This is a genomic window from Arthrobacter sp. P4_F11, assembly GCF_056401395.1.
The window spans coordinates 169273-213369 of the sequence record NZ_JBFUJK010000008.1 but is presented as its reverse complement, the minus strand read 5'-3'; the positions used below and the strand labels follow the sequence as shown (position 1 = coordinate 213369).

Genomic DNA, 44097 nt, shown 5'->3' with positions numbered 1-44097 from the left:
TGGCGCAGAATTTCACCGGTTTCGCGGTCGATCGCGCAACCCTTGACACTGCGCGCATGGACATCCAAACCGACGTAGGTACGCTTGTTCATGGCTGGAACCTCCAGACGTTCAAATGTGGCTCTACCAGTCCACACCCGCACCAGAATGCGGAACAGACCGTGGGCCGGCAACCCACGAATCTCTTTGAACCCGGGGTTCCAGTCCTACTTCAGGCAACCACCACACTTCATATTGTCTAGGCCGGCGCCGTGAGTGTCGCAGCCAGCTTGGGCCGCCGGGCCGGCCTCGCCGGCGTCGTCTTCCATTCCCGGATCTGCGCCGCCGTGACCGCGGCGTCGTGCCTCGCGCATCTGTGGCTGGCCGCCGGGAACCAGCACGGGACCTGGCTGAACGTGCTCATGCTCGCCATGGTGGCAGTGTGCCTGCCGTGCGCCGTGCACATCTGGCGCCACGGCAGGCACAGGGCCCTTCGCCAGGTGATGGCCGCGGCGCTGGCCATGACCGCGGTGCACGCGGTCCTGCTCCTCGGCACGGGAGCCGGCGGCACGGGCCACAGTCACCATGTGAGCACTGCGGCAGCAGGGGCCGACGCGGCGCCGTCGGGATCCGGGGCGCTGCTGGCAGTCATCGCGCTGGAAATGACGACGGCGCTGCTCGCCGCGACGCTGCTGGCCCGGCTGCGGGCGGAGCCCCGGTCGGCCGTATCAGGGTTGAAGCGCGGCTAAAGCGCAGCTTCCGGGTTGGTCAGCGTCAGTCGTTGAACAGCCCCGCCAGGTCTTCCGCCGTCAGGGCGCCGCCGGTGAGTGCGTCGCCTTCCATGACGTCGGCGAAGAGCTGCGACTTCTTCGCTTTGAGCGCCATGACCTTCTCCTCGATCGTGTCCTTGGCGACCAGCCGGTAGACCATGACGTTCCGGGCCTGGCCGATCCGGTGGGTCCGGTCCACGGCCTGGGCCTCCGATGCCGGGTTCCACCAGGGGTCCAGCAGGAACACGTAGTCGGCCTCGGTGAGGTTCAGGCCGAAGCCGCCGGCCTTGAGGCTGATGAGGAACACCGGCGCGGCGCCGTTCTTGAACTCGTTCACGACGTCGGTGCGGTTGCGTGTGCCGCCGTCGAGGTAGCAGAACTCGATGTTCTCCTCGACCAGCCGCTCCCGGACCTTGCCCAGGAAACCGGTGAACTGGCTGAAGATCAGGGCCCGGTGCCCTTCGGCCACCAGGTCCGCGAGCTGCTCGAACAGGACATCGAGCTTGCTGGAACGCACCCCGGACAGGGAGGGATCGATCAGCGAGGGATCCAGGCTCAGCTGCCGGAGCAGGGTCAGCGACTGGAAGATGGTGAACCTGTTCTTGTTGACGTCCTCAATCAGGCCCAGGATCTTTTGGCGCTCCCGCTGCAGGTGGGTCTGGTAGACCTTCTGGTGCCGCGGGTTCAGCACGACTTCCAGGATCTGCTCCTGCTTGGGCGGCAGGTCACTGATGACCTGTTCCTTGGTGCGCCGCATCATGAGCGGCCGGACGCGCCGCCGGAGCTTGTCCAGCTGTCCCTTGTCGCCGTTCTTCTCCACCGGCTTCTGGTAATACTCGGCGAACCGTTTGGGGCTGGAAAAGAGCCCGGGAGCCACGATCGAGGTCAGCGCCCAGAACTCCATCAGGTTGTTCTCCAGCGGCGTGCCGGTGATGGCGAGTTTGAAGGCGGCGGGCAGTTTGCGGGCGCACTGGTAGGCCTTGGACTGGTGGTTCTTGACGAACTGCGCCTCGTCCAGGACCAGCCCGGCCCAGGTCTGGGAGGCGTAGGCCTCGTAGTCGATCCGGAACAGGGCGTAGGAGGTGATGATGATGTCCGCGCCGGCCATCGCCTCGGCCGGGTGCGTGCCGCTCTTGGCGAAGGTTTCGCCGATGGCGCGCACGTTGAGCCCGGGAGCGAACCGTGCCGTTTCCGCCTCCCAGTTGCCCACCACGGAAGTGGGGGCGACGACGAGGAACGGGGCGGTCCCGGACCCGGCTTCATCGCCTGCGGCGGCATCTTTTGCGGCGCAGATCAGGGCGAGGGCCTGGACGGTCTTGCCCAGGCCCATGTCGTCGGCCAGCACGCCGCCGAGGCCGTGGCGGTACAGGAAGCTCAGCCAGTTGAAGCCCTCCAACTGGTACGGACGCAGCTCGGCGTTCAGCGACCCGGGCAGGGGAAGGCCCTTGATGCCGCCTTCAAGCAGGCCGCCTACGGACTCACGCCACGCCGCGGCCTGTTCATCCACGATGCCCAGGTGTGCGAGCTCGTCCCACAGCCCGGCCTGGAAGCGGCTGATCTGCAGCGGGGCGTCCTTGTCGCCGGGGTTGTCCTGCAGGGAGCGGGCCTCGTCGATCAGGGCCCGCAGCTGGTGCAGCTCCGGCAGGTCCAGCGCGAAGTACGCCCCGCTGGGGAGCAGCATGCGGGTCTGGCCGGCGGCGAGGGCGGAAAACAATGCCGCGAAGGAAACCGGCTGGCCCTCCAGGGTGATGACGATGCCCAGATCGAACCAGTCGCGGCTGTCCGTCGCCTTTGTGGAGATCGCCACTACCGGGGCTTCTTCGGCTTCGCGGTAGTCCGCCATCTCGCCGGAGGTATCCACGGAGACGTCGGGGAGGTCGCGGAGCCGGGGGAGTACGTCCTCGGTGAAGGCGAGGGTGTCCAGTCCGGCCAGCTCTGCCGTGGCCGCCAGGCGCGGCGTGCCCCAGCCGCCGGTCGCGGATTCGCCCAGGGCCGGCACGACGTCCCAGGGCTGCCCGACCGCCTCGAGGATGCGGGCCTCGGCCGGGTCGTCCCGGTAGCCGTGATCGCCGGGGTGCCGCCACAGCGGCTGCGCCGTGACGAGGTTTCCGGACGTGTAGTGCCATTCCCAATGCAGCCGGACCCGGTGGTCGGCCCCGTAATTGGCCAGCAGGGACAGGGTGGGGACGGCGAGCGTGGGCAGTTCCACCGACTCGTCGGAGGCGGTAACCCGGGCGGTTTGCTTGAGCTTGGGGTAAAAGCCGGTCAGGAAGCGGCTTTCGTCCCGTGCGGGGATGTGCAGGGTTGTCCCGCCCGTGACGAAGGTCAGCAGTTCCTCGCTGAGACCGCTTTCCAGCGGGGCGAGGGTGATGACGGGGTCGGCGGGGGCGGTACCGGGCAGGGCGCCGCCGTCGGACGCCAGGAAGATTCCGTGCGCCGGGCGGCCGATGGTCCCGACCGACGCCGGATCCACCACCTCACCTTCGACCGTGATGGTCGGCGCGAGCTCGAGACCGCCGTCGTCCCCGCCGGTGCCGATGCGCGCCAGGTTCAGCCCGACGGCGGCAGGCTGCTCGACCAGCCGCACCGGCTCCGTGCCGCGGCTGTGCACCAGGGCGACGCCGATTTTCTGGGCCTGGGACAGCAGGCTCCACAGGTTCTTGCCGGCGTAGGTGTTCAGTCCCAGCCACAGTCCGGTGCCGGAGTGCTGGCGGTTTGCCACAGCGGTGTGCGAGGCGAGGAATTCCTGCATCCACTCGACGTGTGCCTCGTTGCATTCGCGCCGGTAGTTCAGGTAGCTCAGCGTGCTCCAGGAGACGTCGCCGCGGATCCACTTGCCCTTGGCGCCCATGATGACGGGGCGTGCCTTGAGCTGGCGGACGCTGCGGAGCGGATCGCGGCGGCCCGTGTAGGAAAAGTGCGGGGCGGGTTCCTCGATGTCGAACTGGAGCGCCAGCGGGGTGCCGTTGGCGGACGGCGTGATCCCCGGGTGGGCGATCAGGGGGCCAAGGGCCTGCTCCCAGTCGGCCATTTCCGGTGGCGCGCTTTGGCGGGACAGCCGCGTGCCCTCGGCGGGGGCCAGCAGCTGCATCCTGGTGGCCGGGTTGTCTTCGGCCGCGAAGAGCAGTGCCGCCACGTGCTTGCAGTCCTTGCGGACCGGGCAGCTGCAGACGCCCACCGTGCAGCTCCAGCCGCCTGCCTTCCGGACCAGCTTCGCCGTCGTGGAATAGGGCACGTCGGAACCGCCCCGCACCTTGCCCAGCAGCAGGCCTGTGGCGGCGTCGAAGGAGATCCCGGAAACGCGGCTCCCCATGGCGTAAGCGAGCCCGGCCGCGAGGGAGCGGTCGTTGATCGCGGGAGTCTGTATTGCCAGTGCCGCACTCTCGTCCGGATGGGATGGCATGTGCGCGCTACTTTCGGCAGGTGGTCATCTGATCCATCTTACCGAGCCGGCCGGGACCCCGGAACTTCGCCGCCGCCCGCACAAGCGCCGCTTAAACTTCGCCTGACGTTCAACCGGGGCTCGGCCGCCCGCCGTGACGACGGACCTACCGTGGAGAGGTCCGGAGTATCAGCAGCGCCAGCAGTAAGGATTCCGCATGACCCACAGTGAGCCCGCCATCCAGCCCGCCCACAGCTACCCCACCGTGCTGACCACCGAAAGCCTCAAAGGCGGAAACGAGGACGTTGTCGACGCGAACGTCAACGTGGTCAACGCCATGTTCGAGGAGTTGCTGGACACGGAAGAGATCTCCCCGGCCGCGCTGCGCAGTTACTACGTGGACTTCTACCTGACGCAGGCGCTGGCCGGCGGCTTCGCGCAGTACGTGTTCACCGCGCCCGAACGCGAGGAAGTCGACCCCTACATCCGGGAAGGCCTGGAGGCAATGGGTGCCGCCGCGCACCTGGACCTCTTCAACCGCACGGTGGCCGCCTTCGGCGCCCTGACCGACACCGACGTCGACAGCTACCTCGACGGCGGCAGCGGCTGGGCCGCCGGAAGCACAGAGGAAGACGAACCCGGCGACGGGGTCTCCGAGGCCGTTCGGCGCATCGAAGAACTGGACGGGGAATTCGAGTCGATCCTCGCAACGGAGGACATCGCCGCATTGAATGCCGCGTGGCTGCGCGGCCAGGAGGACTTGCTGGTCCTTTCCGACGACGACCTCGACGCCCACATTGCCGGGCGGGTGGCCCGGCTTTCCGACCTCGCCGAGCGCCAGGCGGCAGCCGCCGAGGAAGCGCTCCTGGACGCGCCGGAGTTCGAACAAATCATCCGCGAGCTGTGCGACCTCGCGGGCCACAGCCTGGTGCGGATCACCATGGGCGATCCGAATTATGTGCACAACGGGGAGACCACCCTGGCCTGGCACTTCACCACGGAGCAGGGCGAATTCCTCATGCTGGAGGACGACGACGGGGCCTTCATGCTCAATCCGCGGACCCAGGAAATCCTCGCGGCTGTGGAGTTCGAAGAGGCCGGGGAGTTCGAAGGGGCTGTTGAGTTCGCTAGGTCGGCGGAGTTCGAAAAGGCACGCCCGTAGGCGGCCTTCCCCGACAGTTTTCCGGTACGGCCGGCGCCTGCCCCCAAATGCAGGCGCCGGCCGTGCCGTGCTGAGCAACCCGTGCCAGACGGATCCGCGGCCGGTGAGCCTACCCGGCCGGCGGTGCTGTGATCATTTCCCCCGAGGGTGACACGAGGAACCAGACCCCGCCAACGCCCTGGCCGTTGATGTCCCCCGCGGCCTGATCCTTGGAGTAGTAGTAGATCGGCATCCCGTTGATGGTCACCTGCATCTTTCCGTCAGCCGTGGGAATGGTTCCGACCTTGCCGGTGACACCGTTAACTGTGGGAGTCGCCGTCGTCGACGTGACAGCGGGCCACGAGGTCAGGCACGCGCCGGTGCAGACGCTGTTCCCGGAATCCTTCGTGTTCTTGGCGAAGAAATAGACGCTCAGTCCCTGGTCGGCCACCACGATCTGGCCCGCCTTGGAGTCGGCCACCGAGAGCACCGCGGCGGACATGGACGACGGCGCGGAACTGGCCGGCGCGCTCGTGGCGGTCTCTGCGGGGGCGGAGGTGGCCGGTGCCGCCGACGTCGGCGTCGTGGTCGTTCCGCCGCCGCAGCCGGACAGGAGGGCGGCCAGAGCGAACGCGGACAAGCCAATGCTGAGATGCTTCTTCATTTGCTGCTCCTAGACTCGAGCCAGCCCAACTCGGAGGCCGGCGCTACGAGATACGACGCCATGGAGAGCGGAATGGTTCATGGCGGAACCGACATGTCCGTGTCGGGCTGTCCTGGGGCACACTGAACTATTGGGCCTGCCCCTACGTCGTAAAGGGGCAGGGCACCAATTTCCGGGAGGTGGACAATGCCGCTGGACGAAGACGTCGTGGCTGCGATCTACCGCGACCACGGAACGGCCCTGAAACGCTTTGTCCTCAGCGTCTCCCGGGATCCTCAGCTCGCCGACGACGTCGTCCAGGAAACGGTGCTGCGGGTCTGGCAGCAGGCGCCGCAGATCACAGGCAGCCTGCGCGGCTACCTGTTCCGGACGGCCCGCAACATCATGATCGACAATTACCGCAAGGCCCAAAGGCGGCCGCAGGAAGCCGGCGACCACGATGTCCAGGCCCTCCCGGAAGGCGGCGTCGGCGCCGGGCGCATCGACGAGCTGCTCAACAAGGTGCTGATGGAAGAGGCGTTGCTGCGGCTCAGCGCGGAACACCGCGAAGTCCTTGTTGCGCTCCACTACCGCCGCTACACAGTCCAGGAGGCATCCGCCCACTTGAAGATCCCCAGCGGCACGGTGAAGTCCCGGGCGTTCTACGCCGTCCGGGCCCTACGGACCATCCTCGACGAAATGGGGGTGCAGCAGTGAACGGGACCGAGCTGCATCACTTCCTCGGCGCGTACCTGCTCGGCGGGCTGGAGCCGGCCGAAGCCGCAGCCTTCGAGCAGCATCTTGCCGTGTGCGCCCACTGCCGCCAGGAGCTGGACGAACTCGCCAGCCTCCCCGCGCTGCTGGACGCGATCCCGGTGTCCGACGCCGTCGCGCTCACCGCCGCGGCGGCGGCCGCCCGGGACCGCGCTCTGGTTCCGCCGGAACCCGAACCTGTCCCAAGCCGGCTCCTGGACGAGCTCGCCGCCCGACGCCGGAAGGTGCGGCGCCGGTGGACGTCGGCGGTGGCCGCGGCGGCCGCCGCATGCCTGGGGCTGGGGATCCTGGCCGGTCCGCTGCTGAACCAACCCGCCAAACCGGACGCGAGCTATTCCGTTGCGGCCAGCAGCGGGTTGGAGGTCACGGTGGGGCTCGTCAGGAAAACCTGGGGCACCGAACTGGCGGTGGACGGCCGCAGCCTGCCCGTCGCCGGGACCCTCTCACTCTGGGTAAAAGACCGTGACGGCGGCGTGGACCGCGCCTGCGCGTGGACGGCCACGCCCACCGGCAGAGTCCGGATCACCGGGGCGACGCCGGTGCAGCTGGCCAGGATCGCCAGTGTCGAGATGCGCGATGAGCAGCAACAGACCGTTGCTGTCATCGCCGTGCCCCAGGGGTAGCCCACTCGCGGGCGCGGCGGTCCCGTCCGGTCCGGGACTTGGAAACCGGCGCGGGCCTACATTTTCGCGAGCTTGGCCCGCACCGCCATGTAGATGCCGTAACAGATCAGGCCTACGCCCACTGCGGCCAGCAAGTACACGCCGAACGGCTGCTCCCGCAGGGCCTTCAGGCTGCCGTCGAGCCCGGTTGATTGTTCGGGGTGCGCCGTCACCGTGGCGATGATGATCAGCAGGCCCACGAGCAGCAGAGCGACGCCCTTCGCGACGTAGCCGACGACGCCGATCACCGTCACAGCGGTGCGCGCCTGCTTCTGGGCCGGCATGCGCAGGTACTTGAGGAAGGACTTCCGAAAGCCGCGGATCGCGTAGACGATCCCCGTGACGGCTACCGCGGCGCCGATGACCACCAGGAGCGCCACGCCGCCCGGAGCCTTCATGAGGTTTACGGTCATATCGGAAGTCGACTCGCGGTTGTTGGAGCCGGCCCCGGTGGCGACCGACGCGAGCGTGAGCGCGAAAAAGGCGTACACCACGGCCTGCAGGGCTGCCTTGAGTTTCTTGCCGACCTTTTTCTTGGTCGGCAGGTGCCCGAAATCGAAAATAGCGTCGGACGCCTGCCAGATGGCCAGCGCCACGCAGGCGGCAAACGACGTCCAGAGCAGCAACGGCCCCGCCGGCTGCCCGGCGAGCTCTTCCACCGCGCCGCTGACATCGGCCTGGCCCTGGCCGCCCATGGCAAGCCGGATCGCGACCAGCCCGATGAGGAAGTGCAGCAACCCCGACACGGCGAACCCGGCCCGCGCTGCGATTTCGAGGGGCTTCGAATTGGTGACGTCCTCGGCGACGTCAGCAGCGTCGTTCAATTCTCGTTTGATGATCGTGTCCTTAGTACTACCCAGCGTGGTTCGTTCCGTAATCGTGCCACGCGAAGCCGCTCAACAAAAGATGCACGCGCGCCGTGGTGCCTAAATTCGGCGGTAGCTGAGGTCGAAGATCAGGCGGCCGGCTTCGTGCGCCTTGTTTTCGAAACTGGTCAGAATACGGCCCTCAAACCGCGGCGCCCACCCGCCGGTCCCGTCGACGCCCTCGTTGGGTCCGGTGTGCTCGGTGCTGACCGGCGCCCGGCCTTCCTTGACCGGTGCTCCGCCCACGCGGGACTCGACGCCGGATTCCCACACCTGGGTCAGGGGGCTGTCCGCGCCGGCGCGCTCGCCCTGGTGCAGGTTCTCGAACTCCGCCGAGCCCGCCATGACCTCGCGGACGTGAACGGCGTAGTTGGACCAGTCGGTCGCGATCCGGAAGATGCCGCCGGGCTTGATGGCCCGGGCGGCGAGATCAGCGAACGCCGGTTGAATGAGGCGGCGCTTGTGATGCCGGGACTTGTGCCATGGATCCGGGAAGAACACCCATAGTTCCGTGACGGAGCCGGCCGGGAGCATGGTTGCGAGCACCTCAGGGGCGTTCGCCTCGACCACCCGCACGTTGCTCAGTCCCCGGCTGTTGATTTTGATCAGCGTGTTGGCCAAGCCGGGGGTGTAAACCTCCACGGCCAGGAAGTCCTTGTCCGGGTTTTGCTCCGCGGCGTGGCAAACGGCGTCGCCCAGTCCGGAGCCGATCTCGACAACCAGCGGAGCCGTGCGGCCGAATTCGGCCTCTGCGTCGAACACATAGTCCGGGTGGACGGAGGTGTTGGCGACATGGCGGGGGACCTCAACCGCCCAACGGTCCGCGTGTTCCTCCCAGGCCGCCTGGCGTCGGCCCTGCAGGCGCGTGCCGCGGCGCACGAAGCTCACCGGGCGGCCCCCATAGGTGCCGAACGAGGCCTGGCTGCCGGGGGTCACGGGGCGCGGCAACTGGCTCTGGTCCGGGACGCCGGACTCCGGGTTTGCCTGCAGGCCGGGGGATTCTGGGGATTCGCTCATCCCTTCCAGAATAGTTGAGTCCGCCGGGCCGGGCCGCCCGGGGACCCCGCGGCCGCCCCCGCGGACCGGCCGCGGAGAAGGGGTTGAGCCGCTGAGGAAGGATTGAAGGGAAGGGGTGAAGACGCGGGGCTGCAAGAATGGGGCGGGTGACCTCAGCTGGGAAAACCGACGAGTTGGACCATTCGGCCGGCGCCGTTCTCCGGGACGGCCCCGCCGGGCCGCCCCGCGCGGCCGGCCGCCGGCAGCTCGCGTATTTGGGGACCTGCCTGGTCCTGATCGGGCTGAACCTCCGCACAGTCTTTTCGAGCTTCGCTGCGGTACTGCCGGAAGTGACGGCCGACGCCGGGCTTCCGGCCTGGGCGGTCATGGTGCTCACCACCGTCCCGGTGACGCTGCTCGGGGTGTTCGCTCCGCTCGCCCCTGGGCTGGCACGCCGGTTCGGGGCCGAACGGGTGCTGCTCGGTGCCATGGCGGTGCTCACCGCCGGGCTGCTGCTGCGGCCCGTGGAACTGCCGGCGGCCGGCCACCTTCCGGCTCTGCTCGCCGGGACCGCCGCGTGCGGGGCCGCGATTTCACTGTGCAACGTGCTGCTGCCGGGCGTGGTCAAGCGCGACTTCCCGCATCGCCTGGGCCTCATGGGCGGCCTCTACACCACCGCGATCTGTGCCTCGGCCGCGCTCGGTGCCGGCTTCACGTTCCCGGTCTTCCGCGCGAGCGGGGAATGGACGGCGGCGCTCTGGTTCTGGGCGCTGCCGGCCGGCGTCGTCCTTCTGCTGTTCCTGCCGCCGGCGCTCCGGGCCCGTCCCGGCGGGGCGGCCCGGCCGGCCGGCGGCGTCAACGTCTGGCGTTCCGCCGTGGCCTGGCAGGTGACCGGGTTCATGGTCCTGCAGGCCATGATGTCCTTCAGCGTCTTCGCCTGGCTGGCGCCGATCCTGCGTGAACGCGGGGTGGACGGCGGCACGGCCGGCCTGATCGTCTCGGCCTCGATTGTGCTGCAGATGCTGGGCTCGCTGTTCGCGCCGGCGCTGGCCACCAGGTTCCGGGACCAGCGTGCCCTCAACACGGCGGTGGCGCTCATGACCGGCGCTGGCTTCGCGCTGAGCATCTTCGGGCCTGTGGAACTCCTGTGGCTGTGGACCGGGCTGCTCGGCCTGGGGCAGGGCAGCCTGACCGCCGCCGCGCTGACGCTGATCATGGTCCGCACCCGGGACGGGCACACCGCGGCCCACCTTTCCGGGATGATGCAGGGCGTGGGCTACGGGATTGGCTCCAGCGGCACGCTCCTGGTCGGCCAGCTGCACCAGTCCACCGGATCCTTTGCAGCGGCGGGTGTGCTGTTCATGCTGGTGGGCTCTCTCGCAGCGGTGTTCGGGTACCGGGCCGGGCGGGACCGCTACATCGGCGACTGACCCTTCCCCCTGCAAAAACGGGATGAGCTATCAGCTGTGGCTGTCCTGAACCCCCTCCAGAACAGCCACAACCGATAGCTCAACCGGACCGGACCGGATCAGAGCGTGAGGTCCTTGCCCTTCGTCTCCGGGATGGTGAAGACGCAGGCCGCGGAGATGGCGAGCAGCAGCACGGCGTACACATTGAACAGCTGCGGCATCTGCACGGTGGTCCCGAGCCACTGCTGCAGATAGGGCGCGGTTCCGCCGAACACTGCCACACAGATCGAGTAGGGCACTCCGACGCCCACGGTGCGGATGCTGGTGGGGAACAGCTCGGCGTAGACGGCCGGGACGATCGCCGCGCTGGCGGCGATGAAGATCAGCATGACGGACATGCTGACGGCCAGCTGCCAGGCGGAATCCTTGAGCAGGGCGGTCATCGGGAAGTGCATGATGCCTGCGCCGATCGCACCGGCCCACAACACTTTCTTGCGTCCGATCCGGTCCGCCAGCTTGCCCCAGAAGGGCAGCGCCGCGATGAACACGATGTTGCCGATCACGCCGGCCCACAGCGCCTCGCCCCGGTCGATCTTCAGGGCGGTGGTGGCGTAGCTGGGGGCGACGACACCCCAGATGTAGTAGATCACGGTCAGGCCGACCGTCAGGCCGATCACCTGGAGGGCCTGCTTGCGGTGGCGGACAATCTGCGGCCAGATCGGAGCGCGCTTCTCCGTCGCGGCCTCACCCTCGAAGACGTCCGTTTCGTGCAGCCGGGACCGCATGATCAGCGCGTAGAGACCCATGGCCGCGCCGATCAGGAACGGGATGCGCCAGCCCCACGCGTTCATGAGTTCGGTGCTCAGCGTCATGTTCAGCACGGCACCGAGCAGGGTTCCGAACAGGATGCCCACGGTGCCGGAGGTGTAGATCAGGGTGGCCCAGAAGCCGCGGTGTTCCTTCGGCGCCATTTCGGACAGGTACGTCTGCGACGACGGCAGCTCGCCGCCGTGGGCCAGGCCCTGGATCAGGCGCGCCACCAGGAGCGTGAGCGATGCCCAGACGCCGACCGCCGCGAACGTCGGCGCGATGCCGATCATCAGGCTGCCCACCGACGCCAGCCCCACGGCCAGGGTCATGGAAGCCTTCCGGCCGATCCGGTCACCGATCCAACCGAACAGGAAGCCGCCGAAAGGGCGGGCAACGAAGCCGACGGCGAAAATCGCCAGCGTGGACAGCACCGCGGACGCCGGATCCGACTTGCTGAAAAGCTGGCTGGCGATGAACGGCGTGAACGTGGCGTAGATCGCCCAGTCATACCATTCGACGGCATTGCCGATGCCGGTGCCGACGAGCGTCTTGCGGGTGGATGTTCGGGTTGCCGCCGGCGTGATCGTGGCTGCAGTCATGGTCTTCTCCCTCGGGGTGCGGGTTAGGAAAGGGCGGAGGCGGCGGCAACAGTGTTGGCCGCGGCAGGTGCGTCGGCGGCCGCGAGTGCGGCAAGCCGTGAGATGGCGAGCTCGGCGTAGAGTGCGGCGCCGTCCGCCAGCACGCCGTCGTCGAACGTGGCGTACGGGGAGTGGTTGAACGCGGAGGTGGCATGGTCGGCGTCCCGGGGGACGGCGCTCAGCCCGATGAACGTGCCGGGGACCTCGGCCAGAACCCTCGAGAAGTCTTCGGAGCCGCTCAGCGGGGTGGCCCAGCGGGAGAGCCTGGAGTCGCCGAACAGGCCGGCAATGACGTTCTCCGCGGTGTGCGTTGCGTCCTCGTCCGTGATGGTCAGCGGGTACTCCTGCTGGTAGTCGACGTCGACGTCCAGGCCGTGCGCCGCCGCGATTCCCTTCAACAGCCGCGGCACGGCGTCCATCATTTTCTGCCGGGCTTCCTCGGAGAAGGTCCTGATGGTGGCCTCGATGCGTGCGGTTTCCGGGATGATGTTGCGCTTCGTGCCGGCCTGGAGGACCCCCACGGAGAGGACTACGGGGTCGAACATGTTGAACTGGCGGGTGATCATGACCTGGAGGGCGGTGACCATCTCGGCGGCCGCCGTGACGGGGTCCTTGGCCGAGTGCGGGGCCGACCCGTGGCCGCCAGCGCCGAGCACGGTGACCACCAGGCCGTCGGAGGAACTCAGCATGACGCCGGGCTTGGTGCAGAACGTGCCGTGCGGTTCCAGGGCGGAAAACACGTGCATGCCGTAGGCGGCGTCCACACGCCGGCCGGCGGCATCCAGCACGCCTTCGCGAATCATGTGGCTCGCGCCGTCGAAGCCCTCCTCGCCGGGCTGGAACATCAGGACGACGTCGCCGGTCAACTGGCGCCGGCGTTCGGCCAGGAGGGTGGCGGCCCCTGCCAGCATGGAGGTGTGCAGGTCGTGGCCGCAGGCGTGCATGGCGCCGTCAATCCTGGACGTGTAGTCCACGCCCGTCTTCTCCTGCACCGGCAGGCCGTCCATGTCAGCGCGCAGCAGCACCGCCGGGCGGGAGCCCCCTTCGGTCCCGGGCCCCTGGCCCCGCAGTACTGCGGTGACGGACGTCGTCTCCTGGCCCAGGGTGATCTCGTAGGGAAGCCCGTCCAAGGCCTTGAGCACCTTCTCCTGGGTGCGGGGCAGCGCCAGGCCAATCTCGGGTTCCCGGTGCAGTTCGTGGCGGAGCCGGGCAAGGTCCGTCTGCATTTCCCGGGCATCTGCGGTGATCGGCACGTGTTCTCCTTGTTTGTCGTTTGTCGTTTGTCGCTGGTCGGAAATCGCCTGGTTGGCGACTGGCTTGTTTTTCGAAGTTCCTTGGTTCACGTCCGGCGGGGACGTCCTGCGTCTATTCTCAAGTGACACAGTTCACACCCGCCCGAAGGCCAGAAAAAATGCACGAATAGACTGTTGCCGCAGGTTTCGTGCATGGATAAAGGGGAAAATGATGGAACTCAGCGAGGACGATCTCGCCCTGATCAACGTCCTGCAGATTGCCCCGCGACTGAGCTGGGCGGATGCGGCCCAGGTGCTGGGCGTGCACGCCACCACCCTGGCCGCCCGGTGGGAGCGGCTGCTGGACTCTGGCGTGTCCTGGATCACCGCCCACCTGATCGGTGACCCCCAGCAAATGTGCCTGGCATTCGTCGCCGTGGACTGCGAAATGCACCGGCGCGAGGAAGTCACCGCCAGGCTCGCCGAGATGCCGGAAATCGTCACCGTGGAGGAGGCAGCCAGCCATCGGGACCTCATGCTGACCGTCATTACGCCCTCCCTGGACGATTTCAGCCTGAAAGTCATCTCGCGGCTGAAGGAGATTGACGGCCTCCTCAAATATCAGACCGCCCTGTGCACCAGGCTGCACGCGAGCGGCGGCTCCTGGCGGCTGAACGTGTTGAGCCGCGCGCAGCAGGCCGCCGTGCGGGCGTTGGCCGGCCCCGAGGCCACCGGGGTTGCCCAGGCTGCCGCCCGGGAAGCGCTGCCGGACAGCCACCTGGCGCTCCTGCCGTTCCTGGCCAGGGACGGGCGGGCCACGGCGGCAGACATTGCCCGCGGCCTGGGCAGGCACCCGGCCACCGTCCAGCGCCAGCTCAACCGTGTGCTCGCCAGCGGCATCCTGTCATTCCGGTGCGAGGTGGCCCAGAAACTCTCCGCTTTCCCCGTGACCTGCCAATGGTTCGTCAACGTCCCGGCCGGGCGGCACGAGGCAGCCGCCGCCGAACTGAGGACCATGCGGAACGTCCGGCTCAGCGCCTCCACCACGGGGCCCACGAATTTCGTGATCATCATGTGGCTGCAGTCCCTGGCGGACGTGATGAACATCGAGGTGGCGCTGCAGCAAAAAGTGCCCGGGATCGAGCTCGTGGAAAGCGTCGTCATGCTGAGCACCGTCAAGCGTGTGGGCTGGATGCTGAACCCGGACTCCAGGGCCAGTGGCGCCGTCGTGGTTCCTGCCCAGGGGTTCGACGAGGCGGACTGACGAGGCGGACCGGCAGCTGATAAGCCCGCCGGCCAGCTGATAAGCCCACAGGCGGGCGGGCTGTGAGGGTCCGGTTGTAAGCTGTGGCACGTGCCCCAGACCGACCCGCCCCCTCACCAGGATTCCCGTCCGAAAGCCGTCCCGGAATCGGCCGGCATCTTCCACCGCAGCTACCTGCTGGTGACCCTGGGCGCCTGCGCACTGGTGTTCCTGGCCGCCTTCGAGTCGCTGGCGGTGACCACCATCATGCCGCTCGTCAGCCGGGAACTGGACGGTGCGGGACTCTACGCCTTGGCCTTCGCCGGGCCGCTCGCCACCGGGGTGATCGGGATGGTGGCCGCGGGCAGCTGGTCGGACCGCAAGGGGCCGGTGGCGCCGCTCCTGGCCGCAGTGGGCATGTTCGTGCTCGGCCTGCTCATCGCCGGTACCGCCGGAACCATGCCGGTCCTCGTGTCCGGGCGGCTGGTGCAGGGACTCGGCGGCGGCGGGCTTACCGTGGCCCTGTACGTGGTGATTGCCCGGGTCTACCCGCCGGTCCTGCATCCGAAAATTTTCGCCGCCTTCTCCGCGGCCTGGGTCATCCCGTCCCTCGTGGGACCGTTCGCGGCCGGCGCCGTGGCCCAGCTGGCCGGCTGGCAGTGGGTCTTTCTCGGCGTGGTCGGACTCGTGGTGCCGGCCCTGCTCCTGACGGCCCCGGCCCTGCGCGGCCTGAACGGCAGCACGGGCGCCGACGGAGATTCCCCGGCCGCTGAGCCGGGCCCCCGCGGCCGTCCGCCGGGAGGCCTTGCCAAGTTGGCGCTGGCGGCACTGGCAGCGCTCGCCGTGCTGGGCCTGAACCTGTCCGCCGCGGTACCGGTCGCCGGCGGGGTGCTGGCGGCGGCCGCCGTCGCCGTCGCGCTCCTGGCCGTCCGTCCCCTCATGCCGCGGGGAACGCTGACCGCCCGGCGCGGCCTGCCGAGCGTGATCCTTACCCGCGGCCTGGCATCCGCGGCGTTTTTCGGCGCCGAGGTCTACCTGCCGTACCTGCTCGTGGAACGCTACGCCTTCGCCCCGACGTTTGCTGGCCTCACGCTCACCGGCGGCGCCATCGCCTGGGCGGCGGCGTCGGCCATCCAGGGCCGGCTGGGGACCCGGCTGGAGCACCGGAGGGCGGTGCGGATCGGATCGGCCCTGGTCCTTGGCGCCGTCGTCCTGGCCCTCGTGACCACGGTGCTGGCCTGGCCGGCCGCGGTCGCGATCGCGGGATGGATCTTCGCCGGGGGCGGCATGGGCCTGATGTATCCGCGGCTGAGCGTCATGACCCTGGCGCTCTCCACCAAGGACACCGAGGGTTTCAACAGTTCGGCGATGTCCATTTCGGATTCCCTCGGCGGTGCCCTGGCCCTCGCCGGCACCGGGATCGTGTTCGCAGCGTTCGCGACGGCGGCGCCGTCGGCGTCGTTTGCCGGAGTGTTCGCGCTGACGGCCGTGATCGGGATCGCCGCCGTGGCCGTCGCGCCGCGCGTCGCCGTCGTCCCGGCCGCCGTCACCAAACGCGCGTAACGGCACAGCACCATGACGCGCACTGCACCATAACAAGCACTGCACCATAACAAGCACTGCACAGGAGCCCCGGCCGGATGATCCGGCCGGGGCTCCTGCGCGTCAGCGCCCCTTTGTTTCAGCGCTCCGTTGCTTCCGCGCGGGGATCAGGCAGACGCGCGGGCTTCCTCCTGCGAGCGGACGGCCTTCCATTCCACAATCCGGGCCTGCTGCAGCGGGGACTTGCGGTTGAAGTGCCAGGCAGCGCCCAGCAGCAGGAACCACACGGGCGCCACGAAGAGTGCCAGCCGGGTGTCGTCGGCCTGCCCCAGGGCCACCAGCATGAACACGAAGAACGCGAGCACGACGTACGGCATGAAGGCGGAGCCGGGCATCTTGAAGGACGACGCCTCGTGCAGGGCCGGCCGGCGGCGGCGGAAGACGATGTAACTGACCAGGATCATGGACCACACAAACATGGTCAGCACGGACGCCACGGACGTGACCACCGTGAACGCGCCGATCACGGAGTCGCCGGAGTAGAGCAGGACCAGGCCGGCCAGCAGGAAGATGCAGGAGAACAGCAGCGCGTTCTGCGGGACTTTGCGGACGCTGAGCTTTCCGAACGCTTTGGGCGCGTTCCCGTCCTGGGCGAGGCCGTAGACCATCCGGGAGGTTGAGTAGATTCCGGAGTTGGCGCTGGAGGCGGCGGAGGTCAGGACCACAAGGTTGATGACCACCGCGGCGATCCCCAGCCCGGCGAGGGTGAACATGCCGATGAACGGGCTGCTGGCGGGGTCGATGGTGCGCCACGGATTGACGGCCATGATGACCACCAGGGCGCCCACGTAGAAGAGGAGGACGCGGACCGGGATGGAGTTGATGGCGCGCGGCAGGTTCTTTTCCGGGTCCTTAGTTTCGGCGGCGGCGGTGCCCACCAGTTCGATTCCGGCGAAAGCGAAGATGGCGATCTGGAAGCCGAGGACGAAGCCGAACATGCCGTGCGGGAACATGCCGCCGTCGTTCCACATGTTGGCGAGGTTGGCTTCCGCGCCGTTCGGGGACGTGAAGTGGGTGGCGATCATGACCGCGCCGGTGACGATCAAGGCCACGATGGCGACCACCTTGATGATGGCAAACCAGAACTCCGCTTCACCGAACGCCTTCACGGTGGGGAGGTTCAGGAGGATCAAGACCACGGGCGTGAGCAGCGCAGGGATCCACAGGGGCGTGCCGGGAGCGAGCTTGTCCACGTAGCCGGAAATGGCGACGATGTCCGCCACCCCGGTGACCACCCAGAAGAACCAGTAGGACCAGCCGGTGAAGAAGCCGGCCCACGGCCCCAGGAGGTCACCGGCGAAGTCGCTGAAGGACTTGTAGTTCAGATTGGAGAGCAGGATCTCGCCCATGGCACGCATCACGAAGAACAGCATGAAGCCGATGATCATGTAGACGAAGATGACGGAGGGCCCGGCGAGCGAGATGGTCTTCCCGGACCCCATGAACAGGCCGGTGCCAATCGCGCCGCCGATGGCGAGCAGCTGGATGTGGCGGTTGCCGAGGGCCCGGGCGAGGTGCGGCTCGCGGTTCCCGGAGTCACCGTTGGCGGAGGCGGCTGTTCCAGTTTGGGCAATGTCAGATTCTGCAGTGGCCGGAGCGGCCGTGGTGGTGCGTTCAGACATGAGGCTTCTTCCTTGTCACAGGCGGTCGCCGGCGGGGGTTCCGCAGTGCGGGCCGCACGGATCCGTCAGAGTGTGACGGAGGTAACAGTTTTGGCGGGTAGATCAAGGTTAGGGCCGGTATTTCGTGGTCCCTGTTGTCGGAGCGGTCCGCGTATGTGGTCCGGCTGGTCGGTGGGGTGCCGCGGCGCTCCCGGCGGGACGAGGCTCCCGGAAGGCGCGGGAACCGGTCCGGGACCCGCATCTATCGCCGGGCCCTAGGGGAAATTGCGACGCCGGCACGCCCGCCCGCCGCGGGGGCTCCGAATCGCATTGGCGCGGATCGCCCGCCCATGGGCGGGTTCGACAGCTGTCGACCATCTTAGCTTCAGTTGTCGTCCGCTGTCTTTTGTCATATTTTGCGCGGCGACGGCAGCGGCGAGCCGCCGAGGGCCGCCGTTCGTTGCAGAGCTCAGCTGCGGCGCAGCCCAGTTGGGCAGTCCAGTTGCGCCCGCTACTCCTTGGCGAAGCCGTCCTTAACCTATAGTGGCGTCCCTGACGGCCCCGATGTCGGCGGCGGCGTCCTTGACGCGGTCGCGGGCCTCCGGCAGCTTGGACCGGGCCTGCTCACGTTGGCCACCGCGCTTGAGGTCCTCATTGCCAGTCACCGTGATGCTCCCTCGACCGATTGCCCGGCAGCCTACTGGGCGGCCAGGCGCGTGGCCCGCAGCACGGCATCCGTGAGGGACACTGCCTCGCCGTCGGGCCCGACGGCGCTGCGACACCGGCTGTCCAGGACCTCGGCACGCCACAGCGGCTCCTCGATCCGGAGTTCCCGGGCAAGGTCCTCGGCCGTGAAGAACTTCTCCGGAGTATGGTGCGCGCCCCACGGTGGCAGTCCGTCGGGGTGATGGCCGACGATCAGCAGCGTCCCGCCGGTCCGCACCGCGGCCGCGGCGAGCTGCAACGCCTGCTGCCACGGCATCTGGGTGGAATGCAGGAACTGGGCCGTGACGAGGTCGAACAACCGGTCCGGGACCCAGGTGGCAAGATCCTGCTGCACCCACTCGATGGCGGCGTCCTGGCCCCGTTCCCGGGCGTGGGCGGCCGCACGCTCCAGGGCGACGGCGGAAACGTCCAGGCCCGTCACGCTCCAACCGCGGGCAGCAAGCCACATCGCGTCCGCGCCCTCGCCGCACCCCAGGTCCAGAGCCTCGCCGACAGGAAGGTCCGCCACCTCGGCGACGAGTTGCGGATTCGGCTCCCCGCTCCACATCCTGGACCGGCTGCTGTACTTTTCATCCCACATCCGGGCTGCGGAACCGGGCGCCGCATCCTCGAGGGCCGCATGCTCGGCGGCGTCATGCTCGTGGCTGTCGCTGCGTCTTGTCATGGTTTCCCCTCATTACGGCGGTTCGCCGTGTTTCGCTGTTTGTTTTCAGGCACGACGGCGGTGACGAACCCTCCCGGCGCGGACCGCCGTCGGGTCTCCCTGCCGAAATTCCTGTGCTCCTCAAGGACCAGTCCGAAGCCCCCGACAAAGTCCGCGGCGCTTTTCCTGGCCGGGGGAGTGTTGTCGATCCCAAAGGTCAGGGGCTCGCCGACGAACCTCGCGGTAGCCCGCGCATACCGCATGTAGGGCGATCCCGAGGTGATCGTTTCCCTCGAAAAGTAGTCGAAGGCCACGATGCTGCCCGGCGCGGTGCCGGCGATCCTGCGCAGCGTCGCCTCGACGGAGGCGCGGTCCAGGTACATGGTCACCGCTTCCCAGAGGAACAGTGCGGGCCGGTTCGGGTCGAAACCGGCAGCGATCAGCTTCTCCATCCAGTCCTCGGTCTCGAAATCTGCGGGTACGTACGTGGCCAGGCGCGTGGAGAGGCCCGCTCTTTCGAGCATCGCGAGTTTGAAAGCCTGGGTCCGGGGCAGGTCGAGTTCAAAGCAGCGCACCCGGTCCCCGGGCGCCAGCCGGAACGCCCGGGTGTCGAATCCCGCCCCGAGGATCACGAGCTGGTCGATGCCGCCGCGGTGCCGTTGAACGGCCGCGTCATAGAGGCTGGTCCGTGCTGTCGGCTGGTGGCGCATCGGTGCCGGCCCCGGGTACGGATAGCGGTAGAGCCTGGGCACGTAGCCCGTGATCAGGTGGGCGGCGAGCGTGGGAGCGGTCTCCATCTGGATGCCAGTCGCGGACACGTTCGGCAGAACGGCCATGAGCCGGGCCGCGGGGACATCCGGCCGTGTCCCCAGACGGTGCTGCATCCAGCGCGTGTAGAGGGATGCGAGCAGCGTGGCCGACGTGCCGGTGCGCCGGCTGTAGGCAAGCATCCCGGGGACGGACGTGATGTAGCCGGCCGCACTCAAGGGAAACAACGCCAGCTGGATGACCCGAAACAGGCCAGCGGAGACTATTCGCGGCATTGCGTCCGACTCCCCTCACGGCCCGCCCGTCGCGGGGCCCTTCCCGCCCACCATGGTCCTCCCGGACGTAACGGCGGTCAATACACCGTCCGGGCTTCCGTCCGGGCGCCGCGCACGCGGACGGACACGTGGAAATCACGCTCCGGAAACCATTCTGAAACCTGCGTCATGAATGCTGGGCACAAGACATTGAACGCTGGGGAAGGGCAATGACCATGGACGTTGACGAAGCACGGCAGATCCGCAGCTCGGCCGAGTTGAACGTGGGGGACGAGATCGAGGCGTGGCACAACGGGAAGCTCTTCCACCGGGGCCTGGTGACCCAGACCGTCACAGGCGTGGACCTGTTCTGGATCCTGGATGCCCGGACGGGGACCCGCCGCCTCATCGACGCCGAGGCGCTCGTGATCCTGCGGCCGGCCGGGCCGGGACCGGCCAAAACGCCGTCACGGGCGGCCGTTAACTCATCCGCTCATGCATCGGCCCAGTCGTCCCACATGCCGCTGTTCCAAGCCCCCAGCATGGCGGGCTAGGGGCCGGGCCGGCCGTCACGGATACGGGACCCGGGCATCCTGGGTGGTAGACTACTAAAACTTGATGTGCAGTGATGCCCACTCTTGATTTGGTTGACCGGCTTCGGTCCATCAGCCGGATCCCTGCCGGATTCCTTCGGGAATCCGCACGCAGGCAGTGGGATTTTTTCATGTGAGAGGCACATCCTGCGTCGATGAACGCGTTCCATTTGGTCCCGGCGGCCGCTTGCTGAAGTTTGGCAACAGCCCGGTTGATCACCTGACTTTTCTTCGGCGAACCCTTGAGCCAACCGGCATCGGGGGCCGATATCCGCACGGATACCGCCTGAAAGACTTTGAAACACATGACTACATTTGCTGCCCTCGGCACGCCCAAAGCACTTGCCGACACCCTGACCGCACAGGGGATCGTGGAGCCCTTCCCGATCCAGGTCAAGACCCTTCCCGACACCCTGTCCGGACGCGACGTCCTGGGCCGCGGCCGCACCGGCTCCGGCAAGACCATCGCATTCGCCATCCCGCTGGTGGCACGACTCGCAGAGCGCGAAGCCAAGCACTTCCGCAAGCCCGGCCGCCCGATGGGCCTGGTCCTGGCTCCCACCCGCGAGCTGGCCACGCAGATCAACGCGACCATCGAGCCGATGGCCAAGGCCATGGGCCTGACCACCACCGTGATCTACGGCGGCATCTCCCAGGCCCGCCAGGAAAAGGCCCTGCGCGCCGGCGTCGACATCGTCATCGCCTGCCCGGGCCGCCTGGAAGACCTGATCCGCCAGCGCATCCTGACCCTCGAAGCAGTCGAGATCACCGTCCTGGACGAGGCCGACCACATGGCCGACCTTGGCTTCCTCCCGGTGGTCAAGAAGCTCATGGACATGACCCCCACCCAGGGCCAGCGCCTGCTGTTCTCCGCCACCCTGGACAACGGCGTGGACAAGATTGTCCAGCGCTACCTGTCCAACCCGCTGACCCACTCCGTGGACGACCCGCAGGCCGCGGTGACCACCATGGAACACCACGTGCTGGTGGTCAACGACCAGACCGTCAAGAAGCAGCTGATCGTCGAGCTCGCCTCCGGCGCCGGCCGCCGCGTGCTCTTCATGCGCACCAAGCACCACGCCCGCAAGCTGGCCAAGACCCTGACCGACGCCGGCATCCCCGCCGTCGATCTGCACGGCAACCTCTCGCAGAACGCCCGTGACCGCAACCTGGCCGAGTTCTCCTCCGGCGATGTCCGCGTCCTGGTGGCCACCGACGTCGCGGCACGCGGCGTCCACGTCGACGACGTCGAACTGGTCATCCACGTGGATCCGCCCACGGAGCACAAGGCGTACCTGCACCGCTCAGGCCGTACGGCCCGCGCCGGTTCCGACGGCACCGTGGTCACGCTGACCCTGCCCGAGCAGCAGTCCGACGTCAAGAAGCTGATGAAGGCTGCCGGCGTCGACGTCAACTTCGAGCGCGTCACCGCCAACTCCCCGCTGGTTGCTGAACTGGTCGGCGAAATGGCCGACAAGATCGATCCGCGCACCCGCGCCGCGCTGCTGGCCGCCAAGGCCGCACAGCACGGCGGCGGTAGCTCCACCGGTGCCAACGCCGAGCGCAAGCGCGCCCGCCGCACCACGCAGGCTGCACCCACTGCGGGTGGCCGTGGTGGCCGTGGCGGACGCGGACGCGTCGGAGCCGAGGCTCCCCGCACCGATCTGCCGCGCGCCGAGCGCCGCGCCGTAGCCTATGAAGGCCAGGCTGCTGCCCGCAACGCTGCCGAGCGCGTTGCGGAGAAGAACGAGGACCGCGCCGAGGCCGAGCGCGCCGAGCGCCGGAATGCGCGTGGCCGCGGCCGCACCACCGCCTACGCGCACCACAACGATGTTCCGGCAGCCGGCGGTCGTGCCGCGGCCGGCCGTGGTTCGGACGGACGCGCCGCCGAGGGACGCAGCGACGCCCGGGGCGCTTCGGCTCCCCGCAGCGGAGCACCCCGCTCCGGTGGCGCACCCCGCACAGGTGGCGCTCCCCGCGCCGGCGCTTCGACCGGCGGCCAGCGCAGCGGACGCCCGGCAACCGGCCAGCGTGCAGCTGCCGGCGCCAAGTCCGCTGGCAGCAAATCCGGTGGCAGCGCTGCTGTCTGGTCTTCCAACACAGGTGGCACCTCGGGCGGATCCTACGCCGGCGGCGGCAATGGCCGTTCCGGTGAAGGACGTCCGGCCCGCGGCTCCGGCCCCCGCCGCGCGTCGGCTCCGGCCTCGAACGAACGCCGCAGCCGCTAATCCCCAACCGCTCCCTAACCTCGCAAGCTCGGTCAGGGAACCCGGCGGTCGTGGCCCCAGCTAACCACCATCGAGTGCTCCGTAACTGCCGTTTAGAGGGTTCATAACGGCAGTTCTGGAGCACTCGATGAGGTTTCAGGCCCTACCAGCCGCGGGCGCGCCACTCTTCCAGGTGCGGCCGTTCCGCGCCGAGGGTGGTGGGCTGGCCGTGTCCCGGGTGCACCACGGTGTCATCCGGATACACCTCGAACAGCCGCTCGCTCACATCGGTGATCAGCTGGGCAAAGCGCGCCGGATCCTTCTGTGTGTTGCCTACCCCGCCGGGGAACAGCGAGTCGCCGGAAAAGATGTGGGCCGGGCCCTCGGGGTCCTGGTACACAAGGGCGATCGAACCCGGTGTGTGGCCGCGCAGATGCACAGCCGTCACGTCGAAGCCGTCGAAGTTGCCGACGTCCCCGTGATCCAGCAGTACATCGACCGGCACCGGCAGCTCCGGGGCATCCTCTGTCCCGGCCGCCGTTTTCACACCGGTGGCTTCAACCAGGCCCCGTAGCGCCCGGACATGGTCCCAGTGCTGGTGGGTGGTGGCAACCAGCGCCAGCTTCGGCGTCGCGGAAGTATCCGCGGCGGCGTCCGCGAGCAGCCCCTGGATGGCGGCCAGATCATCGGCCGCATCGATCAGGAGCTGCGCGCCGGAGGCCTTGGCCGTGAGCAGGTAAACATTGTTGTCCATCTCGCCGACCGAAATCCGGCGGATGGTGATGTCACGTAAAGAGTGAATGAGCGAGTCCATGGGCTTCAGTCTACGGAGCCGCTATTCACGGCCTTGGGACACCCAGTTGGGGTCCGCGGCGCGGGAACCGACGACGGCGTCCGCGGCGGACTCGAGCGTCCTCAGTTGCGCTGCGGTGAAGTCGAGGGCCAGGGCACCCAGGTTTTCGTCGATCCGGTCCGCCTTGCGGGTGCCGGGAATGGGGACCACGGGCAGTCCCAGCTGGCGGCCCCGCGCAAGCAGCCAGGCCAGCGCCACCTGGGCAGGAGTTGCAGCCTGCCCGGCAACGCTCAGTTCCGCAGCGACCGCCTGCACGGCCGCCACCACGCCCTGGTTGGCGCTGGCAGCATCCGCGGCGAACCGCGGGATGTTGCGGCGGAAGTCGTTGCTGCCCAGCGTCGAGGCGTCCACGGTGCCGGTGAGGAATCCCCGGCCCAGCGGCGAATACGGCACAAATCCCACCCCGAGTTCGGCGGCGGCGGGCACCACGTTGCGTTCCACGTCGCGGCTCCAGATGGACCATTCGCTCTGGACCGCGGCGATCGGATGGACGCGGCTGGCGTCGCGCAGCTCCTCGGCCGTCACCTCTGACAGGCCCAGATGCCGCACCTTGCCGGCCTGTACCAGCCCCGCCATGGCCTCCACGGTTTCCACTATCGGAACGCGGAGGTCACGGCGGTGCAGGTAATACAGGTCAATGGTGTCGGTGCCCAGCCGTTGCAGGCTGCGGTCCACGGCCTGCCGCACGTAGGCGGCGTCGCCGCGGATGTCCGTGTAACCGGCCGACGGTGTGCCCACGAGGCCGAACTTGGTGGCCAGCTGGACTTCGCCGCGGCGTTCGTTGAGCAGCCGCGCGATCAGCTCCTCGTTGCTGCCGCCGCCGTAAATGTCCGCCGTGTCGATGAAGCTGACGCCGGCGTCCACCGCGTGATGCAGGGTCCGCAGGGCCTCGGCCGGGTCCACCTCGCCGTAGACAGGGGTCAGGGCCATGCCGCCGAGCCCCAGGGGGCTGACCATAAGGCCGTCGCCGAGCCGGACTGTTGCTGCCGTCATCTTGGTCTCCATTCGCGCACTGAATAGTTCCGTAGGACTTCCGTCCCTGCCAAGAACCCCAGGATGCGCGCGGCTATTCCGGCCCCTGTTATCGGCCGGGCAGACGATTCTCCCCACCTTTGACTGTTGCACGGCCGGCACGACGGCGCGCCGCAGCGGACACGCCGTCGTACTGCCCTAAACGTGGGGAATTTCCGCGGGGGAGGCCGGCCGGACAGCGCTTTGTGCCGGTTCCTTTGCCGGCAGGAGCTTCAGGCCCGCCGCGCAGCCGACGATCCCGGCGATGAACAGCAGCTTGAGCGGACTGGCCGGTTCGACGCCGGTGGCCATCGCCCAGCCGACCGTCAGTGCGGCGCCGATCCCCACCCAGATGGCGTAGGCGGTGCCGAGCGGAATACGCTTCACGGCCAAGCCGAGCCCCACCATGCTGAGGGTGGCCGTCACGGCGAACACGAGGGTCGGCAACGGGCGGGAGAACCCGTCGGACAGGCCCAGTGCCGTGGCCCAGACTGCCTCCAGCACAGCGGAAGCGAGCAGGATCATCCATGACATTGCAGCGGGTTTCACCATGGTCACGCCACCAGCTTCAGCCCGGCGACGCTCGCGGCAATCCCGCCAAGAAGCAGGATCCGTGCCGCGGTCGGGCGCTCAACTTTGGCGGCTATCGCGTAGCCGGACGTCAGGATGACGCCGACCCCCACCCACACGGCGTAGGCCGTTCCGGTTGGGATGGACTGCATGGCGACGGCGAGCCCGCCGGTGCTGGCGAGGACGGAAACGAGGAAGACGAGGGCCGGGACAAGCCGGCGGCGGCCCCTGGCCTGGGCGGTCCGGTGCAGGGCGGCGGCCCAAACGGCCTCCAGCGCCCCGGAAAGAATGAGTATTAGCCACGACATGACAGCTCCTGTGGCCAGTCTTGTCGCGTGCCGGGTACTGAACCGTCGTCCGGAGGCCTGGAAGAGGGCCTTGGCCTCCAAGTTTAGCAAATCGGCATCAGAGCCCGACGGCGTCGCTGCAGAGAATGAACGTGCGCCCCACGGGGTACTGCGCGCACGGCTCGTTCGGCGCGGTCAGGTCGCCGGCGTCGATATCGGACGCCGCCGACACGATGGCCCGGCCGTCGGCATTGGCCAGGGTGGCCCGGCCGCCGATCCGCCGCAGCGCCGCCATGGCTCCGCGTTCCAGGCGCTGAACTGTCACGTCGATGCCCACGATTCCCGCGACCGGGCCGTCCGGGCGGGTAAACACCGGGTGCGTGAAGGTCAGGACGTACTCGTCGGTGCAGAGGAAATCCACGTAAGGCCCGGTGACGTGGGCCCGTCCTGTTTCCACGGGGATCCGGAACCATTCGGCCTTGACGTAGCGGCTGATGGAGTTGGGACTGAAGTTGGCCAGCGCGTCGACGTGCTCCAGATCCGGGCCCTGCCACCAGGCGATATAGCTGCGCTCGGGCCCGAGCAGCCCGGCGTTGGCGATGAACCCCGCGCCGGCCGCGTAGCCGCCGGGCAGCTGCACCAGTTCCTCGACCACCGGACGGATGAGCTTGTCCACGGCCGTGCCCGTGACTTTGCCGGACATGGCGGCCAGCGCGGCCCCGGTATCAGCGGCCCACTCCGTCAGGCGGTGCTCGATGCCGGCGATGGTGGCGTCGAGTTCGGCTGCGGCCAGCCGGGCCGCCTTCCCAACAGCGCCGGGTTCGGCCGGCGCTGCCATGGACGCTGTGGTGGGGCCTGTGGTGGAGGTGGTTTCGGACATCGGTGCTGCCTTAGCTCGAAGGTGCCGGACATTTGCGGGCAAAAGTTGGCCACGATCGTGGCTCCGGAATGCGGGTGCGGTCAATAGCTTTTGGCCTGCTCGGTCAGCAGCCAGTCGGTGGTGGCGGAGATGAGGGCCTTGACCCCCGTTTCGGCGGCCCCGGGATCGTGGGTCTCGATGGCGGCTGCCACGTCCCCGAGGATCACGGCGGTGCGTCCGCGGTAGCCGGTGTCGGCGCAGGGCAGCAGCGTGAGGGTGCCGAGATCTGCCTGCAGCCGGATGAGCTCGCGGGCAAGCCGGGCCGAGCGGGCAATGGCCGCGACTTCCAGCAGGAACTCCGAGAGGGCCAGACGCCAGCTCAGCGAGTCATCGTCCGCTGCGGGGATGAACGAGCGCAGCGTGGCGATGTCGGCGGCGTCGGAGCGGCGGGCCGCCACGCCCGCGCAGGCCGCGGCGATCGCCTGGTAATGCAGCGCGAGGTCCCTGATCTGCAGCCGGCTCAGCTCATGCAGTTGCGCCAGGGCCCGTTCCCGGGAGGGCAGCACGTCGTCGGCGATGAAGCTTCCGCCGCTGCGGCCGCGCGCGGTCCGGATGATTCCCGAGGCACGCAACTGGGAGAGGGCCTCCCGGGCCGTTACCGCGGACACTCCGAGGGCCGCGGCCAGCTCGGTTTCGTTCGGCAGCCGCTGGCCGCTGGTGAGCAGCCCGGTCTCCACGGCCTGTTCGATCCGGCCGCACACTTCATCCACAAGCCCGCGTGATTTGATCGGCGTGAACACCGCCGCCAGGCTCCGGGAGGCGCCCGTGGGCGACAACACCCTTCGGGCCTCCCTTCCCTCCGGCGGTATCCGCCCCGCCCCGGCCGTGCATCCCTGCGGCTTCCGCGGTGCCGCCGCGCGCCGCCCGGGCTGATGACATCCTAATCCGGGCTTTGCCGGAGGGTCTATACACAAAACCTATGGAGTAATAGCATTTGGCCCAGCAGCCCAGTGTGGACTGGATCACATTCGGCTGCGTGGTTCCTGTGGACGATCCGGCAACGGAGTAAGGCGCACCCCATGACCGAAACACTGGCCGCCGGCACCTCGACCGGAAACGAAGAGGTTCCGGCGATCCGTCTGCGTAAGCTCACCAAGGTCTTCGGGGACACCGTCGCGGTAAATGGCGTGGACCTGGACATCCGCCACGGGGAATTCTTCTCCATGCTTGGCCCGTCCGGCTCCGGCAAGACGACGGTCCTGCGCCTGATCGCCGGCTTCGAGCTGCCGACGTCCGGAACTATCGAACTCGAGGGCAAGGACGTCACGGCCATGGCGCCCTTCCAGCGGGACGTCAACACCGTATTTCAGGACTACGCGCTGTTCCCGCACATGTCCCTGGTGGACAACGTCGCCTATGGGCTGCGGGTGCGCGGCATGCCCGGGAACCAGCGGCGGGAGCGGGCCAGGGAAGCCTTGGACACCGTCCAGCTCGGGAAGTTCCTCGGCCGCAAACCCGCCCAGCTCTCCGGCGGCCAGCGGCAGCGCGTTGCCCTGGCCCGGGCGCTGGTGGTCGAGCCCAAGGTCCTCCTCCTGGACGAGCCGCTCGGTGCCCTGGACCTCAAGCTCCGGCAGCAGATGCAGGTCGAACTCAAGGAACTGCAGCGCTCGCTGGGTATCACCTTCATCTTCGTCACCCACGACCAGGAGGAGGCCCTGACCATGAGCGACAGGATCGGCGTGTTCAACAACGGCGGCATCGAACAGATCGGCACCGCGCACGAAATCTACGAGCGCCCGGGCGGCATCTTCGTGGCCAACTTCGTCGGCACCTCCAACATTTTCGACGCCGGCCAGGCCCAGGCCATCTATGGCCGGCCGGAGCCGCTGTGCATCCGTCCCGAGCGGCTGCGCGTCGCCTGGACCGGCGAACCGGAGCGCCGTTCCGGCACCACCTCCCGGCCCGGGACAGTGACGTCGTTCGTATACGTCGGGCACGCCACCCAGGTGCGGGTGCAGCTCGACGGCGGACCCGCCGTCGTCGCGCTCGTTCCGGAAGAGCTGCCCGGCAGCGACACCGATCTGGTGAACGGGCCCGTCACAGTCAGCTGGGACGACGACGCCGTCGTTTGGCTTCCGGTCCCCCGCACTACCTGACGCCGGGCCATGCCGGGCGGGGTTGCCGTCCGTGCCGCGGCGCAGCGTTCCAGTCCAGAGTTTTTCTCCACAGCGAAAGGTACGGATCATGGCACCAGGAACTAAGGCCTCCCTCGTAGTCGGGGTGGTTGCAGCCGCAGCCCTCGCGCTGTCGGCCTGCGGAACCAGCGGCGGATCGGGTTCTGCACAGTCGGCGCAGCCGGTCAAGACCGAGATCGGCACCGGTGAAGGCCAGGTGTCCATCCTCGGATGGCCCGGCTACGTCGAGGATGGCAGCAACGACCCGGCCGTCGACTGGGTGCATCCGTTCGAACAGGAAACCCAGTGCAAGGTCAGCTTCAAGCCGTTCGGCACCTCGGACGAGGCCGTGACGCTCATGCGCACGGGGCAGTACGACGTCATCTCGGCCTCCGGGGATGCATCGCTGCGCCTGATCGCCGGCCAGGACGTGCAACCGGTCAACATGAGCCTGCTGAAGAACTACCCGGACATCTACCCGTTCCTGAAGGACAAAGCCTGGAACACCGTCAACGGCGTCAACTACGGAATGCCCCACGGCTGGGGCGCCAACCTGCTGATGTACTCCACGGACAAGGTCACCCCGGCGCCCGCCTCCTGGAGCGCGGTGTTTGACGACGCCGCCAAGAACACCGGCAAGGTCACGGCCTACGACTCGCCCATCTACATCGCCGATGCCGCCATGTACCTCATGGCCCATAAGCCGGACCTCGGCATCAAGAACCCCTATGCCCTCGACAAGGACCAGCTGACCGCGGCCGTTGACCTGCTCAAGCAGCAGCGCACGCACATCGGCGAGTACTGGAGCGACGTCGTCAAGGAGGTCCAGGCCTTTACGTCCGGGAGCACCGTGGTCGGCACCACCTGGCAGGTGGGGGCCAACATCGCGACGGCAGACGGCGCCAAGGTCGCAACCCTCGTCCCGGACGAGGGCGCCACCGGCTGGTCGGACACCTGGATGATCGGCTCCAAGACCAAGAACCCGAACTGCGCCTACAAGTGGCTCGACTACATCGCCAGCCCCAAAGCGAACGCCCAGGTGGCGGAATACTTTGGCGAATCGCCGGCCAACGCGAAAGCCTGCGAGCTGACCAAGGATCCCAACCACTGCCAGACGTACCACTCAGGTGATGCGGCCTACGCCGACAAGATCTGGTTCTGGACCACACCAGTGGCCGAGTGCCTCGATGGCCGCAAGGACGTCAAGTGCACCGACTACTCGGAATGGACCAAGGCCTGGACAGAAATCAAGGGCTGATTCCGGCTCTGCCGCACCAAACCCGCAATAACGAGCCGGCCCCGGGGGCCGGCAGAGATTAAGGCGAGATGGCACTTCATACGCAACAGCTGCCGCCCGGGGCGCCCGGTGATGCCGGGGCCGTGCCACGGGCGAAAACCAACGCCTTCTCGGCGTTGCTGCACCGCTCGCCCCGGCTGAGGCTGGCGGCCCTGCTCACCGCCCCGGCTGGCTGGCTGGTGCTGGTGTACATCGCCGCTTTGGCGGCACTGCTTATCACCGCGTTCTGGACCGTGGACACCTTCACCGGGGAGGTGTCCACGGTCTGGACCACGGAAAACATCGTCACGGTCCTGACCGATCCGGTGTATCAGCGGATCACCCTGCGGACATTGTGGATCGCCGTGGCGGTCACCGTGATTGACATGATCCTGGCACTGCCCATCGCGTTCTTCATCGCCAAGGTCGCTCCCGCCCGCTGGGAGAAACTGCTCGTGGTGGCCGTGCTGATGCCGCTGTGGGCAAGCTACCTGGTCAAGGCCTACGCCTGGCGGAATGTCCTGTCCGAGGGTGGGCTGCTGGAGTGGCTGGGGACCCCGATCGGACTGTCCTCGCCGGGCTACGGCGAAACCGCCGTCATCCTGACCCTGTCCTACATCTGGCTGCCGTACATGATCCTGCCGATCTACGCGGGCTTTGACCGGGTGCCCGACTCCCTGCTGGAGGCCTCCGGGGACCTGGGCGCGAAGCCGCTCACCACCATGCGCCTGGTCATGCTTCCGCTGCTGGTCCCCTCCATCATCGCGGGCACGATCTTCACGTTCTCCCTGTCCCTGGGCGACTACATCACTGCGCAGATCGTCGGCGGGACCACCCAGATGCTGGGCACCGTGATTTACGCCAACGTCGGAGCGGCCAACAACCTGCCTTTCGCCGCCGCGGTATCGCTCGTGCCGATCGCCATCATCATGTTCTACCTTTTCGTCGTCCGCCGCACCGGCGCCCTGAACAGCCTGTAGTGCGAGGAGCATCATGAGACTTTCCCGTAGCGCCAAGGTGGTCCTGGGCATTGTCACGGCGCTGGTGTTTTTGTTCATCTACACACCGCTGCTGCTGGTGGTGGTGAACTCGTTCAACGCAGACCGGACTTTCGGCTGGCCGCCCAAGGGCTTCACGCTGGAATGGTGGGGCAAGGCCTTTGACTCGCCCGGCGTCAGGGACGCCGTCGTGTCCTCCCTGTGGGTGGCAGTCGTATCGACCATCATTTCGCTGGTGCTGGGGACGCTGCTGGCGATCTCATTGCAGCGCTATGAGTTCTTCGGCCGTGACGTCATCAACCTCCTGGTCATCCTGCCCATCGCGTTGCCCGGGGTTGTCACGGGCATCGCGCTGAACAACATGTTCACCACTATCCTGGGCGTCCCGCTGAGCCTGTGGACGGTGGTGATCGCCCACGCCACGTTCTGCATGGTGACGGTGTTCAATAACGCCATTGCACGGCTCCGCCGCACCAGCGCCGGCCTCGAGGAAGCCTCTGCCGACCTCGGCGCCGGTGTCTTCACCACGTTCGGCCTGGTGACCTTCCCCCAGCTCCGCTCCGCCCTGCTGGCCGGCGGCCTGCTGGCCTTCGCGCTGAGCTTCGACGAGATCATCGTTACCACGTTCACGATCGGGGCCGGCGAGACCACGCTGCCGATCTGGATCCTGCAAAACCTCTTCCGTCCGAACCAGGCGCCCGTGGTCAATGTCGTGGCGGTCGTGCTGATCGTGGTCTCGATCGTCCCGATCTGGCTCGCGCAGCGGCTGTCCGGGGACTCGGTGCGTGTCAGCGGCGCCCGGGTGTAGGCGGACAGCGCTATACGGTGCCCGGTTCCGCAGGGTCGATCGAGATGACAGCCAGGAATCCGCGGCCCAGGATTTCCGGCGTCGCGGTATCGGCGCCGACGACGGCGTCGTAACGGTTCAGCTCGACGCGCTCCGGCGCGGGGGCGACGGCGGCCGGCCCGGTGGGAAGGCTGCCGGCAGTCCCGGGGCTGACGGTTCCCTGCCCCTGCAGGAGGATGCCGATTTGGCCTGCGAACACCGGATGGGCACGTTTCTTGGACAGCTCGATGATCGAGGTGTAGCCCTTGAAGGCGCCGTTGCGGGTGATGACGTTCAGATCCCGGATGTCGCCGGTGGGCAGTGCCCCCGCCGAGTCCGCGTCGCCGGAGAACCGGAACGGCCGGTACTTCTCCAGCGGGTGCTCGGCCCCGTCCACGCTCAGCAGCAGCAAGTCGCCGTCAATCACTGTCAGTACACGGTCCATCCCGGTGTAGGCGGAGAAGGGGCCCGCCTTGGAGACTTCGGCAATGCTGACGCGCCAGTCCCAGGCGTTGTCCTGCCCTGTATCTCGCGGGCCGGTCTGCAGGGCGGTCTGCATGGACGTGGTCCGTGGGTGGCGCGCCACTTCGCGCGTCACCCCGCCGCCGTTGCGCCAGGGGTGGGCTTTGAGCTCGGCATACCGGATGATCTCCATGGCCTCAGCCTATCGGCCCGTTTCCGGGGGCGGCGCCTGCGCCGACGCGGCCGGGACGCCGCCGGGGGCTGCGCACGTCCGTGCCGACGCAAAGTCGGCGGCGGGGGCCCGGCCTTGCTAACGTCGGAGGCAGGAAGCGCCCAGAAGGAGCCCGAATGTTTGTCAAAGTGTGCGGCCTGAGCACCCCGGATGCGGTCCGCGTCGCGGCCGGCGCCGGCGCGGACGCCGTCGGCTTCGTCCTGACCCGCAGCCCCCGGGAGGTCACGCCGGAACAGGTCCGGAACCTCCTCGTCCACGTCCCGGACGGGGTGCCCGCGGTGGGGGTGTTCCGGCACGAACCGGCCGCCGACGCCGTCGCCGTCGCCCGTGAGGCGGCCCTGGTCTGGATCCAGCTCCACGGGGACCGCTCACCCGCCGACGTCCGGACAGTGCACGACGCCGGGATGAAACTGATCAGGGCCGTCACCATGGCCGCCGCGCCGGAGGCCTTCAGCGACTGGGGCGAGGATTTGCTCCTGATCGACGCCGCCGTGCCAGGCTCAGGCGAGGCCTGGGACTACGGCTCGGTCCGGGCCAAGGCCCTGACCGGACGCAAGTGGCTGCTGGCCGGCGGTCTCGATCCTGCCAACGTGGCCCGGGCAGCGGCGGAGGCCGGGGCGTGGGGTGTCGATGTGTCCTCCGGCGTCGAGTCGGCGCGCGGCATCAAGGACTTGGCCAAGATCGGGGATTTCGTGCGGGCGGCCAAGGCGCCTGGATGAGGCTGGGCCGCCCGCGGACCATCTGAAGGCTAGGAGCGTTTGATGACGACGTCATCGATGTATTCGTCGCCCTTTTGCCGGTTGTGCTCGGCCCCGAGCTGTACTTTGCTCAGGCTGCTCCCGAGCATTTGGACGCTCGAGCTGCTGTAGCGCTGCACGCCGTCGAACCATACCTGGATTGTTGACGAATTGCCGTTGGCGGTCACCCGCATGGACACATGGTGCCAGGCGCTCAGAGAGATGCTGCTGGAGACCAGCTTCGTGTAGACAAAGGTGCCACTCGGTGACGTGACCCGGAGCCACAGCTGCCCGTTGCTGTTGTAGCGGTAGATGTCCGCGACTCGGGTGGAGCCGGAGAAGAAACGGAAGTACGGGACGTCATTGCCGGAAACGCCGGCAACGGTGATATTGAACCAGCCGTCTGCGTACGAGGTCTTGGTCCCCGAGGAAAAAGCCGGGGAGGAGAGGTTTGCGAGCGAGCCGGAATCCGTGGTCACGTGCAGCTTGGCTGCATTCGTCCCGGTATGGGGCCGTGAGCTGGATATCGTTGCGGTGCCGGTGCCGGCCACCTGGGGGACGAGGGTGCAAAACCCGCCCTTCTCGAAACTGGTGGCGACTACAGCGGTGCCCGGATAGGAATTTGTCGGGATGGTACCGCAGACTGGGTCCGTTGCGGCCGTAGCTGCCGGGGCGGAACCGAAGACAAGGGACCCGGCTACGAGGATTCCGAGCGTCCCCACCATGCTGAGTGTTCTAAGTTTTCTCATTGAATTACTTTCCGTGTTGGTTCGACTTGTTAATGTGAGTTCGTGCCGGGGCACCGTACGGCCGGCTTCTGTCATACCAGCTGCGCCAGATGCACCAACTGCACGACCGCCGCGACGCCGACTATGGCCAGCAGGGCCGCCGTGGCTATCACCACGGCGCGCGGGAGTGCCTTGTCCGGCTGCAACACGCGGAGCACATCGCAGCTCATGAGTGCCGTCATTGTGGCCAGTCCTGTCAGGAAAATGATCATTTCGCACGCACCAGAGCCCGCTGTGGCCTCTTGAGCTCAACGCCCAGGAAAGCGAGGGTCATGATCGACAGGATGCATACGCCCGCTGGCGGTGACCACAACCGCGCATAGATCATCGCCGTCGCCACGAGGGTGGACATCGTGAGGCTGAAGGCAATTGCGATGGCAATGCTCAGGGGGAGCGCGCCAGCGGCATGGGCCGAACGCGGGGGGGCGAAGCGGAGGAGCAGCACCAGCGCCGTTCCAGGGCCGGCCAGCATCAGCAGGCCGATCACCGCCAGGCGCAGGCCCTCGGGGCCGACAAACGAGAGCGGTATGGCTGCCAGGGCGACGGTTGCCGTCGCATAGCTCACGTAGCTGCGTTCAGTTGCCATTGCTAACTCCTTTGATGTGGAAAATCACGCCGCCTGCGTTTTCATAGATTTTCGTCCAGCCCGGACTCGTGGCGCAGGTGGCGGTAAAACGTTGAAGATCGCCGACTGGAGTCGAACCGCGAAGTTCGGCCGCCTCCCGCTGGCTTTCGGTAACGATGAGGTACGCGCCCGCTTTGTGGGCGATCTGGTTGGCCGCGTCACAGCTGAGCGGCGCGGCGTTGGGAATGGGCTCGGCAGCAAGGAGCGCCCGGTAGTCATAGTCCGCGTAGTGCTGATATCTCCACGGGGTGTTGCGCACTGCCTCAATGAGGACGGCGCCGGTGGGAGCAGTCGAGTAGAGGCGGTTCACTAAGGCGATTTCGTCGTTGTTGAAGCTCTCCATCCCGTCATTCCCGTATCGGGATACGACCGTGGCCGTAGCCAGTACCGCACCCATGAGCAGCAGCCCAAGGGCTCGGCGCACGTTCAGCCCGGAATTACTCTCAGACATCAGTGGCAGCACCGCCAGACAGACAGCAAACGGAAGGCTGAAGAGGTACAAGCGCAGAAGTAGCTCGCCGCCATATGGCTGGAGCGGAATCAGCACCAGCGGCGCCAGCGCTGCGGCCGCGGCGGCCAACCACGGTACCTTCCGCCGGTAGCCCACTATGGCGCCGGCAACGGCGAGAATCCAGACTAGGGCGACCTCGGCGATGCGCGTGTAGACAACCAGCACATGGGCGTCGCTGCCTGAGACCCTGGTGCTCAGCGCACCGACGCTGTTCGCACCAATGTCACCAATGGAGCCAATCAGTTGGCCGAAGTGCCCCGCCAAGAATGTTGAGGCCGCAAAGAGCAGCCAGCCTACCGGCAGGACCACGGCCAGGACGGGCAAGAAGCGCAGCCGGAGATGACCGGTCAGCAGAAGCGCAGCCAAGATGGGGATCACGGCGAAGGGGCTGAGCTGATGTGAAGCCGTCATTGCAAGCAGGAACAGCCCGCAGACCACCACAAGCACCGCGGTGTCTGTCGGGATCGGTTCCACGGCGCCGTAACCGGGCACCGAGCTGTCGAGCTTCCTGACATTGCGGGTAAGCCACCGGGAGAACCTGGTGCGCTCCGTGGGCCAGGCCCATCCGCCGAAGACGCTAAGCAGGCAGGCGACCAGGGTGAGAAGGAGCACGAACGAATGCGCCTGCGGCGACAGATAGTCCTGTCCAATCCAGCTGGCCAGGTAGAAGATCCAGACAGCCGCCCATGCCTGGCGCGGATTTGCCGTCAACCGCCGGGCCAAGGCCAGCAGCGGCGCGAGCAAGAGGAAGTTGATCCCCATCGGCGCCCAAGTTGCGATGCCAAACAGGTCCTTCACCCCGGTGGCTCCGGAGAACATTCCCAGCATGCTGAAGAATCCGGGCCAGTCAAAGTACGCGTCCAGGGTCGGATCTAGCTGGCCCGATTGGGCAATGGTGTCGGCAATGCCGAGATGTCGGAAGCTGGCCTCGAGTCGGGGCAGGCCATGGATGATGGGGTCAGCTCCCGCGAGGATTACTACTGTCACCAGAAGCTGCCACGTCAAAAGTACCGGGACCAAACGGCGGAGGCTTAACGAACCGACAAATGCGGCCAGGCTGAGCCCGAGCGCCACGAAATAGGCCGGGGGGAGGACGCCAATGAGTCCGGCCCCGCCGATCAGAAGGGGATCGACCTGGGTCATGCTCCAGACGCCGAGGGCGAGTGCGGCCGCGGCCGCTGCGGCCAGGGCACCGATGTGCCACGACGGCGTCAGCCCGAGGTTGCGGTGAGTGGGCGGTTTGACACCGCCGACGTGCGCATGGGCGTGCGCGTCATGCCGATGGCCGGTGTGCACGGGGAGGCTAGTTGCCGTTTCGTGTGTCATCTTCTCTCGATTCAGGTCGGCTGGTGTCGCGCTGAAGGAATCTCGCTTGCGGTGGCCGCGGGTTTCACTCGGGTCAGGGTGAACAGCCGCCAAGCGGCAATCAACGAAGCTGTTGCTTGGGCGACGGCCCAGAGGACGGAGACTCCGGTGAGGCCATATTGCTGGGCCACGGCCGCGGCGGGTGCCACGACCAGGACGGCAGCTAAAGTGGCGACGATAGTAGATTCGAAAAGCCGCCCTTGGGCCCGGCACAGCCCGTAGTAGACCTGTGTCACGCAACTCAGGAGGAGTGCCGGGACGAGTACAGGGATGAGGACCCACGCGGACGCGTACTGCGGCCCGAGGAAGCCCAGAACCAAGGGGCCGGCCAGCATCAGTATCAGCCCTGCCACGAGCGTCAGCAGGAAGCTGGCGCGCAACGCGGAGGCGAGGAGGCCCGGCCGCGCCCGCGTTCCCGCGAGTGCCGTTTGCAGGGTAAACCCGGCGGACTGCGGCACGAAGAACACCGCGGAGGCCATCATCCACACCACGTACCAAGCGGCAGTCGGCGCCGGGCCCAGGGTAGCTGCAACGATGAGCGGGAGCAGGTAGCCGGGCGCGCGGTCGGCGAGCGTGAGGGCGTGGTTGGGAAGCCCCGGCTTCAGGAGATTTAGGGCCGGACGAAGCCGGACGCCATGCTTCCAGTCGGGGGACACGTGGGCCCGGGCCAGCTGGCGCAGCCCTACGAGGACGCTGGCCAAGGCGCCGGCGGCAACGGCGCCCACAATCACCGCAAGGTCACGGAGTCCAACGGCCAACACGGCAGCCAGGAAGAGGAGCTGCACGAGGGACTGTGCGAGGCTTCTGACCAGCGTGCGGTCGGCCCGTTCCTGGGCTACGCCCACGTGGTCGAGCTGGTAGGCGCTGGCGGCGAGCAGCGCCGTGGCCAGGAAAAGAACGGTGACCAGGGGGTCGGCCCAGGCGTCGCCCACGCCCGTGCCGAGCCACGAGGTGACGGCAACCAGCAGGCCCGCGCCCAGTACGGAACACGTTGCCACGGTAAGCAGGCCGGTGGCGATGAGGCGCCGGCCGCCGTCAGTTTCCGCGGGCAGCAGTGTCAGCGTGGCGGGCCCGACGCCGAGCATCCCCAGCTGCACGGTCAGGAGCGCAGCTGCGACCACCGCGGACCCAAGACCTATTTGCTCCGGCGGGAGCACGAGGGCCGCGAGTGCCCAGAACAGGAAGCCCGTCACCATGGGGGCGATCCTCGCGGCGGCCAGCCAGGCCGCGTTCCCGCCGACCGAGATTTGTTTGTGTGCCGGCCGCAGGAGCTCGCCGGCCATGGCGCGATAGTTGTAGAGCAGAAAGCCCATCCAGTACGGCAGGAAGCGGGGTGCGCGGACCAGAGACAGGCCCACGCCCCGCACAGTGGCCAGGAAGGGCAGCATCACCAGCCAGCCGGCGCGGCCTGTGTGCTTGCGGACGGTCCGGGCCATCCCGGCCCCATCCTGGAGCCACTGGTCGCGGGCGTAGTCGAACGTATCGTCGAACCGGTGCCTGACCACAACGGAATCGGAGACGCCGAGCCGGTACCCTGCCTGCTCCAGACGGATCCTCAGTTCCACATCTTCGCCGGAGCGGAAGTCGTCGTCGAACCCGACATCTAGCAGTACGTCGCGGCGCATCAGCGTGGCGCTGACGCCAAACCACTTGCGCACCCGGCTGTGATTATGGTGCCAGGCCAACGCAGCACCCCAGTAACCGGGGCCATCGGCTTCACTGGCCAGCCCGAATTGCAGGCCGTCATAACCACCGGCCTCGAATTCGGTCAGCAGCCGGGGCAGACTGTTCGACGGAAGGACGACGTCAGCGTCGATCAGTGCCACTACTTCACCGGTGGCGCTCCGGGCGCCGAGCATCCGTGCGGCAGGCAGGCCGCGTCCCTCATCGGAGATGACAGTTGCGCCGCAGTCGCGGGCGATTTCGGCAGTGTCATCCGTCGAGCAGCCATCGACCACGATCATTTCGTACGGGTGTTGGCTGCGGATCGACTCCAAACACTCGCCCAGCCAGGCTGCGGCATTGCGCGCCGGAACGACAACCGACACCTTCAGATCGCTCACGTGGCCTCGCCTCACTCGTCCAGTTTTGAACGAACCAGATTCGCGATGAAGTCAGAGGCCTGGTCCGCTGACCAGGCGGCGGGCAGCCGGAGCAGCCAGCAGGGAACGTCCTCCAGGGCCCGGCGCACCACGGCCGCCTTCTGGCCAAAATGCTCCTCCAGGGGGACGAGGCTGGTGGCGCCGAGGGCCTCGACAAGGCGCCGCGAGACCATTGGCAGTTCCGAATGGAAGTTGCCGACGACCCGGGACGTCATCCACTCGGCGCTGCGTGCCTCCAGCCGCGCGTCCGCGCCGTCGAAGCGCTCGAGGAAGATGGCCAGCTGTGCCGGCGCCGCGGAGGAGATCCGCTGCGCCCCGAAAACGTGCTCCGGCTGCACCATGCGGTGTTCGGGGGACCAGCGCCGGGTGAACGCGGCTGTTTTCGGATAGCGGACAATGACCGGATGGACCGCCGTTGCCAGATTGGCGACGGGCGTCGTCAGCCATCCTGGGGCCAGGGGCTTGCGCGTTCCCCGGAACATGTCCGGGTAGATGGCGCGGTGGTGGGGCTTTATGAACATCGGTTTGGCATAGCCCATGAGCATTCCGCCGGCGCCCATGAAGGCCCAGTCGTCGGCCATGAACCGAACGTCGGGCATGGCCACCAGCTTCGCCACCGTACTGGTCTTTCCAACCCCGCCCCAGGCCGGCAGGAGAACCCCCGAGCCGCGGAAGTCCACCACGGCGGCATGGATCATCGCCGTCTCCTCCCGGACGCACAGCCGGTCCAGCAGCGGAATCACAGAGGTCAGGAGCTCGCCGGCGCCTTCGATCCTGTAGCCGTCCTTCGTTTCGATGATCTGGACGCGGTCCGCCGGAATATAGAGGGACTCCCCGGTGAACCGGTAGGCATCCTCCGCGTGCGACTGGCTGGAAACCGGCGATATCTTGGCACCGATGGTGATGCGCCGCGGCGCGGTGGACATCCCCAGGAACGGGGCGAGCATGTCCCTCAGTTGCGGTTCCCCCGGCGTTCCCGCCTCCACGTCGATGCCCACGATCCCGTGGACATCGAAGGAGGCTCCGGTAGAGGCGCCAATGGGCTGTTTCACGTCGCGCTCAGGTTGGCTCATGATCCAAGCTTTCTGGGGTCGGGTTCCTGCGGTCAGGTGGTTCCGGGTGCAGGGCCTGCCCCGGACGGTTTACGGGGAAGGGCGTTGCGCGGTTCATTTGACTTCCCGCCACGGCTCTTCCGGCGACACCGCGGCCGCTTTGGCCGGCGATGGCGCCGCAGGCAGGCGGCGGCCGCGCACGTAGCCGGTCGCGGTGGACGCCAGCACGGCGATGATGGCCGCTGCCCGGCCGAGCCCGGCACGGTCCCCGCCGCCGAGCCAGCCGCGGATTCCGGCAAACACTGCACGTGGGAGGACCTGCCGGACGTAGCGCCGTTCGGGGCCAAGCGCCCGTTTGTGGCCGACCACCCTGCTGACCTGCGCCTTGGAAATCCCTTCGCCCCAGGAACGGGCCAGCATGTAGCGCAGCGTGCCGCGCTCGGCCGGAACGTGGTGATGCACCAGGGCCGCCGGCTCATAGACCACCCGGGATCCGGGAGCTCCGATCACCGCGCGGATGCACAGTTCGGTCTCTTCGCAGCCCAGCGGGACGGCGTCCTGGCGGCCCAGGGCTGTGTTGAAACCGCCAACCCTTTCCAGGACATTGGCGCGGAAGGACATGTTCGCGCCAATGACGTTGCGGACCTCAGTGGCGACTTTGGGCATGCCGCGGTACGTGCAGCCGACAATCCAGTCGAGTTCGCTGGCGAAGTGGCCCGGCCGTCCTGCCTCCCAGAGAGGTTCCACCCGACCTCCGACAGCCAGAACGTCGGGGTCGTCGTACATCGCCGCGAGCCGCTCGAGCCAGTCCGGTTCGGCTTCGGCATCGTCATCGAGGAAGGCCACGATCTCTGCCTTGGCGATGCCCGCCCCGGTGTTGCGCGCGCCGGAGAGACCTTTGGGTCCGCTGTTCTCGACGATTACGGCGTCCGGGACGGTAAAGATCAGGCGCTTGTACAAGTCCACGTTGTAGTCCACGACGACAATCGTCTGCTTGGGCGGGACGGTCTGGGTGCGGACCGAGTCCAGGGCGCCGATCAGCCGGTCCCACCGGTCCTCGGAGTAGGAGCAGATGACCACGGATACTTCCGGAAGGCTGGAGTTCTCGGACATCCTATTCGCCTGCCCGTACGCCCAGGACGCTGCTGGGATCGGTGGGAACGTGCGGGAAGACCTCGTTGGGGTATTTGTATTTGACCCGACGCAGGGCTTCGGGGCGGGCGCCGGCGGTCGGGGCTTCCCAGCTGACGCGCTCGCGGGCGAGGGTGCGGAGGACCCGCCAGCCGTCCCGGAAGGTATGCAGGTTTGACTGCCCGGAGATGCGTGACAGTTCGTGGCTGGGTACCTCGGCAATGCGCAGGCCCGCCCTTGAGGCCCGGACAATCAGTTCAGTTTCGATCTCGAACCCGTCCGACTCCAGCTCCAGAATGTCAACGCATTCGCGGCGCAGGGCGATGTAGCCGTAGCAAAGGTCCGAGTAGTCGCTGTGGAGGACAGTGTTGGCGAGCCGGGTGAGCATCTTGTTTCCGCCGCTGCGCAGCCATGTGAGGTCGTCTGAGCCGCCGCCCGTCACATAGCGGGAGCCTTTGACGAAGTCGTATTCGTGCTGGAGCGGAGTCACCAGCCAGCCGATCTCCTGGGGGTCCATACTGCCGTCGCCGTCGAGCATGACGATGATGTCGCCGGAGGCAGCGGCGAATCCGGCCCGCACGGCGTTTCCTTTGCCAGGGCGGGGCTCTGCAACCACCACGACGTCCAGGCGCAAGGCCCTGGCCACTTCCACTGTGCCGTCCAGGGAACGGCCGTCAACAATTACTACCTCATCCACATAGGAGGGCATACGCCGCAGCACCCACGGCAGATTCATTGCCTCGTTCAATGTGGGGATCACCACGCTGACCGAGGGATTTGCCGGTGGGGGCGTCGTTTGGGGGCGCACGTTCGGCTTGAGATTCGGGATGGACACTGGCCTCACCACTCAATGACGTATTCTGCTCGTCGCAACTACAGCGCTTTCCGACTCCTCCGACCGGAAAATAGACCCAATGCTTACGCTGTTCGGTTGTCGACAACTTAGTGATATACCCCAGGCTTAAAGTTTGGTTTCGCCACCTTGCATTAACCTTGGATTAACTGGATCTTTCAACCAAATTTGAGGCAAAACTGTTGATGGGCGGTTGCCTACATGCGACACTGGCCCGATGCGGACACCCGTTAATTGGGGGCGCGTGCCGGCAGGACGCCGGCGTCTCCTGACTCTCATGACCATGGCGGTTCCCGCCATGGTCATGGTCTTGGCCCTGGCGGCGTGCGGCACGGATGCCGCTCCACGGGGCGAGCGGCCGCTGTTCACGTCCATTTCGGCGTCGCCGGCCGGACCGTCAGGCGCCCCGGGCGCCGGCACCACGGACTCTGGCTCCGCTTCGGGGGCACCGATGGGAGTCCCGGAGGGTGGTGACGCTACAGGGGCCGCCCCGGCAACGAAGAGTCCGCCGGCACTCCAATCCGCACCTGGCTCGGCCCCGATTCCGGTCCGGACCACGGACACGACTATGACGGGTGACCTGCCCGGGTGGAAGCAGGTTTTTGTCGAGGACTTCTCCGCTGGCGACGTCCCGCTGGGCCGATTCCCGGGCCCGCTTTACAGCGCACGGTGGAGTGCCGGCTACAAGGACGGGACTCCGGACACTGCCGGCCAACGCAGCGGCGGCAAGTCCGGCTACTACCCGTCCAAGGTGCTTAGCGTCCGCAACGGCTCGCTGGATTGGTACCTGCACTCGGAAAACGGGATCTCGATGGGGGCCGCGCCGACGCCCAAGATCCCCAACGCCAGCTCCAATCCACCGCGTGCCAATAGCCTCCTCCACGGCCGGTACTCGGTCCGCTACCGGGCTGATGCACTGCCCGGGTTCAAAACGGCATGGCTACTGTGGCCGGACAGCGGCGTCTGGCCCCGGGACGGCGAGGTGGACTTCCCCGAAGGAGACCTGGCCAAAATTATTTACGGCGCCGTCCACTATGACCGGAACGGCAAGGATGCTTGGGAGAAGCTCGACTCCGACCAATACGTCACTTCGTGGCATGTGGCCACGATGGAATGGAGCCCGGGGAAGGTCGAGTTCTTCCTTGACGGGCGGTCCCTGGGCGTCAGCACTAAGGCCCCGACGTCGCCCATGCACCTGATCCTGCAGACTGAGTCCTGCCTCACCGGCTGTCCGGCCCCGGCGGCCCAGGGGCACGTCTTGCTGGATTGGATCAGCATCTGGGTGCCGGCTTGAGGCGTTAGGAAGCGGACGTAGTCGGAAGGCCGGCGGGTCACCGGCCTTCCGGCTCCTGGCGGCGAATCACTACCGGCGGAGGGTAAAGGAATCCGAGAAGCTGTAGCCGTCGGCGGGAATGAACCGGGCGGCAAGTTCATCCGCCGTCGCCATGACATCCAGGGTCCCAAAAGCCGGGTCCTGGTTCCTCCCGGATGTGCTGGCGAAGTAGCGCATCTCCGGGTCCTCGGACCGGACGTTGTAGAGTCCGACGCCGCCAACGCCGATGGTGGCGAACACGGTCCCCGAGCCCTGGGCCATGGCGTCATCGGTATCGGCCAGGCATGCGGAGGCGAAGGTCGCGGGAACGAGTTCCGCGCAGCCTCCGCCCGTGGCCAGTTGATGCGTCCGCTGATAGACGTGGTCGTGGCCGGACAGGACCAGGTCCACCTGCTTTTCGATCAGCATGTTCGTGAAGTCCTGCCCCGCCTGGCAGTCGTAGTTGCCGACGCTCAGGCACGGGGTATGCATGCCCACCACCGTCCAGGGGATGTTCTGCGATTTGGCCTCGTCGATGGCGTCCGCGGTCCAGCGCCAGCGTTCGCTGTCCCTTGAGTAGTCCAGCGGCTCCCCGCCCCGGAAATCGATGCCGGGGGAAACCATGATGAAGCGGACAACCGGATTCTGCTCGGGGACATCGAGGCGCCATTGGACGCCGTATTCGCCCTGGAGGCCAGGCATCCTGTTGGGCAGGCACCGGACATACTTCTCGATGTCGCCATCCCGGCCGTCACTCTCGTGGTTTCCGGTCACCAACTGGTACGGGAAGTTCTCGCCGAGACGCGCGGTGACCATGTCGCAGAACTCCTGTTCGAGCCCGGCCTTGTATGCGAAGTCGCCCAGGGCCAGGTTCAGGTGGGGATTGAGGCCGGCAACGGCGTCGAGCACTTTCTTGGCGCCCGAGCCTACGCCGATGTCACCCTGGGCGGTGAAGTGCACGGGCCCCCCGGCCGACGGCGCGGCAGACGACGACGGCGGTGGGGGCGACGGCACGGGGGACGAGGGTGTGCCGGGGCTCGGGCGCGGTGCGGGTTCCGGCGGACCGGGCTGGCAGGCGGAAAGCAACAGACCCAGGCTCAGCAAGCAAGCGCAGATACCCGCCTTGCCACGTTT

At 67.5% G+C, this 44097-nt stretch carries 41 protein-coding genes and 1 riboswitch; of the genes, 15 read left to right on the top strand and 26 right to left on the bottom strand.

From position 1 onward, the window contains the following. Positions 1-251 precede the first annotated feature (251 nt). Positions 252-728 carry a hypothetical protein gene (locus AC1DRO_RS11530; RefSeq protein ID WP_476950901.1) on the top strand — a complete coding sequence of 159 codons (477 nt, stop codon included), beginning with the start codon at positions 252-254 and terminating at the stop codon, positions 726-728. A 25-nt stretch (positions 729-753) separates the two neighbouring features. Here the strand turns inward: AC1DRO_RS11530 and AC1DRO_RS11525 are convergent, their stop codons facing one another. Beyond that, positions 754-4152, bottom strand: coding sequence for a DEAD/DEAH box helicase (locus AC1DRO_RS11525; protein ID WP_476950900.1), 3399 nt, complete (start codon positions 4150-4152; stop codon positions 754-756). A 196-nt stretch (positions 4153-4348) separates the two neighbouring features. Here AC1DRO_RS11525 and AC1DRO_RS11520 point away from each other — a divergent pair, with 196 nt between their 5' ends. After that, a complete protein-coding gene (locus AC1DRO_RS11520; RefSeq protein WP_476950899.1) occupies positions 4349-5293 on the top strand; it encodes a DMP19 family protein in 945 nt (314 codons plus the stop codon). Between the two features lie 109 nt (positions 5294-5402). Here the strand turns inward: AC1DRO_RS11520 and AC1DRO_RS11515 are convergent, their stop codons facing one another. Next, positions 5403-5936, bottom strand: coding sequence for a COG4315 family predicted lipoprotein (locus AC1DRO_RS11515; protein ID WP_476950898.1), 534 nt, complete (start codon positions 5934-5936; stop codon positions 5403-5405). A 186-nt stretch (positions 5937-6122) separates the two neighbouring features. Here AC1DRO_RS11515 and AC1DRO_RS11510 point away from each other — a divergent pair, with 186 nt between their 5' ends. Together AC1DRO_RS11510 and AC1DRO_RS11505 are read left to right on the top strand one after the other, a co-directional pair. Continuing rightward, positions 6123-6632, top strand: a complete 510-nt coding sequence (locus AC1DRO_RS11510; RefSeq protein WP_476950897.1) for a sigma-70 family RNA polymerase sigma factor — start codon at positions 6123-6125, stop codon at positions 6630-6632. Then, positions 6629-7312 (top strand): anti-sigma factor family protein, encoded by a 684-nt coding sequence (locus AC1DRO_RS11505; RefSeq protein WP_476950896.1) that lies wholly within the window; start codon positions 6629-6631, stop codon positions 7310-7312. Before AC1DRO_RS11510 ends, AC1DRO_RS11505 begins: the two co-directional genes overlap by 4 nt. Before the next feature lie 56 nt (positions 7313-7368). On the opposite strand, the gene AC1DRO_RS11500 is transcribed toward AC1DRO_RS11505, so the two are convergent. Together AC1DRO_RS11500 and trmB are read right to left on the bottom strand one after the other, a co-directional pair. Further along, entirely contained in the window at positions 7369-8175 is an 807-nt protein-coding gene (locus tag AC1DRO_RS11500) for a DUF1206 domain-containing protein (RefSeq protein WP_476950895.1), read from the bottom strand. A gap of 102 nt (positions 8176-8277) precedes the next feature. Then, positions 8278-9234, bottom strand: coding sequence for a tRNA (guanosine(46)-N7)-methyltransferase TrmB (gene trmB / locus AC1DRO_RS11495; protein WP_476950894.1), 957 nt, complete (start codon positions 9232-9234; stop codon positions 8278-8280). A 137-nt stretch (positions 9235-9371) separates the two neighbouring features. On the opposite strand from trmB, the gene AC1DRO_RS11490 reads away from it, so the two are divergent. Beyond that, positions 9372-10643 (top strand): MFS transporter, encoded by a 1272-nt coding sequence (locus AC1DRO_RS11490; protein WP_476950893.1) that lies wholly within the window; start codon positions 9372-9374, stop codon positions 10641-10643. Between the two features lie 98 nt (positions 10644-10741). Here the strand turns inward: AC1DRO_RS11490 and AC1DRO_RS11485 are convergent, their stop codons facing one another. Beyond that, positions 10742-12031 (bottom strand): MFS transporter, encoded by a 1290-nt coding sequence (locus tag AC1DRO_RS11485; protein WP_079550797.1) that lies wholly within the window; start codon positions 12029-12031, stop codon positions 10742-10744. Positions 12032-12054: 23 nt separating this feature from the next. Next, positions 12055-13323 carry a M20 metallopeptidase family protein gene (locus tag AC1DRO_RS11480; RefSeq protein WP_476950892.1) on the bottom strand — a complete coding sequence of 423 codons (1269 nt, stop codon included), beginning with the start codon at positions 13321-13323 and terminating at the stop codon, positions 12055-12057. 211 nt (positions 13324-13534) lie between these two features. Between AC1DRO_RS11480 and AC1DRO_RS11475 the strand changes: the two genes are divergently transcribed. Both AC1DRO_RS11475 and AC1DRO_RS11470 read left to right on the top strand, forming a co-directional pair. After that, a complete protein-coding gene (locus tag AC1DRO_RS11475) occupies positions 13535-14566 on the top strand; it encodes an Lrp/AsnC family transcriptional regulator (RefSeq protein ID WP_476950907.1) in 1032 nt (343 codons plus the stop codon). Positions 14567-14656: 90 nt separating this feature from the next. Continuing rightward, complete coding sequence (locus AC1DRO_RS11470) at positions 14657-16108, top strand: MFS transporter (protein ID WP_476950891.1); 1452 nt, start codon at positions 14657-14659, stop codon at positions 16106-16108. Positions 16109-16254: 146 nt separating this feature from the next. Here AC1DRO_RS11470 and cycA read toward each other — a convergent pair whose 3' ends face one another. From cycA to AC1DRO_RS11450, 4 genes are all read right to left on the bottom strand, one after another. Then, on the bottom strand, positions 16255-17769 hold the full coding sequence (gene cycA, locus AC1DRO_RS11465; RefSeq protein ID WP_028275441.1) for a D-serine/D-alanine/glycine transporter: 1515 nt from the start codon (positions 17767-17769) through the stop codon (positions 16255-16257). 512 nt (positions 17770-18281) lie between these two features. Then, the gene (locus AC1DRO_RS11460; RefSeq protein ID WP_476950890.1) at positions 18282-18413 is read right to left on the bottom strand and encodes a hypothetical protein; all 132 of its coding nucleotides are present in this window, start codon (positions 18411-18413) and stop codon (positions 18282-18284) included. Positions 18414-18445: 32 nt separating this feature from the next. Continuing rightward, the gene (locus AC1DRO_RS11455; protein WP_476950889.1) at positions 18446-19138 is read right to left on the bottom strand and encodes an SAM-dependent methyltransferase; all 693 of its coding nucleotides are present in this window, start codon (positions 19136-19138) and stop codon (positions 18446-18448) included. Next, positions 19135-20160 (bottom strand): class I SAM-dependent methyltransferase, encoded by a 1026-nt coding sequence (locus tag AC1DRO_RS11450; RefSeq protein ID WP_476950888.1) that lies wholly within the window; start codon positions 20158-20160, stop codon positions 19135-19137. Before AC1DRO_RS11450 ends, AC1DRO_RS11455 begins: the two co-directional genes overlap by 4 nt. A gap of 215 nt (positions 20161-20375) precedes the next feature. Between AC1DRO_RS11450 and AC1DRO_RS11445 the strand changes: the two genes are divergently transcribed. Both AC1DRO_RS11445 and AC1DRO_RS11440 read left to right on the top strand, forming a co-directional pair. After that, complete coding sequence (locus AC1DRO_RS11445) at positions 20376-20693, top strand: hypothetical protein (RefSeq protein WP_476950887.1); 318 nt, start codon at positions 20376-20378, stop codon at positions 20691-20693. A gap of 344 nt (positions 20694-21037) precedes the next feature. Continuing rightward, positions 21038-22960 (top strand): DEAD/DEAH box helicase, encoded by a 1923-nt coding sequence (locus AC1DRO_RS11440; protein WP_476950886.1) that lies wholly within the window; start codon positions 21038-21040, stop codon positions 22958-22960. Between the two features lie 142 nt (positions 22961-23102). Here the strand turns inward: AC1DRO_RS11440 and AC1DRO_RS11435 are convergent, their stop codons facing one another. From AC1DRO_RS11435 to AC1DRO_RS11410, 6 genes are all read right to left on the bottom strand, one after another. After that, positions 23103-23753: an MBL fold metallo-hydrolase gene (locus tag AC1DRO_RS11435; protein ID WP_476950885.1), complete on the bottom strand. Its 651-nt coding sequence runs from the start codon at positions 23751-23753 to the stop codon at positions 23103-23105. Between the two features lie 21 nt (positions 23754-23774). Continuing rightward, positions 23775-24785, bottom strand: coding sequence for an aldo/keto reductase (locus AC1DRO_RS11430; RefSeq protein ID WP_476950884.1), 1011 nt, complete (start codon positions 24783-24785; stop codon positions 23775-23777). Positions 24786-24962: 177 nt separating this feature from the next. Then, entirely contained in the window at positions 24963-25355 is a 393-nt protein-coding gene (locus AC1DRO_RS11425) for a DMT family transporter (protein WP_476950906.1), read from the bottom strand. 2 nt (positions 25356-25357) lie between these two features. Beyond that, positions 25358-25681, bottom strand: coding sequence for a DMT family transporter (locus tag AC1DRO_RS11420; protein ID WP_476950883.1), 324 nt, complete (start codon positions 25679-25681; stop codon positions 25358-25360). A 9-nt stretch (positions 25682-25690) separates the two neighbouring features. Further along, a riboswitch (guanidine-III (ykkC-III) riboswitch) is annotated at positions 25691-25755 on the bottom strand. A gap of 23 nt (positions 25756-25778) precedes the next feature. Beyond that, on the bottom strand, positions 25779-26540 hold the full coding sequence (locus AC1DRO_RS11415; RefSeq protein WP_476950882.1) for a cache domain-containing protein: 762 nt from the start codon (positions 26538-26540) through the stop codon (positions 25779-25781). Positions 26541-26620: 80 nt separating this feature from the next. Further along, a complete protein-coding gene (locus AC1DRO_RS11410; RefSeq protein WP_476950881.1) occupies positions 26621-27358 on the bottom strand; it encodes a FadR/GntR family transcriptional regulator in 738 nt (245 codons plus the stop codon). 240 nt (positions 27359-27598) lie between these two features. On the opposite strand from AC1DRO_RS11410, the gene AC1DRO_RS11405 reads away from it, so the two are divergent. The 4 genes from AC1DRO_RS11405 (at position 27599) to AC1DRO_RS11390 (ending at position 31775) form a co-directional block, all read left to right on the top strand. Further along, positions 27599-28675 carry an ABC transporter ATP-binding protein gene (locus AC1DRO_RS11405; protein ID WP_476950880.1) on the top strand — a complete coding sequence of 359 codons (1077 nt, stop codon included), beginning with the start codon at positions 27599-27601 and terminating at the stop codon, positions 28673-28675. A gap of 88 nt (positions 28676-28763) precedes the next feature. Beyond that, positions 28764-29951, top strand: a complete 1188-nt coding sequence (locus tag AC1DRO_RS11400) for an ABC transporter substrate-binding protein (protein WP_043434485.1) — start codon at positions 28764-28766, stop codon at positions 29949-29951. A 68-nt stretch (positions 29952-30019) separates the two neighbouring features. Next, a complete protein-coding gene (locus AC1DRO_RS11395) occupies positions 30020-30949 on the top strand; it encodes an ABC transporter permease (RefSeq protein WP_223917155.1) in 930 nt (309 codons plus the stop codon). Positions 30950-30962: 13 nt separating this feature from the next. Then, entirely contained in the window at positions 30963-31775 is an 813-nt protein-coding gene (locus AC1DRO_RS11390; protein WP_243180628.1) for an ABC transporter permease, read from the top strand. Positions 31776-31785: 10 nt separating this feature from the next. Here AC1DRO_RS11390 and AC1DRO_RS11385 read toward each other — a convergent pair whose 3' ends face one another. Next, a complete protein-coding gene (locus tag AC1DRO_RS11385) occupies positions 31786-32448 on the bottom strand; it encodes a HutD/Ves family protein (RefSeq protein ID WP_476950879.1) in 663 nt (220 codons plus the stop codon). A 155-nt stretch (positions 32449-32603) separates the two neighbouring features. Between AC1DRO_RS11385 and AC1DRO_RS11380 the strand changes: the two genes are divergently transcribed. Further along, positions 32604-33206 carry a phosphoribosylanthranilate isomerase gene (locus AC1DRO_RS11380; protein WP_476950878.1) on the top strand — a complete coding sequence of 201 codons (603 nt, stop codon included), beginning with the start codon at positions 32604-32606 and terminating at the stop codon, positions 33204-33206. A gap of 29 nt (positions 33207-33235) precedes the next feature. Here the strand turns inward: AC1DRO_RS11380 and AC1DRO_RS11375 are convergent, their stop codons facing one another. From AC1DRO_RS11375 to AC1DRO_RS11340, 8 genes are all read right to left on the bottom strand, one after another. Continuing rightward, positions 33236-33973, bottom strand: coding sequence for a hypothetical protein (locus AC1DRO_RS11375; protein WP_476950877.1), 738 nt, complete (start codon positions 33971-33973; stop codon positions 33236-33238). A 71-nt stretch (positions 33974-34044) separates the two neighbouring features. Beyond that, entirely contained in the window at positions 34045-34194 is a 150-nt protein-coding gene (locus tag AC1DRO_RS11370) for a hypothetical protein (protein ID WP_476950876.1), read from the bottom strand. Between the two features lie 26 nt (positions 34195-34220). After that, positions 34221-34598, bottom strand: coding sequence for a hypothetical protein (locus AC1DRO_RS11365; RefSeq protein ID WP_476950875.1), 378 nt, complete (start codon positions 34596-34598; stop codon positions 34221-34223). Continuing rightward, the gene (locus tag AC1DRO_RS11360; protein ID WP_476950874.1) at positions 34588-36474 is read right to left on the bottom strand and encodes a hypothetical protein; all 1887 of its coding nucleotides are present in this window, start codon (positions 36472-36474) and stop codon (positions 34588-34590) included. The genes AC1DRO_RS11365 and AC1DRO_RS11360 overlap by 11 nt, the downstream gene beginning before the upstream one ends. Positions 36475-36485: 11 nt before the next feature. Continuing rightward, complete coding sequence (locus AC1DRO_RS11355; protein ID WP_476950873.1) at positions 36486-38576, bottom strand: glycosyltransferase; 2091 nt, start codon at positions 38574-38576, stop codon at positions 36486-36488. An 11-nt stretch (positions 38577-38587) separates the two neighbouring features. Continuing rightward, the gene (locus AC1DRO_RS11350; protein WP_476950872.1) at positions 38588-39688 is read right to left on the bottom strand and encodes a hypothetical protein; all 1101 of its coding nucleotides are present in this window, start codon (positions 39686-39688) and stop codon (positions 38588-38590) included. Positions 39689-39781: 93 nt separating this feature from the next. After that, positions 39782-40780, bottom strand: a complete 999-nt coding sequence (locus AC1DRO_RS11345) for a glycosyltransferase family 2 protein (protein WP_476950871.1) — start codon at positions 40778-40780, stop codon at positions 39782-39784. A gap of 1 nt (position 40781) precedes the next feature. After that, positions 40782-41633, bottom strand: a complete 852-nt coding sequence (locus AC1DRO_RS11340) for a glycosyltransferase family 2 protein (RefSeq protein ID WP_243180637.1) — start codon at positions 41631-41633, stop codon at positions 40782-40784. 586 nt (positions 41634-42219) lie between these two features. Here AC1DRO_RS11340 and AC1DRO_RS11335 point away from each other — a divergent pair. Then, the gene (locus AC1DRO_RS11335; RefSeq protein ID WP_476950870.1) at positions 42220-42945 is read left to right on the top strand and encodes a glycoside hydrolase family 16 protein; all 726 of its coding nucleotides are present in this window, start codon (positions 42220-42222) and stop codon (positions 42943-42945) included. A gap of 69 nt (positions 42946-43014) precedes the next feature. Here AC1DRO_RS11335 and AC1DRO_RS11330 read toward each other — a convergent pair whose 3' ends face one another. Then, positions 43015-43977, bottom strand: a complete 963-nt coding sequence (locus AC1DRO_RS11330; RefSeq protein WP_476950869.1) for a metallophosphoesterase — start codon at positions 43975-43977, stop codon at positions 43015-43017. Positions 43978-44097: the final 120 nt, after the last annotated feature.

What these genes read in the sequence shown, in the direction of transcription:
- AC1DRO_RS11490 (WP_476950893.1), top strand. Translation starts at nt 9,372, where the DNA reads ATGGGGCGGGTGACCTCAGCTGGGAAAACCGACGAGTTGGACCATTCG.
- AC1DRO_RS11525 (WP_476950900.1), bottom strand. Translation starts at nt 4,152, where the DNA reads ATGCCATCCCATCCGGACGAGAGTGCGGCACTGGCAATACAGACTCCC.
- AC1DRO_RS11375 (WP_476950877.1), bottom strand. Translation starts at nt 33,973, where the DNA reads ATGAGAAAACTTAGAACACTCAGCATGGTGGGGACGCTCGGAATCCTC.
- AC1DRO_RS11485 (WP_079550797.1), bottom strand. Translation starts at nt 12,031, where the DNA reads ATGACTGCAGCCACGATCACGCCGGCGGCAACCCGAACATCCACCCGC.
- AC1DRO_RS11440 (WP_476950886.1), top strand. Translation starts at nt 21,038, where the DNA reads ATGACTACATTTGCTGCCCTCGGCACGCCCAAAGCACTTGCCGACACC.
- trmB (WP_476950894.1), bottom strand. Translation starts at nt 9,234, where the DNA reads ATGAGCGAATCCCCAGAATCCCCCGGCCTGCAGGCAAACCCGGAGTCC.
- AC1DRO_RS11510 (WP_476950897.1), top strand. Translation starts at nt 6,123, where the DNA reads ATGCCGCTGGACGAAGACGTCGTGGCTGCGATCTACCGCGACCACGGA.
- AC1DRO_RS11520 (WP_476950899.1), top strand. Translation starts at nt 4,349, where the DNA reads ATGACCCACAGTGAGCCCGCCATCCAGCCCGCCCACAGCTACCCCACC.
- AC1DRO_RS11360 (WP_476950874.1), bottom strand. Translation starts at nt 36,474, where the DNA reads ATGACACACGAAACGGCAACTAGCCTCCCCGTGCACACCGGCCATCGG.
- AC1DRO_RS11445 (WP_476950887.1), top strand. Translation starts at nt 20,376, where the DNA reads ATGGACGTTGACGAAGCACGGCAGATCCGCAGCTCGGCCGAGTTGAAC.
- AC1DRO_RS11365 (WP_476950875.1), bottom strand. Translation starts at nt 34,598, where the DNA reads ATGGCAACTGAACGCAGCTACGTGAGCTATGCGACGGCAACCGTCGCC.
- AC1DRO_RS11345 (WP_476950871.1), bottom strand. Translation starts at nt 40,780, where the DNA reads ATGTCCGAGAACTCCAGCCTTCCGGAAGTATCCGTGGTCATCTGCTCC.
- AC1DRO_RS11405 (WP_476950880.1), top strand. Translation starts at nt 27,599, where the DNA reads ATGACCGAAACACTGGCCGCCGGCACCTCGACCGGAAACGAAGAGGTT.
- cycA (WP_028275441.1), bottom strand. Translation starts at nt 17,769, where the DNA reads ATGTCTGAACGCACCACCACGGCCGCTCCGGCCACTGCAGAATCTGAC.
- AC1DRO_RS11515 (WP_476950898.1), bottom strand. Translation starts at nt 5,936, where the DNA reads ATGAAGAAGCATCTCAGCATTGGCTTGTCCGCGTTCGCTCTGGCCGCC.
- AC1DRO_RS11370 (WP_476950876.1), bottom strand. Translation starts at nt 34,194, where the DNA reads ATGACGGCACTCATGAGCTGCGATGTGCTCCGCGTGTTGCAGCCGGAC.
- AC1DRO_RS11390 (WP_243180628.1), top strand. Translation starts at nt 30,963, where the DNA reads ATGAGACTTTCCCGTAGCGCCAAGGTGGTCCTGGGCATTGTCACGGCG.
- AC1DRO_RS11380 (WP_476950878.1), top strand. Translation starts at nt 32,604, where the DNA reads ATGTTTGTCAAAGTGTGCGGCCTGAGCACCCCGGATGCGGTCCGCGTC.
- AC1DRO_RS11420 (WP_476950883.1), bottom strand. Translation starts at nt 25,681, where the DNA reads ATGTCGTGGCTAATACTCATTCTTTCCGGGGCGCTGGAGGCCGTTTGG.
- AC1DRO_RS11385 (WP_476950879.1), bottom strand. Translation starts at nt 32,448, where the DNA reads ATGGAGATCATCCGGTATGCCGAGCTCAAAGCCCACCCCTGGCGCAAC.
- AC1DRO_RS11350 (WP_476950872.1), bottom strand. Translation starts at nt 39,688, where the DNA reads ATGAGCCAACCTGAGCGCGACGTGAAACAGCCCATTGGCGCCTCTACC.
- AC1DRO_RS11430 (WP_476950884.1), bottom strand. Translation starts at nt 24,785, where the DNA reads ATGACGGCAGCAACAGTCCGGCTCGGCGACGGCCTTATGGTCAGCCCC.
- AC1DRO_RS11475 (WP_476950907.1), top strand. Translation starts at nt 13,535, where the DNA reads ATGGAACTCAGCGAGGACGATCTCGCCCTGATCAACGTCCTGCAGATT.
- AC1DRO_RS11435 (WP_476950885.1), bottom strand. Translation starts at nt 23,753, where the DNA reads ATGGACTCGCTCATTCACTCTTTACGTGACATCACCATCCGCCGGATT.
- AC1DRO_RS11425 (WP_476950906.1), bottom strand. Translation starts at nt 25,355, where the DNA reads ATGGTGAAACCCGCTGCAATGTCATGGATGATCCTGCTCGCTTCCGCT.
- AC1DRO_RS11415 (WP_476950882.1), bottom strand. Translation starts at nt 26,540, where the DNA reads ATGTCCGAAACCACCTCCACCACAGGCCCCACCACAGCGTCCATGGCA.
- AC1DRO_RS11455 (WP_476950889.1), bottom strand. Translation starts at nt 19,138, where the DNA reads ATGACAAGACGCAGCGACAGCCACGAGCATGACGCCGCCGAGCATGCG.
- AC1DRO_RS11400 (WP_043434485.1), top strand. Translation starts at nt 28,764, where the DNA reads ATGGCACCAGGAACTAAGGCCTCCCTCGTAGTCGGGGTGGTTGCAGCC.
- AC1DRO_RS11450 (WP_476950888.1), bottom strand. Translation starts at nt 20,160, where the DNA reads ATGCCGCGAATAGTCTCCGCTGGCCTGTTTCGGGTCATCCAGCTGGCG.
- AC1DRO_RS11395 (WP_223917155.1), top strand. Translation starts at nt 30,020, where the DNA reads ATGGCACTTCATACGCAACAGCTGCCGCCCGGGGCGCCCGGTGATGCC.
- AC1DRO_RS11335 (WP_476950870.1), top strand. Translation starts at nt 42,220, where the DNA reads ATGACGGGTGACCTGCCCGGGTGGAAGCAGGTTTTTGTCGAGGACTTC.